Annotated in this window: 55 protein-coding genes and 1 other RNA gene (1 of these 56 only partly in view); 25 read left to right on the top strand and 31 right to left on the bottom strand. The window is 73.0% G+C overall.

The genetic code is table 11. The annotated features are described in order from the left end of the window. Positions 1-1,512 precede the first annotated feature (1,512 nt). Positions 1,513-2,505, bottom strand: coding sequence for an NAD(P)/FAD-dependent oxidoreductase (locus tag J2Z33_RS12330; protein ID WP_209841477.1), 993 nt, complete (start codon positions 2,503-2,505; stop codon positions 1,513-1,515). A 65-nt stretch (positions 2,506-2,570) separates the two neighbouring features. On the opposite strand from J2Z33_RS12330, the gene mnmC2 reads away from it, so the two are divergent. The 4 genes from mnmC2 to J2Z33_RS12310 all read left to right on the top strand — a co-directional run bounded on the left by mnmC2 (position 2,571) and on the right by J2Z33_RS12310 (position 6,801). Beyond that, entirely contained in the window at positions 2,571-3,239 is a 669-nt protein-coding gene (gene mnmC2, locus J2Z33_RS12325; RefSeq protein WP_209841475.1) for a tRNA (5-methylaminomethyl-2-thiouridine)(34)-methyltransferase MnmC2, read from the top strand. Further along, positions 3,236-4,129 carry a DMT family transporter gene (locus tag J2Z33_RS12320; protein WP_209841473.1) on the top strand — a complete coding sequence of 298 codons (894 nt, stop codon included), beginning with the start codon at positions 3,236-3,238 and terminating at the stop codon, positions 4,127-4,129. Before mnmC2 ends, J2Z33_RS12320 begins: the two co-directional genes overlap by 4 nt. Next, complete coding sequence (locus J2Z33_RS12315) at positions 4,126-5,046, top strand: NAD(P)-dependent oxidoreductase (protein ID WP_209841471.1); 921 nt, start codon at positions 4,126-4,128, stop codon at positions 5,044-5,046. The genes J2Z33_RS12320 and J2Z33_RS12315 overlap by 4 nt, the downstream gene beginning before the upstream one ends. Before the next feature lie 210 nt (positions 5,047-5,256). Next, positions 5,257-6,801 (top strand): KpsE/RkpR family capsule polysaccharide export protein, encoded by a 1,545-nt coding sequence (locus J2Z33_RS12310; protein ID WP_209841469.1) that lies wholly within the window; start codon positions 5,257-5,259, stop codon positions 6,799-6,801. Positions 6,802-7,244: 443 nt separating this feature from the next. Here the strand turns inward: J2Z33_RS12310 and efp are convergent, their stop codons facing one another. Next, positions 7,245-7,811, bottom strand: a complete 567-nt coding sequence (gene efp / locus J2Z33_RS12305) for an elongation factor P (protein WP_209841466.1) — start codon at positions 7,809-7,811, stop codon at positions 7,245-7,247. Positions 7,812-7,983: 172 nt separating this feature from the next. Here efp and epmA point away from each other — a divergent pair, with 172 nt between their 5' ends. Beyond that, entirely contained in the window at positions 7,984-9,018 is a 1,035-nt protein-coding gene (gene epmA, locus J2Z33_RS12300) for an EF-P lysine aminoacylase EpmA (RefSeq protein WP_209841464.1), read from the top strand. 141 nt (positions 9,019-9,159) lie between these two features. Here epmA and J2Z33_RS12295 read toward each other — a convergent pair whose 3' ends face one another. The 3 genes from J2Z33_RS12295 to J2Z33_RS12285 form a co-directional block, all read right to left on the bottom strand. Then, positions 9,160-9,771 (bottom strand): VPLPA-CTERM sorting domain-containing protein, encoded by a 612-nt coding sequence (locus tag J2Z33_RS12295; RefSeq protein WP_209841462.1) that lies wholly within the window; start codon positions 9,769-9,771, stop codon positions 9,160-9,162. 381 nt (positions 9,772-10,152) lie between these two features. Next, the gene (locus J2Z33_RS18825; RefSeq protein ID WP_209841460.1) at positions 10,153-10,776 is read right to left on the bottom strand and encodes a VPLPA-CTERM sorting domain-containing protein; all 624 of its coding nucleotides are present in this window, start codon (positions 10,774-10,776) and stop codon (positions 10,153-10,155) included. A 1,002-nt stretch (positions 10,777-11,778) separates the two neighbouring features. Then, positions 11,779-13,065, bottom strand: a complete 1,287-nt coding sequence (locus J2Z33_RS12285; RefSeq protein ID WP_209841457.1) for an AI-2E family transporter — start codon at positions 13,063-13,065, stop codon at positions 11,779-11,781. Between the two features lie 210 nt (positions 13,066-13,275). On the opposite strand from J2Z33_RS12285, the gene J2Z33_RS12280 reads away from it, so the two are divergent. Then, positions 13,276-14,052 carry a DUF1013 domain-containing protein gene (locus J2Z33_RS12280; protein ID WP_209841455.1) on the top strand — a complete coding sequence of 259 codons (777 nt, stop codon included), beginning with the start codon at positions 13,276-13,278 and terminating at the stop codon, positions 14,050-14,052. A gap of 18 nt (positions 14,053-14,070) precedes the next feature. On the opposite strand, the gene J2Z33_RS12275 is transcribed toward J2Z33_RS12280, so the two are convergent. The 5 genes from J2Z33_RS12275 to J2Z33_RS12255 form a co-directional block, all read right to left on the bottom strand. Further along, positions 14,071-14,478, bottom strand: a complete 408-nt coding sequence (locus J2Z33_RS12275) for a CopD family protein (protein WP_209841453.1) — start codon at positions 14,476-14,478, stop codon at positions 14,071-14,073. A 56-nt stretch (positions 14,479-14,534) separates the two neighbouring features. Then, positions 14,535-15,128: a recombination mediator RecR gene (gene recR, locus J2Z33_RS12270; protein ID WP_209841451.1), complete on the bottom strand. Its 594-nt coding sequence runs from the start codon at positions 15,126-15,128 to the stop codon at positions 14,535-14,537. After that, positions 15,128-15,478: a YbaB/EbfC family nucleoid-associated protein gene (locus J2Z33_RS12265; protein WP_209841449.1), complete on the bottom strand. Its 351-nt coding sequence runs from the start codon at positions 15,476-15,478 to the stop codon at positions 15,128-15,130. Before J2Z33_RS12265 ends, recR begins: the two co-directional genes overlap by 1 nt. Before the next feature lie 60 nt (positions 15,479-15,538). Further along, positions 15,539-17,263, bottom strand: coding sequence for a DNA polymerase III subunit gamma/tau (locus tag J2Z33_RS12260; protein ID WP_377109960.1), 1,725 nt, complete (start codon positions 17,261-17,263; stop codon positions 15,539-15,541). Between the two features lie 67 nt (positions 17,264-17,330). After that, a complete protein-coding gene (locus J2Z33_RS12255) occupies positions 17,331-18,407 on the bottom strand; it encodes a flavodoxin family protein (protein ID WP_209841447.1) in 1,077 nt (358 codons plus the stop codon). Positions 18,408-18,609: 202 nt separating this feature from the next. Between J2Z33_RS12255 and J2Z33_RS12250 the strand changes: the two genes are divergently transcribed. Further along, on the top strand, positions 18,610-19,200 hold the full coding sequence (locus J2Z33_RS12250; protein WP_209841445.1) for an NADPH-dependent FMN reductase: 591 nt from the start codon (positions 18,610-18,612) through the stop codon (positions 19,198-19,200). Positions 19,201-19,205: 5 nt separating this feature from the next. Here the strand turns inward: J2Z33_RS12250 and rsgA are convergent, their stop codons facing one another. The 3 genes from rsgA to J2Z33_RS12235 all read right to left on the bottom strand — a co-directional run bounded on the left by rsgA (position 19,206) and on the right by J2Z33_RS12235 (position 20,989). Continuing rightward, entirely contained in the window at positions 19,206-20,246 is a 1,041-nt protein-coding gene (gene rsgA / locus J2Z33_RS12245; protein WP_209841443.1) for a ribosome small subunit-dependent GTPase A, read from the bottom strand. A gap of 142 nt (positions 20,247-20,388) precedes the next feature. Continuing rightward, positions 20,389-20,486: signal recognition particle sRNA small type (gene ffs / locus J2Z33_RS12240), an RNA gene on the bottom strand. Between the two features lie 44 nt (positions 20,487-20,530). Beyond that, positions 20,531-20,989, bottom strand: coding sequence for an Lrp/AsnC family transcriptional regulator (locus tag J2Z33_RS12235; protein WP_209841441.1), 459 nt, complete (start codon positions 20,987-20,989; stop codon positions 20,531-20,533). A gap of 157 nt (positions 20,990-21,146) precedes the next feature. Between J2Z33_RS12235 and ald the strand changes: the two genes are divergently transcribed. Then, positions 21,147-22,259 carry an alanine dehydrogenase gene (ald, locus tag J2Z33_RS12230; RefSeq protein ID WP_209841439.1) on the top strand — a complete coding sequence of 371 codons (1,113 nt, stop codon included), beginning with the start codon at positions 21,147-21,149 and terminating at the stop codon, positions 22,257-22,259. A gap of 425 nt (positions 22,260-22,684) precedes the next feature. Here ald and mscL read toward each other — a convergent pair whose 3' ends face one another. Further along, a complete protein-coding gene (gene mscL / locus J2Z33_RS12225) occupies positions 22,685-23,164 on the bottom strand; it encodes a large conductance mechanosensitive channel protein MscL (RefSeq protein ID WP_209841437.1) in 480 nt (159 codons plus the stop codon). A 132-nt stretch (positions 23,165-23,296) separates the two neighbouring features. Between mscL and J2Z33_RS12220 the strand changes: the two genes are divergently transcribed. Next, a complete protein-coding gene (locus tag J2Z33_RS12220) occupies positions 23,297-23,992 on the top strand; it encodes a glutathione S-transferase family protein (protein WP_209841435.1) in 696 nt (231 codons plus the stop codon). 198 nt (positions 23,993-24,190) lie between these two features. On the opposite strand, the gene pheT is transcribed toward J2Z33_RS12220, so the two are convergent. The 4 genes from pheT to pheS all read right to left on the bottom strand — a co-directional run bounded on the left by pheT (position 24,191) and on the right by pheS (position 29,023). Further along, complete coding sequence (gene pheT, locus J2Z33_RS12215) at positions 24,191-26,578, bottom strand: phenylalanine--tRNA ligase subunit beta (RefSeq protein WP_209841433.1); 2,388 nt, start codon at positions 26,576-26,578, stop codon at positions 24,191-24,193. 249 nt (positions 26,579-26,827) lie between these two features. Beyond that, a complete protein-coding gene (locus J2Z33_RS12210) occupies positions 26,828-27,115 on the bottom strand; it encodes a DUF167 family protein (RefSeq protein WP_209841431.1) in 288 nt (95 codons plus the stop codon). Positions 27,116-27,481: 366 nt separating this feature from the next. Continuing rightward, positions 27,482-27,952, bottom strand: coding sequence for a hypothetical protein (locus J2Z33_RS12205; RefSeq protein ID WP_209841429.1), 471 nt, complete (start codon positions 27,950-27,952; stop codon positions 27,482-27,484). A gap of 3 nt (positions 27,953-27,955) precedes the next feature. Then, positions 27,956-29,023 (bottom strand): phenylalanine--tRNA ligase subunit alpha, encoded by a 1,068-nt coding sequence (gene pheS / locus J2Z33_RS12200; protein ID WP_209841427.1) that lies wholly within the window; start codon positions 29,021-29,023, stop codon positions 27,956-27,958. 283 nt (positions 29,024-29,306) lie between these two features. On the opposite strand from pheS, the gene J2Z33_RS12195 reads away from it, so the two are divergent. Beyond that, positions 29,307-29,528, top strand: a complete 222-nt coding sequence (locus tag J2Z33_RS12195) for a hypothetical protein (protein ID WP_209841425.1) — start codon at positions 29,307-29,309, stop codon at positions 29,526-29,528. 254 nt (positions 29,529-29,782) lie between these two features. On the opposite strand, the gene rplT is transcribed toward J2Z33_RS12195, so the two are convergent. From rplT to pyk, 3 genes are all read right to left on the bottom strand, one after another. Continuing rightward, complete coding sequence (gene rplT / locus J2Z33_RS12190) at positions 29,783-30,157, bottom strand: 50S ribosomal protein L20 (RefSeq protein ID WP_209841423.1); 375 nt, start codon at positions 30,155-30,157, stop codon at positions 29,783-29,785. A gap of 14 nt (positions 30,158-30,171) precedes the next feature. Further along, positions 30,172-30,372 carry a 50S ribosomal protein L35 gene (gene rpmI, locus J2Z33_RS12185; RefSeq protein ID WP_209841421.1) on the bottom strand — a complete coding sequence of 67 codons (201 nt, stop codon included), beginning with the start codon at positions 30,370-30,372 and terminating at the stop codon, positions 30,172-30,174. A gap of 108 nt (positions 30,373-30,480) precedes the next feature. Then, on the bottom strand, positions 30,481-31,929 hold the full coding sequence (gene pyk, locus J2Z33_RS12180) for a pyruvate kinase (RefSeq protein ID WP_209841420.1): 1,449 nt from the start codon (positions 31,927-31,929) through the stop codon (positions 30,481-30,483). 109 nt (positions 31,930-32,038) lie between these two features. On the opposite strand from pyk, the gene J2Z33_RS12175 reads away from it, so the two are divergent. The 3 genes from J2Z33_RS12175 to J2Z33_RS12165 all read left to right on the top strand — a co-directional run bounded on the left by J2Z33_RS12175 (position 32,039) and on the right by J2Z33_RS12165 (position 33,480). Beyond that, positions 32,039-32,857: an N-formylglutamate amidohydrolase gene (locus J2Z33_RS12175; RefSeq protein WP_209841417.1), complete on the top strand. Its 819-nt coding sequence runs from the start codon at positions 32,039-32,041 to the stop codon at positions 32,855-32,857. Beyond that, positions 32,850-33,167, top strand: coding sequence for a DUF1244 domain-containing protein (locus J2Z33_RS12170; RefSeq protein ID WP_209841414.1), 318 nt, complete (start codon positions 32,850-32,852; stop codon positions 33,165-33,167). Before J2Z33_RS12175 ends, J2Z33_RS12170 begins: the two co-directional genes overlap by 8 nt. A 121-nt stretch (positions 33,168-33,288) precedes the next feature. Continuing rightward, entirely contained in the window at positions 33,289-33,480 is a 192-nt protein-coding gene (locus J2Z33_RS12165) for a hypothetical protein (RefSeq protein WP_209841411.1), read from the top strand. Here the strand turns inward: J2Z33_RS12165 and J2Z33_RS12160 are convergent. From J2Z33_RS12160 to J2Z33_RS12150, 3 genes are all read right to left on the bottom strand, one after another. Next, the gene (locus J2Z33_RS12160; RefSeq protein WP_209841408.1) at positions 33,447-34,307 is read right to left on the bottom strand and encodes a D-amino-acid transaminase; all 861 of its coding nucleotides are present in this window, start codon (positions 34,305-34,307) and stop codon (positions 33,447-33,449) included. The genes J2Z33_RS12165 and J2Z33_RS12160 overlap by 34 nt on opposite strands. Before the next feature lie 2 nt (positions 34,308-34,309). Further along, a complete protein-coding gene (gene dgcA, locus J2Z33_RS12155; protein ID WP_209841405.1) occupies positions 34,310-35,272 on the bottom strand; it encodes an N-acetyl-D-Glu racemase DgcA in 963 nt (320 codons plus the stop codon). Between the two features lie 68 nt (positions 35,273-35,340). Continuing rightward, positions 35,341-35,709 carry a DUF983 domain-containing protein gene (locus J2Z33_RS12150; RefSeq protein WP_209841403.1) on the bottom strand — a complete coding sequence of 123 codons (369 nt, stop codon included), beginning with the start codon at positions 35,707-35,709 and terminating at the stop codon, positions 35,341-35,343. Positions 35,710-35,877: 168 nt separating this feature from the next. On the opposite strand from J2Z33_RS12150, the gene J2Z33_RS12145 reads away from it, so the two are divergent. Next, positions 35,878-36,648 (top strand): uracil-DNA glycosylase, encoded by a 771-nt coding sequence (locus J2Z33_RS12145; protein ID WP_209841400.1) that lies wholly within the window; start codon positions 35,878-35,880, stop codon positions 36,646-36,648. Between the two features lie 10 nt (positions 36,649-36,658). Next, the gene (gene moaB, locus J2Z33_RS12140; protein ID WP_209841397.1) at positions 36,659-37,198 is read left to right on the top strand and encodes a molybdenum cofactor biosynthesis protein B; all 540 of its coding nucleotides are present in this window, start codon (positions 36,659-36,661) and stop codon (positions 37,196-37,198) included. Positions 37,199-37,223: 25 nt separating this feature from the next. Here the strand turns inward: moaB and J2Z33_RS12135 are convergent, their stop codons facing one another. Beyond that, positions 37,224-38,012: a protein-disulfide reductase DsbD domain-containing protein gene (locus J2Z33_RS12135; protein ID WP_245218809.1), complete on the bottom strand. Its 789-nt coding sequence runs from the start codon at positions 38,010-38,012 to the stop codon at positions 37,224-37,226. A 123-nt stretch (positions 38,013-38,135) separates the two neighbouring features. Here J2Z33_RS12135 and J2Z33_RS12130 point away from each other — a divergent pair, with 123 nt between their 5' ends. Beyond that, a complete protein-coding gene (locus J2Z33_RS12130; RefSeq protein WP_209841391.1) occupies positions 38,136-38,705 on the top strand; it encodes a YqgE/AlgH family protein in 570 nt (189 codons plus the stop codon). A gap of 38 nt (positions 38,706-38,743) precedes the next feature. On the opposite strand, the gene J2Z33_RS12125 is transcribed toward J2Z33_RS12130, so the two are convergent. Beyond that, positions 38,744-39,307 (bottom strand): TlpA family protein disulfide reductase, encoded by a 564-nt coding sequence (locus J2Z33_RS12125; RefSeq protein ID WP_209841388.1) that lies wholly within the window; start codon positions 39,305-39,307, stop codon positions 38,744-38,746. A gap of 15 nt (positions 39,308-39,322) precedes the next feature. Here J2Z33_RS12125 and argH point away from each other — a divergent pair, with 15 nt between their 5' ends. Together argH and J2Z33_RS12115 are read left to right on the top strand one after the other, a co-directional pair. Then, positions 39,323-40,714 (top strand): argininosuccinate lyase, encoded by a 1,392-nt coding sequence (argH, locus tag J2Z33_RS12120; RefSeq protein ID WP_209841385.1) that lies wholly within the window; start codon positions 39,323-39,325, stop codon positions 40,712-40,714. Then, complete coding sequence (locus J2Z33_RS12115) at positions 40,711-40,833, top strand: argininosuccinate lyase (RefSeq protein WP_209841382.1); 123 nt, start codon at positions 40,711-40,713, stop codon at positions 40,831-40,833. Before argH ends, J2Z33_RS12115 begins: the two co-directional genes overlap by 4 nt. Positions 40,834-40,863: 30 nt before the next feature. Here J2Z33_RS12115 and J2Z33_RS12110 read toward each other — a convergent pair whose 3' ends face one another. After that, the gene (locus J2Z33_RS12110; protein WP_209841379.1) at positions 40,864-41,370 is read right to left on the bottom strand and encodes a hypothetical protein; all 507 of its coding nucleotides are present in this window, start codon (positions 41,368-41,370) and stop codon (positions 40,864-40,866) included. 168 nt (positions 41,371-41,538) lie between these two features. Here J2Z33_RS12110 and lysA point away from each other — a divergent pair, with 168 nt between their 5' ends. Together lysA and J2Z33_RS12100 are read left to right on the top strand one after the other, a co-directional pair. Beyond that, the gene (lysA, locus tag J2Z33_RS12105; RefSeq protein WP_209841376.1) at positions 41,539-42,804 is read left to right on the top strand and encodes a diaminopimelate decarboxylase; all 1,266 of its coding nucleotides are present in this window, start codon (positions 41,539-41,541) and stop codon (positions 42,802-42,804) included. Then, positions 42,795-45,455 (top strand): TIGR02302 family protein, encoded by a 2,661-nt coding sequence (locus J2Z33_RS12100; protein WP_209841373.1) that lies wholly within the window; start codon positions 42,795-42,797, stop codon positions 45,453-45,455. The genes lysA and J2Z33_RS12100 overlap by 10 nt, the downstream gene beginning before the upstream one ends. A 4-nt stretch (positions 45,456-45,459) precedes the next feature. Here J2Z33_RS12100 and J2Z33_RS12095 read toward each other — a convergent pair whose 3' ends face one another. After that, positions 45,460-46,365, bottom strand: coding sequence for a zinc-ribbon domain-containing protein (locus tag J2Z33_RS12095; protein ID WP_209841369.1), 906 nt, complete (start codon positions 46,363-46,365; stop codon positions 45,460-45,462). 123 nt (positions 46,366-46,488) lie between these two features. Between J2Z33_RS12095 and J2Z33_RS12090 the strand changes: the two genes are divergently transcribed. From J2Z33_RS12090 to J2Z33_RS12080, 3 genes are all read left to right on the top strand, one after another. After that, a complete protein-coding gene (locus J2Z33_RS12090) occupies positions 46,489-47,163 on the top strand; it encodes a cell division ATP-binding protein FtsE (RefSeq protein ID WP_209841366.1) in 675 nt (224 codons plus the stop codon). A 62-nt stretch (positions 47,164-47,225) separates the two neighbouring features. After that, entirely contained in the window at positions 47,226-48,134 is a 909-nt protein-coding gene (locus J2Z33_RS12085) for a cell division protein FtsX (RefSeq protein ID WP_209841531.1), read from the top strand. Further along, the gene (locus J2Z33_RS12080; RefSeq protein ID WP_209841363.1) at positions 48,131-48,856 is read left to right on the top strand and encodes a lysophospholipid acyltransferase family protein; all 726 of its coding nucleotides are present in this window, start codon (positions 48,131-48,133) and stop codon (positions 48,854-48,856) included. Before J2Z33_RS12085 ends, J2Z33_RS12080 begins: the two co-directional genes overlap by 4 nt. A 3-nt stretch (positions 48,857-48,859) precedes the next feature. Here J2Z33_RS12080 and J2Z33_RS12075 read toward each other — a convergent pair whose 3' ends face one another. The 3 genes from J2Z33_RS12075 to J2Z33_RS12065 form a co-directional block, all read right to left on the bottom strand. Further along, the gene (locus J2Z33_RS12075) at positions 48,860-49,819 is read right to left on the bottom strand and encodes an acetyl-CoA carboxylase carboxyltransferase subunit alpha (RefSeq protein WP_209841361.1); all 960 of its coding nucleotides are present in this window, start codon (positions 49,817-49,819) and stop codon (positions 48,860-48,862) included. 142 nt (positions 49,820-49,961) lie between these two features. Next, the gene (locus J2Z33_RS12070) at positions 49,962-51,146 is read right to left on the bottom strand and encodes a diguanylate cyclase (protein WP_209841358.1); all 1,185 of its coding nucleotides are present in this window, start codon (positions 51,144-51,146) and stop codon (positions 49,962-49,964) included. 113 nt (positions 51,147-51,259) lie between these two features. Continuing rightward, positions 51,260-52,243, bottom strand: a complete 984-nt coding sequence (locus tag J2Z33_RS12065) for an asparaginase (protein ID WP_209841355.1) — start codon at positions 52,241-52,243, stop codon at positions 51,260-51,262. Between the two features lie 181 nt (positions 52,244-52,424). Between J2Z33_RS12065 and J2Z33_RS12060 the strand changes: the two genes are divergently transcribed. Together J2Z33_RS12060 and rlmN are read left to right on the top strand one after the other, a co-directional pair. Continuing rightward, positions 52,425-52,952 carry an invasion associated locus B family protein gene (locus J2Z33_RS12060; protein ID WP_209841352.1) on the top strand — a complete coding sequence of 176 codons (528 nt, stop codon included), beginning with the start codon at positions 52,425-52,427 and terminating at the stop codon, positions 52,950-52,952. 95 nt (positions 52,953-53,047) lie between these two features. Further along, on the top strand, positions 53,048-53,613 hold the 5' end (the start) of the coding sequence (gene rlmN / locus J2Z33_RS12055; protein ID WP_209841349.1) for a dual-specificity RNA methyltransferase RlmN. Its footprint extends 619 nt past the window's final position; the window shows 566 of its 1,185 coding nt (coding positions 1-566); it begins with the start codon at positions 53,048-53,050; the stop codon falls past the right edge of the window.

Raw genomic sequence — 53,613 nt, 5'->3', positions numbered from 1 at the left:
CTCCGCGCCCCCGGCCCCGTCCGGCCCCGGCCCCGTCCAGGCCCAGCGCCGCCCGCCGGGCCAGAGCCGGCGGCTCCAATCCAACCGCTTCGGGCCGAACGCCTCGGCCCCTCATGCCGGCAGCACCCACTCCCTTGCACCAGCCCCAGGCCGCCACCCACGCCGCGAGCCGGCCGCTTCGGGCCACCGCCACGCCCCCGTGCATCAGTCACAGGCCACCACCCACGCCCCGATCCCAGCCCGTTTCCCCGGAGATGCCCCGATCCCAACCTCTTCGGACCAACGCCACCGCTCATGCCGCCAGCCTCGGGCCACCCCACCCGCCCCGAACCCAGCCAGTTTCCCCGGAGATGCCGCGAGCCAGCCCTTTCAGGCCGGACACCCTCCACGCCGCCGGCACGCCGCCCGCCGTCCTCCGCGGCGGCCCGTCGCGCCGCGATCCCCATGCCGCGCGCCCATCATCCGGCCTCCACCCTGCCCGGCCACCGCCCCCCGCTCGGCCCCTTCCAACCTCCCCCGCTCCAGCAAGACGCACCATCGAATCGAAAATTTCGCGACGCCCCCCGAAACAGGCCCACGCGTAAACCTTTCGTTAACCTTGATGAGGCACTCAGTAACGACTCACTCCCCGGGGAGGACAGGCGCCCCGGGTCGGCGAACGGTCGCGACAAGAGCCCCCAAGGGCCCACGCGGCGCGGCGCCAAGCAGGCCGGGCTCTCCGCCGTCAGGGACGCGGCGGGGGGCCCAAGGAGCCGCCGGCTCCCCTCCCTCCGATCCCCTTCCCACGTGCCTCGCCGCATCCCGACCCGCGCGACGGGCGTCGCGGCCTCGCGAGCCCGGATCAAGCGTCCGGGCGATCCCCCCGGGACGCGCCCTCCGAACCCGACCCTCGCCCGGCCGCCGCGACGGCCCGGCGCTTCACGGCACGACGTTCACGTCCCGGCGATTCACGGCCCCCGGGCCCTTGCCGCCGGAAGCCCAGGGCCCCCGGCCGCGTGGCGACGCGGCGAGGACGTTCGATCCCCGCGCGCCCCCGTTCCCCCGACCGCGCGCCCGTTCCGGCGCGGCCCGGCCGGGAAGGCCCTCCCCCGGATGCGTTCGACATCCGAGGGAGGCTCCCGTTCCATGCGGCCGCCGCCGGGCCTTCGAGCCCAGCCCCCCGCCCCCGGGGGTCGCGACCGCATCTCGCTCGATCCGGTGGGCGCCCCTGCCCGTCCGAACCGTGGAATCACCCTAGCAGGTGAAGGTAAACAGGAGGTTTACGACGACGCCCCCGCCCCGACCGTGGCGCTGCGGCCACGGATCGTGCACGGGGGCCGCCCCGCCCCGCGCGCCGGAGCCAGGGCGCACGACCGCGCCCACCTGCCGGCCAGGATCGCCCACCCCTCGCCCGCCGGGGCCAGCGAGCCCCGCGGCTTCAACTTGGCCCAAATACGCACCTCGCCCCATCGGCCCCCCGCGCCACGGCCCGGAATCAGGCCCCGAATCAGGACCGGAATTCAGATCCGCCCCTCACGCGCCCGCCCGGAACGGCGCGGGAATCGCGTCCCGCCCCTCCAGCACGAGGTCCGCCATCAGCCGCCCCACCAGCGGCGCCATCCCGAATCCCGTGCGGAACCCCCCGTTCGCCACGAACCGCCCGCCCGAGCCGCCCAGCCACAGCGCCCCGGACGGGGCGCGCGGCCGCACCGCCGCCCAGCGCTCCACCACCGGCGCGTCGCCCAGCGCCGGCACCAGCGCCCGCGCCCTCGCGATCACCGCCTCCAGCCGCTCGTCCGTCCCGGTCGGGTCCGTCCACTCCTTCTCGGCCGTCGAGCCCACCGCCACCGTCCCATCGCCATGCGGCACGACATAGACGCCCCCCGCATAGACCTGCGGACAGCCCTCCACGCCCGGCAACCGCAGCAGCGCCGCCTGCCCCTTCACCCCCGCGCCACCCAGCCCCGCGACGCCCGTGGCCTCCACCACCGCGCCCATGTCGGCGGCGTCCCGGACCACCTCGCCCCCCAGCGCCCGCAGCGCCGCCACCAGCGCCGCCAGCCCCCGCCGGGGCGCGAGCCGCGCCGCCAGCGTGTCCCGCACCACGAAGCCCGACCCCGACACAGGCCCCCACCCGTCCGGCGCGGCCTCCACCCGCCACTCCCCCGCGCCCCGCCAGAGCCCGCGCGCCGCCTCCCCCCGAGCCCGCGCGACCGCCAGCCCCCTGTCGTCGGCCACCGGCATCAGCCGCCCGGTGCGCGCGTAACCGGCGTCCTCGCCCCCGACCTCGCGCACCCGCGCCCAGAACCCCTCCTGCATCCGCAGCGATTCCAGTTGCAGCGCCTTGCCCTCGTCCCAGCCCTCCGGCGCGTGCGGCGACAGCGCGCCCACAAGGCCGCCGCTCGCCCCCGCGCCGACGCCGCCCGGATCGACCACCCGCACCCGCGCGCCCCGCTCGGCGCAACCGAACGCCACCGCCAGCCCCAGCACGCCGGCTCCCCGCACGGTCACGTCGATCCTTGCCATTCCCGCGCCCCCCGACCATGGTCCCGGCCGATCCCAACCAAGGTTCCTCTAACCACGGTTCCCCCATGCCGGACCAGACCGCCCCGCTCCTCTGGCGCGACGGCATCCCCGTCTCCTCGCGCTTCGACGACCCGTATTTCTCGCTCCAGGGGGGCCTGGCCGAGACGCGCCACGTCTTCCTTTCAGGCAACGACCTGCCCGCCCGGTTCCGCCCCGGCTTCCGCATCCTCGAACTGGGCTTCGGCACCGGCCTGAACTTCCTCGTGACGCTGCGCGCCCACCGCGACGCGGGCTCCCCCGGCCCCCTCCTCTTCACCAGCCTGGAGGCCTTCCCCATGGCCGCCGCCGACCGCGCCCGCGCGCTCGCCGCCTTCCCCGAGATCGCCGACGAAGCCGCCGATCTGACGCAGGCGATGACCGCCCCCGGCCCCTGGACCTTCGGCCCGGTGACGCTCCGGATCATCGAGGGCGACGCCCGCGACACCCTCCCCGCCTGGGACGGGCCCGCCGACGCCGCCTTCCTCGACGGCTTCGCCCCCGCCAGGAACCCCGAGATGTGGGAGCCCGGGCTCCTGACGGCCGTCGCCCATCGGCTCGCCCCCGGCGGCACGCTCGCCACCTACAGCGCCGCCGGCCACGTCCGCCGCGCCCTCGAAGCGGCCGGCCTCACCGTCGAGCGCCGCCCCGGCTTCGGCACCAAGCGCCACATGACCCGCGCAAGGCGCCCCGCATGACCGCGATCCCGACCCAGCGGAACGACGCCCGCCTCGGCATCCTGCTGATGGCCACGACCTGCGCGGTCTTCGCCTTCCAGGACGGCCTGTCGCGCCACCTCGCCGAGGAGGCGAACGTCTGGATGGTGGTGATGATCCGCTACTGGTTCTTCGCCGCCTTCGTGATCGTCGTGGGCCGGGCGCGCGCGGGCTCGGTCCGCGCCGCCGCCGCCACCTCGCGGCCCCTCCTCCAGATCTGGCGCGGCCTCCTCCTCGCGGCCGAGATCTGCGTCACCGTCTGGGGCTTCACCCGCCTCGGCATCGCCCAAAGCCACGCCATCCTCGCCGCCGGGCCGCTGATCGTCACCGCGCTGTCCGGCCCCTTCCTGGGCGAGGCCGTGGGCTGGCGGCGCTGGGCGGCGATCGGCGTGGGCTTCCTCGGCATCCTGGTGATCCTGCGGCCCGGCGTGGCCGTCTTCGACGCCGACGCGCTGGTCCCACTGGCGGGGGCCGCCATGTTCGCCGTCTACAGCCTCCAGACCCGGCTCGTGGCCCGCACCGACAGCGCCGCCACCAGCTTCTTCTGGACGGGCGTCGCCGGGGCCGGGCTGATGACCGCCGTGGGCGTCTTCCACTGGGAGCCGATGGCCCCCGGCGACTGGGCGATCATGGCCGTCCTGTGCCTGACCGGCGTCACCGGCCATGGCCTGCTCATCAAGTGCTACGAGGTGGCCGAGGCGTCCGTGGTCCAGCCCTTCGCCTACCTGCAACTGGTGTTCTCCTCGGCGGTGGGCATCCTGGCCTTCGGCGAGGTGCTGCACCCCACCACCGTCGTCGGCGGGACCATCGTGGTCGCCGCCGGCCTCTTCACCCTCTGGCGCGAGCGCGTCCGCCACCGGAAGGCCCCATGACCCGTCCCGCCGTCCTCTGCCTCCAGCCCCTCCCCCTCCCCGCCCGCCAGGCCGAGCTGTCCGCCCTTTACGACCTCCACGGCCCCGAGGCCGACCTCGCCGCCGTCGGGCCGTCCATCGCGGCGGTGGTGACCGACGGCCACGCGGGCCTGTCCGCCGCGCAGGTGGCGGCGCTGCCGAACCTCCGCCTTGTCGCCTCCGCCTCGGCGGGGCTCGAAGGCATCGAGCGCGCGGCGCTGGACGCGCGCGGCATCCCGCTCACCAACCCCGCCCCGGCGCTGGCCTCCGAGGTGGCGGACGTGGCGCTGATGCTGCTCCTCGCCGGCTGGAAGGGCCTGCCCGCGCTGGAACGCCACGTCCGCTCCGGCGCGTGGGCCGACGGCGAGGCCCCGCTGGGCCGCGCCCTCAAGGGCCGGACGCTGGGCCTCCTGGGCCTCGGCCACATCGGCTCGGCCATCGCCGCCCGCGCGCAGGCGTTCGGCCTGCGGATCGCCTACGCCACCCGCCGCCCCCGCGACGTGCCCTTTCCCCACGTCCCCGACCCGCGCGACCTCGCCGCCCGCTCGGACATCCTCGCGGTCGTGGTCCCCGGCGGCCCCGGGACCAGGGGCCTGGTCGATGCCGCCGTCCTCGACGCCCTCGGCCCCCAGGGCCTCCTCGTCAACGTCGCGCGCGGCAGCGTGGTGGACGAGCCCGCGCTGATCGCCGCCCTCCACGCCCGCCGGCTCGGCGCCGCCGCGCTCGACGTGATGTGGGACGAGCCGCGCCCCTCCGCCGCGCTCCTCGCGGCCCCCCGCCTGATCCTGACCCCCCATGTCGGCAGCGCCACCCGCGACACCCGCGACGCCATGGCGGCCAACGTGCTGGCCAACCTCGCCGCCGTCCTCGCCGGGGGACCGCCGGTCAGCCCCGCTTAAGCCCCCGCCTGAGCCCCCGCCAGGGCCCCAACCGGGCCCGCCCCTCCCGTGGCGCATCCGCGCCGCTTCGCCCCCCGCGACCCGATGGCGTCTGGTCTTTCCGCCCCGGCGGCCCTATTGTCCCCGGGCCGAGCGAGCCCGACGACCCGGCGGGACCGCCCCGCCGAGGTTCGGACGGGCGTCCCCCTCCGCAACCGCGCCCAGGTGACCATGACCCTCCAAGGCCCCGCCGACACGCCCCTCGCGCCCGCCGCCGCCGCGACGGCCACGCCCGACGCCCCCCGCCCCGAGAAGCGCCGGGAGATCAGCGACGCCGTCCTGTCGGCCGAGATGCTCGAGGCCCGCCGCGCCCGCCGCGCCGCCAAGAAGCGCGCCGAGGCCGAGGCCACCGGCCGGGCCCTCCCGGGCGAGGGGCGCGTCTCCATCCCGATCCGCGCCCGCGCGCGCCCCCGCCACTGGATCGCGGCGGCCAGCTTCGCCCTCGCCGTGGTCGCGCCCACCGCCATCTCCGGCTGGTATCTCTGGGAGCGGGCGACGCCGCGCTACGCCTCCGAGGTCGGCTTCTCCGTCCGCACCGAGGAGGCCCCCAACCCGCTCGAGCTGCTGGGCGGCCTCACCGCGCTGAGCGGGGCGGGCGCCTCGACGACCCGCGACGTGGACATCCTCTACCGCTTCATCCAATCGCGCGAGATCGTGGAGGCCATCGACGCCCGCCTCGACCTGCGGACGCTCTGGGCCAAGGGCGACCCCGACCGCGACCCGGTCTTCGCCTACCACCCCCCCGGCACCATCGAGGACCTGCACGACTACTGGAACCGCATGGTGGCGGTCTACCTCGACACCACCACGGGCCTCCTCGACGTGCAGGTGCAGGCCTTCACGCCCGAGGACGCCCAGGTCATCTCCCAGGCGATCTACGAGGAATCGCAGACCCTCATCAACCGGCTCTCGGACATCGCGGTGAACGACACCACCCGCCTCGCCCGCCAGCAGCTCGACGAGGCGGTGGAGGCCCTCAAGGTCGCCCGCGCGGCGATCACCCGCTTCCGCAGCGAGAACCAGGTCGTCGATCCGGTGGCCGACATCACCGGCCAGATGACCATCCTGAACGAGCTGCAATCCCAGCTCGCCCAGCAATACATCGAGCTCGACCTCCTGCGCGAGAACGCCCCCGACAGCGACCCCCGCGTGCAGCAGGCGGTGGCGCGGGTGGAGGTGATCCAGGCCCGCATCGACGAGGAACGGACCAAGTTCGGCATAGGCCGCGCCGCCGCCACCCCGACGGCGGCGCCCACGACTGCCCCCGCCCCGGCCGCCACCGCGACCGCCCCCCTCCCCGACACCCTGGCCGGGCTCGGGGAGGGGCTGGGCGACGGGCTCGGGGACGGGCTCGGGAACCCGGCCGCGCCCCTGCGGCCGCTGGCCCGGGACGACGCCCCGCCGCCCGCCTCCGACCCCGCTCCGGAGCCCGCCCCCGGCTCGGACTACGCCGACCTCGTGGCCGTCTACGAGGGGCTGTTCGTCGATCAGGAGTTCGCGCAGCGCAGCTACCTCGCCTCGCTGGCCAACTACGAATCCTCGCTCAACCAGGGCCGCCAGCAGACGCGCTACCTCGCCCCGCACGTCGAGCCCACCCTCGCCGAACGGTCCGACTTCCCCGAGCGCTGGTCCTCCACCCTGCTCATCGGGCTCTTCGCCTTCCTGAGCTGGATGGTCCTGACGCTCGCCGGCTACGCGCTCCGCGACCGCCGCTGACGGCGCGCGGCGCGGGCCCGCCGGCCCCTTCCCGCGCGCTCCCCGGGGCGTCACCCTTCCCCTGCGCCGGATCGGGACCGGCCGCCAGGACCGCCCGCCACGAGCCTCGCCGAGGACATTCCCCACGCGGGCCCCGCCTTCGGCAGCCCGGATGATGACGGGCGGCCCCCTGAACCACGGCCGCCCGTCGCGCGACGGCCCTGACCCTGCTCTCGGCGTGGCGCTCCCCCTGGGCGACCTCTACGCCCGCGTGGACTTTGGCCCGACCCAGAGCCCGACCCGGACTCGATGCCCCCGCCCCCCGCGCCCCGGCCCTTCTCTGGCTCCAAATATCCCGGGGGGCGTCTCCGAAGGAGACGGGGGGCAGAGCCCCCAGCCACGCCCCCGAAACGCGAACGGCGCCCCGCAAGGCGCCGCCCCATCGCTCCGGCCTTTCGCGCCGGTCAGTCCTGCGCGCGGCCCTGGTAGCTGTTGTCCTCGGTGTTGATGACGATGCGCGTCCCCACGCCGATATGCGGCGGCACCATCACGCGGATGCCGTTCCCCGTCATCGCCGGCTTGTAGGAGGACGACGCCGTCTGCCCCTTCACCACCGGCTCGGTCTCCGTGACCTCCACGGTGATCTTCTGCGGGAACTCGATCCCCACCGCCGCGCCCTCGTAGGTCTTGAGGAAGACCCGCATCCCCTCGGACAGATACACCTTGTCGTCGCCGATCAGGTCGGGGTCCACGGCGATCTGCTCGTAGCTCTCGGGCTGCATGAAGTGGAAGCCCTCGCCGTCCTCATAGAGGAAGTCGTATTCCCGCTCGTCCACGTTCACCCGCTCCACCTGCTCGACGGTGCGCCAGCGCTCGCTGACCTTCACGCCGTCCAGCAGCCGCCGCAGGTCGGCCGAGGTGGTGGGCGTCCCCTTGCCGGGGTGGAAGTTCGACACGGTCAGCACGACATGCAGCTTGCCGTCGATCTCGAGCACGTTGCCCTTGCGGAGCGAGGAGGCGATGACTTTCACGGAGGCGGTCCCTTGGACAGAAATGGAAGGCGGCCCCCCGCGCGCAGCCTAAGAACTTCCGCACGGAAATTCTTAGGCCCCTCGCCGCCGGAGCCCATGGCCCGGCCCCCTAGCGCATCCGCGCCAAATCCGCCAGAGCGGCGCGCATGACCCCGCATCAACGCCCCGCGCCATGACCGACCCCTGGTGGACCCCTGCGCGCCACGACACGCGCCGCCCGCTCCTCCACGCGCGCGCCCGCCTCATGGCCGCGACCCGCGCCTGGTTCGACGCCCGTGGCTTCCTGGAGGCCGACCCCTCCGCCCTGGCCACCTCCCCCGGCAACGAGGCCCACCTCCACGCCTTCGCCACCACCGCCATCGGCAACGACGGCACGCCCCGCACCCTCTACCTCCACACCTCCCCCGAGTTCGCCCTCAAGAAGCTCCTGGCCGCCGGCGAGCCGCGCCTCTATTCCCTCGGCCACGTCTGGCGCAACCGCGAGCGCGGCCCCCTCCACCACCCCGAGTTCACCCTGCTCGAATGGTATCGCGTGGGCGAACCCTACACCGCCCTCATGGACGACTGCGCCGCCCTCCTCCGCCTCGCCGCCGCCACCACCGGCGCAACCACGCTCCGCTTCCGCGACCACACCTGCGACCCGCATCTCCCGCCCGAGCGCCTGTCCGTCGCCGACGCCTTCCAGCGCCACGCCAACATCGACCTCCTGTCCACGATCCACGAGGACGGCCCCCCCGACACGGACGCCCTGCGCGGGCAGGCCCACGCGGCGGGCGAGCCGACCTCCCCCGACGACACCTGGTCCGACATCCTGTCCAAGATCCTGACCACCCGGATCGAGCCCCACCTCGGCCACGGCCGCCCGACGATCCTCGACCGCTACCCCGCCCCCGAGGCCGCGCTGGCCCGCCGCACCGAAGGCGACCCCCGCACCGCCGAACGCTTCGAGCTCTACGCCTGCGGGGTGGAGCTGGCGAACGGCTTCGGCGAACTCACCGACCCGCACGAGCAGCGCCGCCGCTTCGAATCCGAGATGGCGGAAAAGCTCCGCGTCCACGGCGAGACCTACCCCCTCGACGAGGACCTCCTCGCCGCCCTCGCCCTCATGCCCCCCGCCTCGGGCATCGCGCTCGGCTTCGACCGCCTCCTCCTCCTCGCCACCGGCGCCCCCCGCCTCTCCGAGGTGATCTGGGCCCCCGTCCCCTGACCCGATCCCCCTGACCCGATCCCCCGGCCCCGCGCCCCCAACGAAAAGGGCCCCGCGCGTGGCGGGGCCCAGTCGGTCCCGGCCGGGGCCGGGACATGGGATCGCGGCCCGCGAGGGCCCGCGACCCGTTTCCGTTCGCGCTCAGGCCGTGCGGCGGCGGCGCATCAGGCCCAGCCCGCCCAGCGCGGACACCAGCATCAGGCCGGCGGCCGGCACCGGCACGGCCGCGACCGGCGGCAGGGTCGGCGCGGAGTAGCCCGGCGTGATCGCGTCGAAGGTGACCGCGGTGCTGGCGTTCGAGGCGGCGGTGGTCGGGTTGTTGACGACCACGCCATAGGCGATCGCCAGCGTCTTGGTCTCGTCGGGATCGAAGACGAGGAAGTTGGTCACGTCGGTGTTGCCGCCCTGCTGCCAGGTGGTCGGGTTCGAGGCGGAGCCCTGGGCGATGCTGTAGGTCAGGTCGCCGAAGGTGATCGTCACGCCGCCGGTGAAGAACGCCGACAGCTGGCGGACGTTGAACACGAAGTCCATCGTCCGGAGCGAGGCGCCCGCGTTGTGGAAGGCATAGGTCAGCGTGCCGGGGCCTTCGCCGGTCAGGAAGGTGCCTTCCCAGTGCCAGGCGTTGTCCTGCACCATCTCGACAGTCTCGCCCGCCTGGACCGAGCTGGACGCGTTGACGGTGATCGCCTTGGCGGCCAGCGGCGCCAGGGCGAAGGCGGCGGCCAGGCCGGCCGCGCGGAGGGTCTTGATCATTACGTTTCCCCTTCTGGAAAGATCTCGTCGCCATGGCCCCGCCCCCCGGGTCCGATCCGGGGAGGCGAAGGCTGACCCGAGGGCGGATGCGGGGGGATCGGGGCGGAAATCGGGCGTCGCCGCGACGCGGCGCGAAGGGGTTCGCCGCATTTCCCGGCACTCGCGGGAAAGTTGAGCCTTTCGCCTGACTTAGCGTCATCACGCAATCGTGACGTGTGTCCGCCGCGCAACAGGGCGCGGGGTCGGGCGCGGCCCCGGTCAGGATCGGGGGCCCGGAATGCAAGAAGGCCCCGCCAGGGGCGGGGCCAGGTCCGTCCCGGCCCAGGGGCCGGGACAAGGGGACCGCCGCCTTCGCGGGCGACGGTCCCGATGCGGTCGCGCTCAGGCGGCCTTGCGGCGGCGGCGCAGCCCGGCCAGGCCGAGCAGGCCCGAGCCGAGCAGGACGGCCGAGGCCGGCACCGGCACGGCGGCGAGGGTCGAGGGCGTGCTCGCGTCGAAGCTGATGGTCGCGCCCGAGTTCGCGACCGTGCCCACGACCCGGCCCGTGCGGATGGTCAGGGTCTTGGTCTCGCCAGGGGCGAAGTAGAGGTAGGACCCGCCATCGACGGTGTTGGTGTAGGTGCCCACTTCCGTCGTGTCCCAGGCGCGGGTGGCGCTGCGGGCGACGGTCTTGGTGAAGTCGCCGAAGGTCACGATCACGCCCGAGGTCGTGCCCGCGATGTTGGCGAACGTCGCGGTGCCCTGCATCACCGTGCCGTCGAAGTCAAATGTCCGCACCTCATCCGTCGTGTTGTGGAACACGAAGGTGTAGGTCTTGGCGGTGTCCCCCCGGCCGAAGTCGGCGCTCCAGCGCCAGGAGAAGTCGTTCACGATGTCGATGTTGACGCTCAGGGTCGTCGCGTTGACCTCGACGGTGTTGCCGGGGTTGTAGGTGACGGCCGAGGCCGCCAGCGGCGTGAGCGCAAGCGCGACCGCGAGGCCGAGCGAGCGAAGCTTGGTGAACACAGGATGTTCCTTTCTGAAACGTGGACCGGTCGTGCGAACCGCCCCCTTCCCGGGAGGGACGGCCCCATTTTCGTCCCTTGGTGGCCAATAATGGCGAATTCACGTCACGATCGCGTCCTATTCGCCGCAATCGTGAGAAATCCGGGCACCCCCGCGCGCAGCGAGCCGTGCCCCGGCATAAATCAATGTAATTTAGGAACTTGTCTCACAGGGATCGCGCCCCGTGCGCGATTGGCAACAGACCGTTTCGCATCCGGGATCTAGGTCGGCCGGCCCGTCCGCCCAGGGAACGGGCACCGCGCCGCCCGCCCCGCCCGGCCGCGCCCCCGCCCGCCATGCCCGCGCCCCATTCCGAATCCCCCTCCCGCCCGCGCCCGCGCTTCCTCCGCCGCCCGCGCGCGCGCCCCGAATCACCCGCCCCCTACCACGCCCCCGGGGGGCGTTGCGCGACAGGGCCACGCAACGCCCGTTGCTGTCAGGCCCCGTTAACCCCCCTCCGGCATCCTCCCCCCCAAGCGCCCGCCACGGCCTCCCCGCCACGGGCCCCCCGCCACGCCCGCACAGGAGAGCCACCCCATGCCCCTCGACCACGCCGCCACCGCCGCCACCGCCGCCCACGACCCCGCCTCCCCCTACACCGCCTCCCCCTACACCGCCCAGGAGCTCGCCCTCCTCGACGCGCCCCTGCCCTCCCCCCACCAGCCCAACCGGCTGGCCGAGATCCTGCGCGGCCGCCCCGCCCGGGCCCCCTTCGGGAGCCGCCGCATCCTCGACCCCCGCACCGAGGACCAGGTCGCCCGCTCCTTCACCCAGCGCCGCGTCTACGAGGAGGACGGCTACCACTTCCCCCGCCACCCCGACCGCCCCCGCGTCCCCCGCCTCCTGCGCCCCCTCCACCCCGAATGGGCCAGGGAGGACGACGCCCGCGACGCGGCAAGGCAGGAGGCGGAGGCGCAGGCGGAGGTGCCCGACGCGCACGCGGCCGACGCGCCCGCGCCCGCCTCAACCGGGCCGCGTGGCCTCGTCGAGCCCGGCCCACTCGGTCTTGTTGGACAGGAGCAGGGCCCAGGGCCGCAGCACGGGGACGTGCGCGCCCAAGACCACGAGGGCGACCGTGACTGGCACCGCGAGCAGCGCGCCGGCGATGCCCCAGGTCCAGCCCCAGAAGGCCAGCGCCACCAGCACCACCAGGGGGGACAGCGCGACGTTCCCGCCCTGGACGCGGGGCGCGACGAGGTTGCCCATGACCCCCTCGATGACCGCGATGCCCAGCCCCACCCCCACGGCCGGTCCCGGCCCGAGGGTGATGAGGGCATAGGCCACCGGCAGGGTGCCGCCGACCAGCGACCCGATCGTCGGGATGAAGTTCAGCACGAAGATCAGCAGGGGCCAGACCAGCAGCAGCCCCACGCCCCAGAAGCCCAGCCAGGCCGCGTAAAGGAGCGCGGACACGAGCCCGAGCAACGCCTGCGTGAACAGATAGGCCCGCACCTTGCCGGCGATGACCTCGGCCGACTCGCTCAGGCGCCAGTCCTCGGGCCAGGGCAGCGCCGTGACGACCTTGCGCCGCCAGTCGCCGCTCTCCGCGAGGACGAGGAGCGTGAGGAACAGCACGAGCACGAGCCCGCCCAGCACCGCGACGGCGGAGTTGAGGATCGCCGCCGCCGCGCCCCCCGCCGCGCCCAGCGCCCGCTGCCCGAGCTCGCGCAGCGTCGAGAGCGTCCGGTCCGACAGCCCCGCGAGCGGATTGCCGCCCGCGCCCTGCCCCTGCGCGCCCTGCCCTTGCGTGCCCGCACCGGCGGTCGCGTCGCCCTGCCCGCTCCCCTGCGGGCCGGCGGCCTCGCCCTGCGTCCCTGCGGCGATCTCGCCCGAGGCGCCGGCCTGCGCGCCCTCGACCACGGGGCTGCCCTCGCCGCCCTGGCCCTGGATCATCTCGACCACCTGCCCGGGCCCGACGGGGATCTCCGCCACGATCTGCCGCGCGGCGAGCGCGAGCACCCCCGCGAAGGCCGCCAGCACCAGGAGCACGACGCCCATGGCCCCCACGAGGCCCAGCCAGGACAGCCCGCGCGGCATCCGCGCGGCGATGCGGTCGCGCACGGGCATGACCGCCAGCGCGATCAGCACGGCCGCCGTCAGCGGCATGAGCACCGGGGCCACTCCCTTGACGGCCCAGCCGCCCAGGATCAGCGCGATGACGCCCAGGAACACGGGCCGCAGGTCCGACCGCGCCCGCCCGGCCCCGCCTCCCGACTCGGCTTCCGCGCCCGTGCCCTGCCGCTCCGCCATGCCGCGCTCCCCACCGTCCCCGTGCCGGGGCGGAACGGGCCGTGCGCGGCGCGGGTTCCCCGTCCGGGGCCCGCCGCAGGGAATGCTTCCCTTCCGCTTGGCGCGGGCCTATATGGTGGCCGAGTTCCCCGACAGCGCGAACCGGCCTTCCCCTGGGAAGGCGCCCCCCGGCGGGGCCCCGGGGAGGATTTGACCGATGAGGTGCCAAGGATGACCGACAAACCGCTCATGGCCCGCGCCACCGCCGTCTGGCTCGTGGACAACACCACGCTGAACTTCCGCCAGATCGGCGAGTTCTGCGGGATGCACGAGCTCGAGGTGCAGGGCATCGCCGACGGCGAGGTGGCGCAGGGCGTCAAGGGCTTCGACCCGATCGCCAGCAACCAGCTCACGCTGGAGGAGATCAAGAAGGGCGAGGCCGACCCGCACCACCGCCTGAAGCTCAAGTTCAACAAGGCCTCGGTCGGCGAGGAGAAGCGGCGCGGCCCCCGCTACACGCCCCTGTCCAAGCGCCAGGACCGCCCGGCGGCGATCTACTGGCTGGTCAGGTTCCACCCCGAGCTGTCGGACGGCCAGATCTCCAAGCTGGTCGGCACCACCAAGCCCACGATCCAGGCCATCCGCGAGCGGACGCACTGGAACATCGGCAACATCGAGCCCATCGACCCCGTGGCGCTCGGCCTCTGCCGGCAGTCCGAGCTGGATGCCGCGATCCAGAAGGCCATCGCCGCCAAGGCCCACGAGGGCGGCGTCATGAGCGACGACGAGCGACGCAAGCTCGTGTCCACGCAGGTCTCGCTGTCGATGTCGCCCGAGCCGCGGATGTCCGGCCTCGGGGCCCTCGAAGGCTTCGTCCCGGCCGCCGAGGACGCACCCGGCCAGGAGGAGGACGAGGACGAGGCGCTCCCCGACATCCGGGACGCCGATTCCTTCTTCAACCTGCCCGCCGGCGACGAGGACGAAGACGATCAGGCCGATCGCCGCTGAGACGCCCGAAGTCCTTCGTCAGAAGGGCTTCCACTCCGCCAGCAGCACTGCGCCGAAGACCAGGGCCAGCACGATCCCCGGCAACGCCTTCAGGAGGCCGGGCACCGCGCCCCCGGTCTCCAGCCGCCGCAGCCGGCCCAGCGCGATCCCGTGCAGCGCCGACAGCGCCAGCACGAACACGAGCTTCGCGTGGAGCCAGCCCTCGGTGAACCAGCCACCCTGCACGGCGTTGGCGATCCCGAACAGCCAAGTCAGAACCAGCCCCGGCGTGGCCAGCCCCCGGAACGCGGCGCGCAGGCGGTCCACCACGTCGGGCTTGGGCACATGCGGCCCGTGGCGCATCAGGATCACCGGCACGGCGATCATCGGCGACATCCACAGCACCATCGCCACGAGGTGCAGGGTCACGGTCAGGTAGTAGATCATCAGGTCGCTCCTTTGCGGGGCAACCTAGCGGGCCGCCCCGTCCCCGGCGAGGGGGGTCAGAGCGCCCGACGCGCCCGCAGCGCCGCGCCGATGGTCCCTTCGTCGAGGTAGTCGAGCTCGCCCCCCATCGGGACGCCCTGCGCCAAGGTCGTGACCTGCACGCCGGACAGGCGGTCGGCGATGTAATGGGCGGTCGTCTGCCCGTCCACCGTCGCCCCCAGCGCGAGGATCACCTCGGACACGCCCTCGTCCTTGACCCGCTCCGCGAGCTTCGGGATGCGAAGCTCGTCCGGCCCGATGGAATCCAGCGCCGAAAGCGTCCCGCCCAGCACGTGATAGCGGCCCCGGAAGGCACCCGTCCGCTCCATGGCCCAAAGGTCTTCCACGTCCTCCACCACGCAGATCTGGCCGTTCCGCCGCCGCTCGTCCTCGCAGATGGCGCAAAGGTCGTGCTGGCCGATGTTGCCGCAGTTCACGCATTCCCGCGCGGTCGTGCCCACCTCGCGCATCGCGTCGGCGAGAGGCAGGAGCAGCGTGCCCCGCTTCTTCACCAGATGCAGCACCGCACGCCGCGCCGACCGGGGGCCAAGCCCTGGCAGACGCGCCATCAGCGCGATCAGGCCCTCGATGTCGGCGGGGGCGTCGGCCATCAGAAGGGCAGCTTCATGCCCGGCGGCAGGCCCAGCCCCTCGGAGATCCGGGCCATCTCCTCGCTCACCCGCTCGGCCGCCCTCCCTTGGGCGTCCTTGACAGCAGCGAGGATCAGGTCCTCCACCATCTCGCGATCCTCCTCGCGGAAGATCGACGGATCGATGGACAGCGACTTTAGGTCGCCCTTGGCCGTCGCCACGGCCCTCACGAGGCCGCCGCCCGCCTGACCTTCCACGGTGATGGTGTCGAGCGACGCCTGCATCTCGGCCACCTTGCCCTGCATCTCCTGGGCGGCCTTCATCATCTTGGCCATGTCGCCCAGGCCCCCAAGGCCCAATCCCTTCAGCATCGCGCGCCCTTTCCTATGAGTTCAAGGGAGATATTCACGCCCGGGGAACCGGGCAAGCCCTCACTCCTCGAAGGGGTCCCATTCCTCGGGAACCTCGGGCAGGGCCTCAACCTCGGCTGCCCGGGCCTTCTCCTCGCGCGACTGCACCTTCAGGGTGGCGTTCGGGAAGGCCCGGAGCGCCGCCTGAACCAGAGGATGCGCCATCGCCTCGGCCTCCAGCGCCGAGGCCCGCGTCATCTGCGCCTCGCGGATCGTGGGCTGGCCGCCGTCGCTCACCACCGACACGCCCCAGCGGGTCCCGGTCAGCGCCTGGAGCCGCTGGCCCAACCGCTGCGCGAGGTCGGGGGCGGCCGGGGGGGCGGGCTCGAACTCGATGCGCCCCGGCTGGTAGCGGGCGAGGCGGATGCCCGTCTCCACCTCCATGAGGAGGCCGATGTCGCGGCTCTCGCGGATGAGGTCCACCACGTCCTCGAACCGCGCGAAGCGGTCGAGCGGATGCGGCTGCGGCGCGGCCATCGCCATGGGCCCGCCCGCCGATCCTCCGCCCATGGCGCGGGACGCCTGCGGGACCGGCGCGCGGGGAGCCGGGCCGGAGGTCTGGGGCATCGCCGCGCCGTTGCCCCGCCCATTCTGGATCTGGCGCACCAGCTCCTCCGGCGAGGGGAGGTCGGCGACGTGGGTCAGCCGGATCACCGCCATCTCGGCGGCCATCATGGCGTTGGGGGCGGTCGCCACCTCCTCCAGCGCCTTGAGGAGCATCTGCCAGAACCGCGCCAGAACCCGCATGGGGATCGCCTGCGCCATCGCCTGCCCGCGCGTCCGCTCGTCGGGCGACAGCGTGGGGTCGTCCTCCGCCCCGGCCGAGACCTTGAGGACCGAGACCCAATGCGCCACCTCGGCGAGGTCGCGCAGCACCATCTGGGGATCGGCCCCGTCGGCGTATTGCGCGCCCAACTCCTCCAGCGCGGCCGCCGCCTCGCCCCGCAGGATCAGGTCGAAGAGGTCCAGCACCCGCCCCCGGTCGGCGAGCCCGAGCATGGCGCGGACCTGCTCGGCGGTGGCCGTCCCGCCCCCGGCGATGGCCTGGTCGAGGAGCGAGGTCGCATCGCGGGCCGAACCCTCGGCGGCGCGGGCGATCAGCGCCAAAGCCCCATCCTCGATCCCGGCGCCTTCGGCCTCGGCGATGCGGCGCAGGAGGCCCATCATCACCTCGGGCTCGATCCGGCGGAGGTCGAAGCGCTGGCAGCGCGACAGGACCGTGACCGGGACCTTGCGGATCTCGGTGGTGGCGAAGATGAACTTCACGTGCTCGGGCGGCTCCTCCAGCGTCTTCAACAGCGCGTTGAAGGCGTTGGTCGAGAGCATGTGCACTTCGTCGATGATGTAGACCTTGTAGCGCGCCTCGGCGGCCCGGTAGCGCACACTCTCGATGATCTCGCGGATGTCGCCGACGCCGGTGCGGCTGGCGGCGTCCATCTCCAGCACGTCCACGTGCCGGCCCTCGCTGATGGCGCGGCAATGGACGCAGGTGCCGCAGGGGTCGGTGGTCGGCCCGCCCTGCCCGTCGGGGCCGACGCAGTTGAGCCCCTTGGCGATGATCCGCGCCGTCGTCGTCTTGCCGGTGCCCCGGATGCCCGTCAGGATGAAGGCCTGCGCGATCCGGCCCGCCTTGAAGGCGTTGCGCAGCGTGCGGACCATCGCCTCCTGTCCGACCAGGTCGGCGAAGGTCTCGGGCCGGTATTTCCGCGCGAGCACGCGGTAGGCGGGCGCGGGATCGGGGATCAGGTCTTGCAACGCGGACGCTCCTCGGGGGACCGGGCCAACCTAAGCCCTGCCCCCCAGGGGGGCAACGTCACTTGTTCCGCGCGGGGGTCAGGGTGCCGCTCATGTCCTGGAACACGCCCGCCCGATGCGCGGCCACGGCGGCCAGCAGCGTCCGCGCGGCATTCCGCACCTCGCCCTGAATCGCCGTGTCCTTGTCGAGCGCGTCGTGACTCGTGGCGTAGGGCTCCCAGTAGCCGATGTAGCGATCGAGTTCGGCCATCTTGCCCGCCGGGCGCAGCTCCATGAAGCGCAGCCAGTCGGAGATGGAGCGGCGCACCCCCTCCGCCCCCTCCACGTCGCCATGCACGATCACCGAGAACAGCCGGTCCTTGAGGTGCCGGGGATAGGGCCAGCCCTCCAGCTCCAACCGCTTGGCCTTCGCGGCGTCCTTGCCCTGCGTCGAGGTCGGGTCGGGGTTGCCGCCGTCCGCGCAGACCAGCCGGTCGATCATCGCCTTGAGCGGCGCGCTGGACTGATACCAGTGCACCGGCGTCACGATCAGGATGCCGTGCGCCTCCACCCACATGGGATAGATCTCGTTCATCCAGTCCTGCGCCTGCCCGAGGCTGTAGTTCGGGTAGCACGAGCAGGGCCAGTGACAGAGCGCGGCGGCCGTCGAGAAGCAGGCCTTGCAGGGGTGGATGTTGCGCCCGTATTCCGAGACGGTGCGGGACAGGTCCAGCACCTCGACCTCGGCCTTGGCGCCCACCAGCACCTCGCGCGCGATCTCCACCAGCCGCCAGCTCTTCGACATCTCGCCGGGGCAGGTGTGCTCGCTTCGGGGCGAGCCGTTGATGAGCAGGATGCGCGACAGGCGCGAGGGGTCCTCGTGACGTGCCTGCGCCTTGTCGATGGCCGACTTGGCGGCGATCCAGTCCACGGACAGGTCGTAGTCTGGGTCCGCGTAGCCCGGCCCGGCCTTGCGGGTGTGCGGGCTCTTGCGGCTCGCCGCATACTCCTGCCACGCCGCCTCGGTGATCCGGTCGAGATCCGGCCCCAGCGCGTCGAACGCGGGGCCCTTGAACTGCGCCCGGAACCGCGCGGCGAAGGCCGGACGGTCGAGCTTCACGGGCGGCATCCCCTCGCGGGGCTTGGGGCTCAGCATCGGCGGGCTCCGGTCGAGGGACTCGGGGACAAGATGCGAGCGGAGCGGACGGTTCCCTGCCGCCCGCGCGGAGCGCAAGGCGGGTATGCGCGAAGCGGGACCGCCCCGGCCTGTCGGTAAGGCGGGGGAGCCCGTATCTGCGGAGGATGGACGACAGGCCGCCCGCCTTCGCGGGTTGGGCCGCGATCAGCAAGGATGCAGCATGGCCCTCAAGTTGAACATCATCATCGGCTCCACGCGGCCCGGCCGGGTCGGCCCGGTCCTTGGCCAGTGGCTCAAGGAGGCGGCCAGCGCGCATGGCAAGTTCGAGGTCGAGCTGGTGGACCTCGCCGCCTTCGGGCTGCCGCTGCTCGACGAGGCCGCGCATCCGATGATGCAGGCCTATGAGCACGAGCACACGAAGGCCTGGAGCCGGAGCGTCGGGTCGGCCGATGCCTTCCTGTTCCTGACGCCCGAATACGACTCCTTCCCGCCCGCTGCGCTGGTGAACGCGGTGCAGGTGCTCCTCAAGGAGTGGGCGCAGAAGCCCGCCGGGGTGGTCAGCTACGGCTTCGTCTCGGGGGGCTTGAGGGGCGCGCAGGTGCTCCGCCAGCTCCTCGCCAACGTGAACCTCCATGCGCTGCCGCAGGTCGTGCCGGTGCCGTTCTTCCCGAACCACGTCGAGGACGGGGCGTTCCGGCCGAACGAGCAGATGCAGGCCGGCTTGCAGGGCCTTCTGGACGAGCTGCACAAGCTGGCCGTGGCGCTGAAGCCGCTCCGCTCCGAGGCGGCGGTTCAGGACAAGGCGGCGTAGGGCCCTCATTCCTCGGCCTCCGGTCCGCGCCGCTTCCACTTGGCGCGGGCCGCGCCCTGCGAGGTCGCCTTGCCGAAGGTCCGGTCGCGGGCGTGGCGCTGGTGCAGCGCCTCGGTGTGGGCGCGGTCCTCGCGTTCGAGCTTCTGGAAGCGGCGAAGGCGGTCGGGGTCGAGGGTGCCCGCCGCGATGGCGGCCTGGATGGCGCAGCCGGGTTCGCGGTCGTGGGAGCAGTCGCGGAAGCGGCAGTTGGACGCGAGGTCCACGAGGTCGGAGAAGACCTCCCCCACCCCCTCGGCGGCGTCCACGAGGCCCAGTTCCCGGATACCGGGGGTGTCGATCAGGCAGCCGCCGGCGAGCGTCCGGCGGAGCGCGCGGGCGGTGGTGGTGTGGCGGCCCTTGGCGTCGTCGGCGCGGATGTCCTGCGTCGCCGCCTGGACGCCGGTCAGCGCGTTCTGGATCGTGGTCTTGCCGACGCCCGAGGAGCCCACCAGCGCCAGCGTCCGGCCTTCGGAGACCCAGGGGGTCAGGCGCTCCACGACCTCCTCGGGGTGCTTGGCGTTCAGCGCGAGCGCCACGACGAGGGGCGAGAGGGCGCGGGCCTGCTCCAGATACGGCTCGGGGTCGGCCTTGTCGGCCTTGGTCAGGATCACCAGCGGCGCGCAGCCGGCCTGGGCGGCGACGGAGAGGTAGCGTTCCAGCCGCGCCGGGTTGAAGTCGGCGTTGCAGGAGGTGACGACGCCCAGCGTGTCCACGTTCGACGCGATGAGCTGGCGGCGCGAGGTGTCGCCGGCGTTGCGGCGGACCAGCTCGGTCCGGGGGGCGAGGCGGCGCGTGACGGTGGTGCCGTCGTGGAGCACCCAGTCGCCGACGGCGGTGCTGCCGGTGCCCTGGGGGACCAGCAGGCGCAGGGGGCCGGTGGCGCCCAAGGCCAGGATATGGCTGCGCTCCACGCCGGTGATGCGCGCGGGGGTGCAGGCCTTGCCGGGTTCGACCTGGGAGGCGAAATGAGGGGTCCAGCCGAGGCTGGAAAGGAGGAGATCGGTCACTGGAGGATGGCCCCGGAACGAAGGAAGGGGATCGCGCGAGGAGAGGCGCGACGGCTTCGTGGCGGGCGGGAGCCTATGGGCGGCGTCCGGCCCGGAGGGCGGCGGCAATGTCCATGCGGGGCCTCCCTGGTCCAGGGGTGACGGGTGAGAGGCTGAACACGACCCAAGCGGGGCTCGTTGCGGCTGCTTCCTTCCGGACCTGACCGGGTTGGCGAGGCGCTTGCCCGCGCCAACCTCTCGGGGGTGCATATAGGCGCACGGAACCGGCCGCGCAAGCGGGGCGGTCAGACCGGGAGCGCGGTCGTCTGCCGGACGGTGCGGAGCGCGAAGCTGCTCTGAATCCCCTGCACGCCGGGGATCGTGGCGAGGGAGCGGCGGTGAATCCGCGCGAAGTCCTCGGTGTCCAGCGCCGCCACCTTGAGCAGGAAATCCGCCGAGCCGGACATGAGGTGACATTCCAGCACCTCGGGGATGCGGGCCACCGCCTTCTCGAAGGCGTCGAGCACCTCGTCCGCCTGACCGGCGAGCGTCACCTCCACGAACACGGTCGTCGTGCGGCCGAGCCTCTTGGGGTCGAGGAGCGCCACATAGCCCTTGATGTAGCCCTCCTCCTCCAGCCGCTGCACGCGCCGGTGACTGGCCGAGGGGGACAGGCCCACCCGTTCCGAGAGGTCCTGATTGGAGATGCGGCCCTGCTTTTGCAGCACCTCCAGGATGCGGCGGTCGATGGGGTCGAGGGGCATGGCGCAAGAACCTTTGGTCCGAGGGGAACCCGGCGGGAGTTTCTGCGTCGGGGCCCCGGTTGGCAAGGCGATCTTGCCACCCGCTTGCATCCGCCCCGCGCGAGGATCGCGGGAAAGCGGTCCCCCGAGAGGGCCGCGCAACACAGGAGGTTCCCCCATGCTCATCGGCTGCCCCAAGGAGATCAAGCCGCAGGAGTTCCGCGTCGGGCTCACGCCCCATGCCGCGCGCGAGGCCGTGGCGCACGGGCATGAGGTCGTGGTGGAGCGCGGGGCCGGTGTCGGCTCGGGCTTCGCGGATGCCGACTACGTGGCGGCCGGGGCGCGGGTCGTGGACGGCGCGGAGGAGGTCTTTGCCACCGCCGAGCTGATCGTGAAGGTCAAGGAGCCGCAGGCCGCCGAACGCAGGCGGCTGCGCGAGGGGCAGGTGCTGTTCACCTACCTCCACCTCGCGCCCGACCCGGAGCAGGCCCGCGACCTGATGGAGTCGGGGGCGACCTGCATCGCCTACGAGACGGTGACGGACGCGCGGGGCGGGCTGCCGCTCCTCGCGCCCATGTCGGAGGTCGCGGGGCGGCTCGCGCCGCAGGTCGGGGCCTGGACGTTGCAGAAGGCCAATGGCGGGCGCGGCGTGCTGCTGGGCGGCATCCCCGGCGTGCGGCCGGCGCGCGTGGTCATCGTCGGCGGCGGCGTCGTGGGGACGGCCGCGGCGCGCGTCGCGGTGGGCATGGGGGCGAACGTCACCGTGCTCGACCGGTCGCTGGCCCGGCTGAGCTATCTGGACGACATCTTCATGGGGCGGCTCACCACCCAGTATTCGAGCGGGGGCGCGCTGGCCGAGCTGCTGCCCACGGCCGATCTGGTCATCGGCGCGGTGCTGATCCCCGGCGCGCAAGCGCCCAAGCTGGTCCGCCGGGCGGACCTCGGCACCATGCTGCCGGGCGCGGCCATCGTGGACGTGGCCATCGACCAGGGGGGCTGCTTCGAGACCTCGCGCGCGACCACGCACGAGGACCCCATCTACGAGGTCGATGGGGTCCTGCACTACTGCGTCGCCAACATGCCGGGCGCGGTCGCACGGACCTCGACCCTCGGCCTCGGGAACGCCACGCTGCCGTTCCTGCTGGCGCTGGCCGACAAGGGGTGGAGCGGGGCATTGGCCGCCGACCCGCATCTGCGGGGCGGGCTCAACGTCCATGCGGGGCGAATCGCCCACCGGGCGGTCGCCGAGGCGCTGGGGCTGCCGCTGGCGGAGGTCGCCCTCGCGGCCTGACGCCCTGAGGCGGTCGGCCCCCATGAGGAAGTGGAGGATCGCCATCTCCTCGACCTCCTCGCGCGTGGCTTCGGCGAGGTTGGGGCCGAGCCGGGCGAGGGCCGTCGCGTGGACGGCGACGATGCGGTCGTGCAGGGCCAGCACCTCGGGGGTGGCGGGGTGGAGGCGGGCCCAGAAGGCGCGCAGCCGCCCAGCGAAGGACGGGTCGGCGAAGGACGGGTCGGAACCGGGCGCGGGGCGCGGGTGGGCGGTCGGCTGAACGTAGTCGGCGGTGGGCATGGCGGTCCTCCTTTCCTGGGCGGCGCGATTCGTGGGCGTCGCGAGAAGGATGCCAGAGCGGGGTTAACGGTCTCCGACAGCAACGAACGGTGGTGTTGCGCGATTCGTGACCATGCCGTTAACCCCTGCCGCCACGCGGGGCCCGTTCAGCCCAGGCTCGTGGGGGAGGCTGCGTCGGTGGGCGGGACGGTGCTGCGGCCCGAGGCGAGGAGGTTGCGGATGTCGGTGAGCAACTCCTCCTGCGTGGGGCCCTTGGGGGCGCCGGGCACCTCCTCGCCCTTGCGGGCGGCGGTGTCCTTGATGCGGTTGACCGCCTTGACCAGCAGGAACACCACGAAGGCGATGATGAGGAAGTTGATGATCGCCGTGACGAAGGCCCCGTAGGCGAACACCGCCGCGCCGCTGTCGCGGGCGGTCTGGAGGCCGGCGTTGGCGGGCACCTCTCCCGACATGACCCAGTAGAGGTTGGAGAAGTCCACGCCGCCGATGATGAGGCCGATGATCGGGTTGATGATGTCGGCCACGAGGCTGGAGACGATGGCCGTGAAGGCCGCGCCGATGATGATCCCCACGGCGAGGTCCATCACGTTGCCCTTGGCGATGAAGTCGCGGAACTCTCGGATCATGGGCTTTCCTCCTTGGATTGCTGACGCTGCGGAAAGTGTGCGGAAGACCTGTTCGCTTTTCCACGGTTTTCTTGGCCGGCGCGCTGCATTAGCCCGGAGGGCGCGACATTGACGCACGCAAGGAGCGCCCCCATGGCCGACCTGTCCGCCTTTCCGATCACCGCCAAGTGGCCCGTCTCGGACCCGACCAGGATCCAGTTGTTCAGCTACCCGACGCCCAACGGGCAGAAGGTGTCCTGCCTGCTGGAGGAGACGGGGCTGCCCTACGAGGCGCACCGGGTGACGCTGGCGGACGCCGACGTGCGGTCGCCCGAGTTCCTGTCGCTGAGCCCCAACAACAAGATCCCGGCGATCATCGACCCCGACGGGCCGGGCGGCGCGCCGCTGGGGCTGTTCGAGAGCGGGGCGATCCTGATCTATCTGGCCGAGAAGGCGGGGATGTTCCTGGGGGCCACGGCGGCCGACCGGGCGCGGGTGATCCAGTGGGTCATGTGGCAGATGGGGGGCCTGGGGCCGATGCTGGGGCAGATGGGCTACTTCGTGAAGTTCGCGGGCAAGGACATCGAGGACCCGCGTCCGCGCGAGCGGTTCGTGGGGGAGGCCCGGCGGTTGCTGGGCGTGCTCGACGGGGCGCTGGAGGGGCGCGAGTGGGTCGCGGGCGACTATTCGATCGCCGACATGGCGATCGGGCCGTGGCTCGGGACGCTCGACTTCTACGGGGCGAAGCCGCTGGTGGGCTGGGACGACCTGCGGAACGTGCCGGGGTATGTGGACCGGTTCTTCGAGCGGCCGGCGGCGCAGGCGGCGCGGAACATCCCGCCGCGCTGAACCTGTTGGCCGGGGCTCTTGCGGTGAGTGCGGGAGCCTCCGGCGGGGATATTTGGGGCAGGGAAAGGGGGCGGGGGTCCGGGACGGGCGTAGGGCGGGGTTCACCCCGCCATGCTCCGCCTTGAACCCGCGCGCCGTTGGCCGCCGGCGCGTGGCGGGGTGAACCCCGCCCTACGGGGCTGGACCGAGCCCCCCTCCTCAGGTCCGCAGGGTCGCGCCGGTGGCCTTGGACACCTTGTCGATGATCTTCGCGCTGGTCTGCTCGATCTCGGCGTCGGTGAGGGTCGCCGTCTTCGGCTGGAGGCGGACGGTGAGGGCGAGGGACTTCTGGCCCTCGGGGAGGGTGCCGCCCTGGAAGGCGTCGAAGACCCGGACCTCGGCGATGAGGGCCTTGTCGGCGCCTTGCGCGGCCTGGACGAGGGCCTGCGATTCCGTGCGGGCGTCCACGACGAAGGCGAAGTCGCGCTCGACCGCCTGGAGGTCGCTGGTCTCCAGGCGCGGGCGGGCGCGGGTGGTGGACCGGGGCTGCGGGATGGCGTCGGGCCAGAGGGTGAAGGCCACGGCGGGGCCCTTGACGTCGAGGGCCTTGAGGATGCGGGGGTGGATCTCGCCGAACTCGGCCACGACGGTCTTGGGGCCCAAGGTGAGGACGCCGTGGCGGCCGGGGTGCCACCAGGGGGCGCCGTCGCGGCGGAGTTGCAGCTTTTGGGGCGCGTTCAGGGTGGCGAGGAGGGCATCGAGGTCGGCCTTGGCGTCGAACGCGTCCTGCGCGCGGGCGGGGGCGTGGACGCCCTTGGACTGGGCGCGGCCGATCAGGAGGCCGGTGACCTCGGCGCGCTGCTGGCCGGGCTCGCCGCCGGTGAAGGACTCGCTGGCCTCGAAGAGGGCGAGGTCCTGGAACCCGCGCGCCTGGTTGCGGGCGGCGGCGCGGAGGAGGCCGGGGAGGAGCGAGGGGCGGAGGTCGGACAGGTCCGAGGCGATGGGGTTGCCGATGCGGCGCGCGTCGTCGCCGCCGCCGAACAGGGTGGCGGCGGGGCGGTCGATGAAGGCGTAGGTCACGCATTCGTTGTAGCCGAGCGACGCCATGGTGCGCCTAGCGCGGTTCAGGCGGGCTTGGGCGGGGGTCAGGACGGGCCGGGGGATCGCCGGGCTGGCGAGGGGGACGCCTTGCAGGCGGGTGAGGGAGGCGACGCGGGCGACCTCCTCCACGATGTCGGCGTCGCCCTGGATGTCGGGGCGCCAGGAGGGGACGTGGGCGCGGTCGGATTCCACGCGGAAGCCGAGGTCTTCGAGGATGCGGCGCTGGTCGTCGGCGGGGAGGTCGAGGCCGACGAGGGATTTCAGGCGGTCGGGGTCGAAGCGGTAGGCTCGCGCGGTGTCGGGGACGGTGCCGGCGGTGGCGCGGTGGGACGGCTCGCCCCCGGCGTGGTGCAGGATCATCGCCACGGCGCGGTCGAGGCCCTCCTCGGCGAAGGCGGGGTCCACGCCGCGCTCGAACCGGTAGCGGGCGTCGGAGGTGATCTTCTGGGCGCGGCCGGTGGCGGCGACGCGGATCGGGTCCCAGAGGGCGGATTCGACGAGGACGTTGGTCGTCGCGTCGGTGACGCCCGTGGGCTCGCCGCCCATGATGCCGGCGAGGCTTTGGGGGCCGGTGGCGTCGGCGATGACCATCTGGCCGGGGGTCAGCGTGTAGGTCTTGCCGTCGAGGGCTTGCAGCGTCTCGCCGTCGCGGGCGGGGCGGACGGTGAGGTTTCCGGCGAGGCGGTCGGCGTCGAAGACGTGCAGGGGGCGGTTCAGGTCGAAGGTGAAGAAGTTCGTCACGTCCACCAGCAGGCTGATCGGGCGCAGGCCGATGGCGCGGAGGCGGGCCTGGAGCCAGTCGGGCGAGGGGCCGTTGCGGACGCCCCGGATCAGGCGGGTGGCGAACAGGGGGCAGCCGCCGTCGAGCGACGGGTCGAGGGTGACGGGCGGCGTGTCGAAGGTGCCTTGGACGGTGATCTCGGGGAGGGGCTTGAGGGTGCCGAGGCCACGGGCGGCGAGGTCGCGGGCGATGCCCCGGAGGCCGAGCGCGTCGGGGCGGTTGGGGGTGATCTTGATCTCGATGACGGGATCGACTCGGGCGGGGTCGTGCGTGGCCAGCCAGTCGGCGAAGGACTGGCCGACCTCGCCCGAGGGGAGCTCGATGATGCCGTTGTGCTCGTCGGACAGCTCCAGCTCGCGCTCGGAGGCCATCATGCCGAAGCTTTCGACGCCCCGGATCGTGCCGACGCCGATGGTGGTGTCGATGCCGGGGACGTAGGTGCCGGGGGAGGCCAGGACGACGGTGATGCCGGCGCGGGCGTTGGGGGCGCCGCAGACGATCTGTTGGATGCCCTGGGCCGTCTCCACCCGGCAGACGCGGAGCTTGTCGGCGTTGGGGTGGGGCTGGGCGTCGAGGACCTTGGCGATGGTGAAGGGTTTGAGGGCCGAGGCCGGGTCGCGGATGGATTCGACCTCCAGGCCGAGGTCGGTCAGGGCGGAGGCCAACTCGGGGACCGTGGCCGTGGTGTCGAGGTGGTCGCGGAGCCAGGAGAGGGTGAGCTTCATCGGACGGGCCTTCGTGTCGGGTCGGGGTGGAGTAGCGCGCGAGGTGGAGGCCGTCTAGTTCGTGATACGTATTAGACCGGACCCGTGGGGGGCGGGGGCTCCTCGCGATGCTCGGAGGGGCCGCGCACCGGGGGTCGGAGACGGTGCGTGAACCTCGGCGTTCTGGGAAATCACGCATTCCATGGGGGAAAAATCCGTAGGGCGGGCTTCAGCCCGCCAGTGGCGCGACGTGGCGGGCTGAAGCCCGCCCTACAGCCTCGCGGCGAGCGTTTCGGGATCGCCCTCGACGTGGACGGTCTTAAGGCGGGCGGTGTCGCCGGAGAGCAGGGTGACGGCGGATTTCGGGACGCCGAGGTGGCGCGCGAGGAGCGCGAGGACGGCGGCGTTGGCGCGGCCGCCCTCGGGGGCGGCGCGGGTGCGGAGGCGCAGGACGGTGGTGCCGTCGGCGAGGGTCTCGGGGCCGTCGATGCGGTCGTGGGCGGCGTTCGGGGTGACGCGGAGGCGGAGGCGCAGGCCGGTGGGGGTGGGGGTGAGCATGGGGGGCCCGTAGGGTGGGTGGTTCTCCGCTGCAAGCGGAGGTTCACCCAACGTCAGGAGTGACCGGTCGGTGAAGCCGACGGCGGGCGGGCGGAACCACCCACCCTACGGATTGCTGGTGGGTCGGGCGGGCTTCAGCCCGCCAGCGGCGCGACGTGGCGGGCTGAAGCCCGCCCTACGTAGGGTGCGTGGTTCTCCGCAGAATGCGGAGGTTCACGCACCGGGGGCGGCGGATGGTGCGTGAACCCGCCCGAAGGCGGGCGGAACCACGCACCCTACGGCGTCGGGGAGGGTGTAGGGTGCGCTTCAGCGCACCATGCAGGGCGGCGGGACAGTGGTGCGCTGAAGCGCACCCTACGGTTGCTTTTATATACTAGATCGTAACTTCCTGCCATAATTTCGCAAAACCGCAACCGGATTCCATGAAACAGTATCATCCATCTCCTGTTTCATCGACCTAAGTAGCTCCACACGAATATCCCAGACCTTTGAAATCGCCGCTTTGCGAAGCTCCATATCATCCAAATTTTTCCTGACCTGCCTATCTTGCTCCAGAAGTTGACCTATAAATTTAGCAACTTTCATTTCGAAATCGTGAGAGCAAATTAGACTGATCTCGCCAAAGACAGATCGTATCTTATCCATTTCTTCACTATCAGCGAGCTGGCCTTTGCGGATCACCCGAACTACATTGTGAAGCTGGCCTTGAAGCTGACGGAATAAATCTCTCTTTTCTTTTCTCAGGATGAAAAGGTGCTCAACATGCTTCTGCCAAGGGTAGATACCTACAGCAACAATTAGAGCTGCGATAACAGCCCCATTCACCCAGTCACCCATCCTTCACACCCCACCCGCCAGCGTCGGCACCTCCAGCGCCCCGAACCCGTAGTGCCGGAGCCACCGCAGGTCGCTCTCGAAGAACGCGCGCAGATCCGGGATGCCGTATTTCAGCATCGCCAGCCGGTCGATGCCCATGCCGAAGGCGAAGCCCTGCCACTCGGTCGGGTCGATGCCGCCGGCGGTCAGGACCTTGGGGTGGACCATGCCGCTGCCGAGGATTTCGAGCCAGGAGTCGCCCTCGCCCAGCTTGAGCGTCCCGCCCTCCCAGGAGCAGCGGATGTCCACCTCGGCGGAGGGCTCGGTGAAGGGGAAGTGCGAGGCGCGGAAGCGGAGGTCCACGGTGGGCACCTCGAAGAAGGCCTTGAGGAACTCCTCCAGCGTCCATTTCAGGTTCGCCATGGTGATGGCGCGGTCGATGGCGAGGCCCTCGACCTGGTGGAACATCGGGGAATGGGTCTGGTCGTAGTCGGCGCGGAAGACGCGGCCGGGGCAGATGACGCGGAGGGGGGCGCCCTGACCCATCATGGCGCGGATCTGGACGGGGGAGGTGTGGGTGCGAAGGACATGGGGCGGGCGGTTGTCGCCCTCGCTCCGGGCCATGTAGAAGGTGTCGTGCTCCTGCCTTGCGGGATGCTCGGGCGCGATGTTGAGGGCGTCGAAGTTGTGCCAGTCGTCCTCGACCTGCGGACCCTCGGCCACGGCGTAGCCGAGGGCGGCGAAGATCTGGGTCACCTCGTCGGTGACCTGGGTGATCGGGTGGATGGTCCCGGCGCGGCGCGGGCGGGGCGGGAGCGACACGTCCAGCCATTCGGCGCGGAGCCGTTCGTCGAGCGCGGCGTCCTGGAGGGCGGCCTTCCTGGCGGCGACGGCGGCGGCGACCTCGTCGCGGAGGGCGTTGAGGGCGGGGGCGGTGGCCATGCGCTGGTCGGGGGGCATGGTGCCCAGCTCGCGCATCCGCAGCGCGATCTCGCCCTTCTTGCCGAGGGCGGCGAGGCGCACCTCCTCCAGGGCGGCTTCGTCGGAAGCGGAGGCGACGGCCCCCAGATACTTGTCGCGCAGTTCGTCCATGTCGCACCCCCTGGCCTCGCGGTCGGTTACCGCCCGCGCGGGGGCGGTGCAAGCGCCCGGGGCGCGGCGCCTGTTCGATGGGCGGTCGCCTGCGGCGCGGGCGGCGCGGGGCGCGGGTCCGGCCGGCTGGGGCGTTGACGCAACGGAATGACGGAGGCTGTGAAGCCGTCACGGAAGCGGGAGCTTGATTTGTAAAAATGGAGCCTTAAGCCCATCTTAACGACTCAAGGTTGAATCGGTGGCTGGACGGGACTCTGGGGGTCCCCATGGCCGAGGAGGACCGATGATGATGACGGGTCATCTGCTTGTCGCTGTGGCAAGCGGGATCGGCTCTGCCGCCCTTTCCCTGGCGGTGGGTCAGTCGATCTGGATGGCATTCCTGCTGTATGTCGCGGGCGGGAACCTGGGGCTCTTGTGCAGCGTGGTAGCGAGCCTGGCCTGGCCGCCGGCGCGGCGATCCGCGATGCGGGTCCTGGCCCATGTCTCGGAGCGTCCGGTGCCCTGAGAGGGGCGGGGCGGGCCGAGCAGGGGCTTGCGGGGGCGGCCGGTTGCCCGGAGCGGCAGGTCGCGGACGGCGCGCGCCGGCCCTGGGCGGATCGGTTCGTCTCGCGGCCGGGGCGGGGCGGCCCAGCGGCTCGCCGCCTGCAGGGAAGCGCCCGAATGGAGGAGCCCGCGTGGTGCGGCGTCGGCGCGGTTCCCCGGAACGCGAACGGGCGCCGGTGGTCCGGCGCCCGTGCGGGTCGTGAGGTCGCGAACGGCTCAGGCCGTGGCGGCGGGGAGCGCGGCGCGGGCCTTGTCGGCGATGGACGCGAAGGCCTCGGGCTCATGCACGGCGAGGTCGGCGAGGACCTTGCGGTCCACCTCGATCCCGGCGAGCGACAGGCCGTTGATGAAGCGCGAATAGGTCAGCGCCGGGTCGAAGGCGCGCACGGCGGCGTTGATCCGCTGGATCCACAGCGCGCGGAAGTCGCGCTTGCGGTTGCGGCGGTCGCGGGTGGCATACTGGTTGGCCTTGTCCACGGCCTGCCGGGCGACCTTGAAGGTGCGCGAGCGGTGGTCGTAGTAGCCCTTCGCCTGGTCGAGGACCTTCTTGTGGCGACGGTGGGTGACGGGGCCGGTCTTGGTGCGGGACATCTCTCAGCCTCCTCTCAGCGCGCGTAGGGCATGTACTTGCGGACGATGTTCGCGTCCTGCTCGGAGAGGATCGTGGTCCCCCGGGCTTGACGGATGAACTTGTTGCTCCGCTTGATCATGCCGTGGCGCTTGCCGGTCTGGCCGGCGACGATGAGGCCGGAAGCGGTCACCTTGAAGCGCTTCTTGGCGCTCGACTTGGTCTTCATCTTGGGCATTTTCGGGCTCCTGTGGTGAGCGTGGCGCGCAGGGAGGCAATGCCGCTTGGCCATCCGCGCGGGGTCGGAGCGCGCCCTATACGGGGGCGCGCGGCGTCGGGCAAGCCCCTATTCGGGCTCGCCCTCGAAGATCAGCCGCTCCTGGCAGGGGGCGACGCGGAGGATGTTGGTGGAGCCCGGCGTGTTGAAGGGCACGCCGGCGGTGACGACGATGCGGTCCGAGGTCTCGGCGTAGCCCTGCCCGACGGCGGCGTGGATGGCGGCCAGCACCGCCATCTTGAAGCGGTCCACCGGGTCGGAGACCACGCAGTCCACCCCCCAGGTGAGCGACAGCCGCCGGGCCGTCCCCTCGATGGAGGTGAGCGCAATGATCGGCACGCGGGGGCGTTCGCGCGCGACGAGGAGCGCGGTGGTGCCCGATTCGGAGAAGCAGGCGATGGCCTTGACGTCGGTGGCCTCGGCGATCTCGCGCGCGGCGGCCACGATGCCGTCGGCGACGGTGCGGCGGTCCACCATGCGGGACGCCTCGATGATCTGGATGTAGGTCGGGTCGGATTCGATCTCGCGGGCGACATCGTCCATGGTGCGGACGGCCTCCACGGGATACCGGCCGCTGGCCGATTCGGCCGAGAGCATGATCGCGTCCGCGCCCTCGTAGATGGCGTGGGCCACGTCCGACACCTCGGCCCGCGTCGGCACGGGCGATTCGATCATGGATTCGAGCATCTGCGTCGCCACGATCACCGGCTTGGCGGCGCGGCGGCACTTGCGGATGAGCTGCTTCTGGATGGGCGGGACGGCCTGGACGGGAAGCTCCACGCCGAGGTCGCCGCGCGCCACCATGATGCCGTCCGAGGCGGCCAGGATCTCGTCGAAGGCCTTCACGGCGGCGGGCTTCTCGATCTTGGACAGGACGGCGGCGCGGCCGCGCGCGAGGGCGCGGGCCTCCTCCACGTCGGCGGCGCGCTGCACGAAGGAGAGCGCGAGCCAGTCCACGCCCAGCTCGCAGACGAATTCGAGGTCGCGGCGGTCCTTTTCGGACAGGGCGGCGAGGGGGAGCACCACGTCGGGGACGTTGACGCCCTTGCGGTTGGAGATCGTCCCGCCCACCGTCACCGTGCAGTCGGCGAAGTCGGGGCCGCAGTCCACCACGTGCAGGCGGATCTTGCCGTCGTTGACGAGGAGCGAGGAGCCGCGTTCGAGGGCCGCGAAGATCTCGCGGTGGGGGAGCTGGACGCGGGAGGCGTCGCCGGGGGTCGGGTCGAGGTCGAGCCGGAAGGTCGCCCCCTCCTGGAGGTCGAAGGCGCCGTCGCCGCCGAACACGCCGACGCGCAGCTTGGGGCCCTGGAGGTCGGCGAGGATGCCGATGGGCTGGTTCGATTCGGCCTCGATCTCGCGGATGATGCGGTGGCGCTCGGCCACGTCCTCGTGGGTGCCGTGGCTCATGTTGAGGCGGAACACGTCGGCCCCGGCCTGGTGGAGCGCGCGGATCATCTCCTTGGAGGAGGAGGCGGGGCCCAGGGTGGCCACGATCTTGACCTTGCGGTGGCGTCTCATGCGGTTCTCCCGGCGGTGGGCGGACTGGTAGCGCTAACGGCGCGGCCGTGTTCGGGGCGCTGTATGGCGCGATTCCCTTCGCGCCACAACTGGCCTATGGGACTGGGGCATGACACCGCCCCTGCCCGCCCTCGCCCATCCCGCTTACGAAATCATGAACCCCGAGGCCCCCGGCCCCTGGGTCGTGACCTGCGACCATGCGTCCAACGCGGTGCCGGACTGGGTGGCGGGGGGCGACCTGGGGCTGCCGGCCTGGGACATGGCGCGGCACATCGCCTACGACGTGGGCGCGGCGGGGCTGACGCGCGCGCTGGCGCGGCACCTGGGGAGCCCGGCGATCCTCGCGCGGTTCTCGCGCCTAGTGATCGACCCGAACCGGGGCGAGGACGACCCGACGCTGCTGATGCGGCTGTATGACGGGTCGGTGATCCCGGCGAACCGGCGGCTGTCGCCGGGGGACGTGGCGGCGCGGCTGGACCGGCTGTATCGGCCCTATCATGCGGCGCTGGAGGCGCTGGCGCGCGGGCGGGGCCATGAGCGGGGGCGGCCGGCGATCCTGGCGATCCACAGCTTCACGCCGCAACTGAAGGGGCGGCCGCCCCGGCCCTGGCAGGTGGGGGTGCTGCATTCGCACCTCGACCAGCGGCTCGCGCGGCCGCTGCTGGAGCGGCTGGGGCGCGAGGCCGACCTGTGCGTGGGCGACAACGAGCCGTATTCCGGCCACCTGCCCGGCGACAGCATCGACCGCCACGCGCTGAAGCACGGGCGGCTGAACGCGCTGGTCGAGGTCCGCAACGACCTGATCGGGACGCCCGAGGACCAGGAGGCCTGGGCCGCGCGGCTGGCCCCGATCCTGGCGGCGGCGCTGGACGAGGCGACGGCGCGGCCCACGTCCCGGCCGGAGGCCTGGAGGACCGCCCATGGATGACCGCACCCGCACCGAGATCGAGGCCGCCGCGTTCCGCGCCTTGCGCGCGCATCTGCTGGAGGCGCGGCCCGAGGTGCAGAACATCGACCTGATGACCCTGGCGGGGTTCTGCCGCAACTGCCTGAGCCGCTGGATGGGCGAGGCGGCGGCGGAGCGGGGGGTGACGCTCTCGAAGGAGGAGGCGCGGGAGCTGTTCTACGGGATGCCCTACGCCGCCTGGGTGGCGGCCCACCAGACCGAGGCGGACGGGGCCAAGCAGGCGGCCTTCCGCGAGGCCTTCGCGGCGAACGTGGCGCCCAAGGGCGGCTGAGCGGGCCGCTGCCTGTTCTTAACTATTCGTCAACAAAGATGGAACGATCCGGGCGGAAGCGGGTTATCTCAAAGATTATGCGCCTTTTCGGCGCGTCTCTGTCGCGGACCCGGAAACGACCATGCTGCTCACATCGCTCCTCTCGGCCCTGGCCTCGCTGATCCGACCCCGCCCTGTCCGGGATAACGCCGAGGCCACGGCGCGGGTGCTGGACGAGCTGTTCGCGGTCTGGCCGCTGGACCCCGAGGAGGAGCGCGCCCTGCGGGCGCGCTACGCCTCTCAGACCGCCGCCTTGCGGCTTTCCTCCAGGTAGATCTCGCGCAGGCGGGCGGCGACGGGACCGGGGCGGCCCGCGCCGATCGGCTGTCCGTCGAGCCGCACCACCGGCATCACGAAGGTCGTGGCGGAGGTGACGAAGGCCTCGTCGGCCGTCAGCGCCTCCTCGATGGTGAAGGGGCGTTCCTCCACCTGCATCTGCGATTCGCGGGCGAAGCGGAGGACGGCGGCGCGGGTGATGCCCGAGAGGATGTGGGGGCCCAAGTCGCGGGTGATGATCGCGTTGCCCTTGACGATGTAGGCGTTGTTCGAGGTGCCTTCGGTCACGACGCCGTCCTCGACCATCCAGGCGTCGTCGGCGCCCTGGGCCTTGGCCATCATCTTGCCCATGGATGGGTAGAGGAGCTGGACGGTCTTGATGTCCCGCCGCGCCCAGCGCTGGTCGGGGATGGAGACGACGGTCATGCCGGTTTTCGCCATGGGGCTGTCGGCGAGGCCGGGCTTGGACTGGGTGAACAGGACCAGGGTCGGCGGGACGGGCGGGTTCGGATACGCGAAGTCGCGGTCGGGCGGCGCGCCGCGCGTGACCTGGAGATAGACCATGCCATCGGTGATGCCGTTGCGCGCCACCAGCTCGCGGTGGATCGCGAGGAGGTCGTCGTCGGTGGCGGGGGAGGCCATGTCGAGCTCGGCCAGCGACCGGCGCAGGCGGGCGAGGTGGCCAGGGAAGTCCACGAGCTTGCCGCCGAGGACGCTCGTCACCTCGTAGACGCCATCGGCCATCAGGAAGCCGCGGTCGAAGACGGAGACGCGGGCCTCCTCCTCGGGGACATAGGTGCCGTTGACGTGGACGATGCGGCTCATGCTCAACCCCAGAGTTCCGCCGTGGGCGGGTGGACCCCCGCCTCGGAGTAGCCGAGCGGGCGGGGGCGGTCCTGCGCCAGAAGCAGGGGTCCGTCAAGGTCGGCCAGGTCGCAGCCCTGCGCCACCAGCACCGCCGGGGCCATGGCGAGCGAGGTGCCGACCATGCAGCCGACCATGATGCGGAAGCCCATCGCGCGGGCCTTCTCGCGCAGGGCGAGCGCCTCGGTCAGGCCGCCGGTCTTGTCGAGCTTGATGTTGACCGCGTCGTAGAGGCCCCGCAGGCGCGGCAGCGAGGCGCGGTCGTGGCAGGATTCGTCGGCGCAGACGGGGACGGGGCGGGGCATGTGGGCCAGCGCCTCGTCGGCCCCGGCGGGGAGGGGCTGCTCCACCAGTTCGACGCCGAGGCGCAGGAGGTGGGGGGCGAGGGCGGCGTAGAGGTCGGGGGTCCAGCCCTCGTTGGCGTCCACGATCAGGCGGGCGCGGGGGGCGCCGCGCCGGACGGCCTCGAGCCGGGGCATGTCGGATTCGGTGCCGAGCTTGATCTTGAGGAGGGGGCGGTGGGCGTGGGCGCGGGCCTGCGCCTCCATCGTCTCGGGCGCGTCGAGGGAGAGGGTGTAGGCGGTGACGACGGGGGCGGGCTCGGGCAGGCCCCAGAGGGTCCAGGCGCGCGCGCCGGCCTGCTTGGCGGCGAGGTCCCAGAGCGCGCAGTCGGCGGCGTTGCGGGTCGCGCCGGGGGGGAGGAGGTCGGGGAGGTTTGCGAGGGTGGCGTTCGGAGGGAGGGCGGCGATGGCTTGGGCCACCCCTTCGGCGGTCTCGCCGTAGCGGGCGTAGGGGACGCACTCGCCCCAGCCCGTCACGCCGCCCCGCGTCACGCGGACGGTGACGACGCGGGCCTCGGTCCTGGAGCCCCGGCTGATGGTGAAGGCCTGGGCGAGGGGGAAGCTCTCGATCTGGGCGGCGAACATGGGCGGGCTCCGGGCGGCGTGGCCGCAGCCTTACGGGCGCGGGCGCGGGCGCGGATGGGCCAGCCGGGTCACGCCCCCTCGTCCATCTCGTTCATCGACCAGAGATAGCCGACCCAGGCCCCCTTGGTGAGGCGCAGCACGATCAGGGTCAGGGCGGTGACCGAGACGGTGAGGATCAGCGCCAGCAGGAGGGGGTCGGGGCGCAGGGCGACGAAGCTCCAGCCCAGGATGGGGATGAGGAGGAGGCCGACGATGCTGATGGTGGCGAAGGCGGGGCCGTCGGCGGCGCGGTAGCGGCCCAGCTCCTCGCCGCAGGCGGCGCAGCGCGGGCAGATCCGCAGGAAGCCGGCGAAGAGCCGCCCCCGGCCGCAGTTCGGGCAGCGCCCGAGCATCCCGCGCCACATCGCCGGGCCGCTGGGCCGCGTCTCCTCGGTCATGGCGTCCTCCGGGTTGCCGTGGCGGCGATCAACGCCCGCGCTGCGCCGCCGTTCCGGCACGCGGCTCCTTGCCCTTCTTTGACTTCAAGTATCCCGGGGGGAGCGCGGAACGCGCGGGGGGCAGCGTCCCCCTGCCCTTCCCGCCCGCGCCGCGCTAGGATGAAGGACATGGACCCCGCCCTCCTTTCCGCGCGCGCCGCGCTCGACTGGCTCGTGGAGCTTGGCGCCGACGAGGCGATCGGCGAGGCGCCGGTCGATCGCTACGGGCTGGTCGCGAGGACCCCCGCCGACACGCCGACGCCCGCGCCGCTGGCCGCGCCGCCGGTCGTCGCGCCCTCGGACCCGGTGGCCGTGGCGGAGGCGCTCGCGCAGGGGGCGCGGGACCTCTCCGCGCTCGCCGCCGCGATGGAGGGCTTCGACTGCGACCTGAAGCCCGGCGCGCGGCGCTTCGTCTTCGCGGACGGCACGCCCGGCGCGGCCCTGATGGTGGTGGGCGAGGCGCCGGGGCGGGACGAGGACATCGAGGGGCGGCCCTTCGTCGGCGTGGCGGGGCAGTTGCTCGACCGGATGCTCGCGGCCATCGGGCGGGACCGGGCGGACGCGGACCCCGCCCGCGCCGTCTATGTCGCCAATGTCCTGCCCTGGCGGCCGCCGGGGAATCGCCGCCCGGAGGGGGCGGAGATCGACCGCTGGCGGCCGTTCCTGGTCCGGCACGTCGAACTCGCCGCGCCGAAGGTGCTGCTGGTCATGGGCAACTCGCCGGCGCAGGCGCTGCTGGGGCGGTCGGGGATCACGCAGATCCGGGGCCGCTGGGCCGAGGCGGCGGGCCGCCCGGCGCTGCCGACCTTCCATCCGAGCTACCTGCTGCGGACCCCGGCCGCCAAGCGCGAGGCCTGGGCCGACCTCCTCGCGCTGAAGGCGCGGCTCGACCATCCCTGAAAGGCTTCCCATGTCGCGGATCGACGAATCGCTGCCCTTCTATCCCGTGCGGATCGCGCTGCTGACCGTGTCGGACACGCGGGTGCCGGGGACCGACCGCTCGGGCGACACGCTGGCGGGGCGGATCGCGGACGCCGGGCACGTGCTGGCGGCGCGGGACATCGTGCCGGACGAGCGGGGGCTGATCGCGGACAGGTTGCGGGCGTGGGTGGCCGATCCGGGGATCGACGTGGTGATCTCGACCGGGGGGACGGGGCTGACGGGGCGGGACGTGACGGTGGAGGCGCACCGGGACGTCTACGAGAAGGAGGTCGAGGCCTTCGGGACGATCTTCGCGCTGGTCTCCTATGAGACGATCGGGACGAGCGCGGTGCAGAGCCGGGCCACGGGGGGCGTGGCGAACGGCACCTACCTGTTCGCGCTGCCCGGAAGTCCGGGGGCCTGCCGGGACGCGTGGGACCGCATCCTGAGACTCCAGCTCGACAGCCGGCACCGGCCCTGCAACTTCGTGGAGATCATGCCGCGGCTGGGCGAGGGGCGGACGGGGTGAGGCCCGCCCTGTGAGATGGCTGTCGTCAGCCGGCCTGGCATCCCCGGATATCCACGGCCCTGCCGTCGCCCAGGACGGTAATGCGGAGGGCCGAGCGGTCGAGCGCCGGAGGGCCGCCGTCGCGGGCGACCGCCTCGGCGGTGGCGACCAGGGTGCCGCCCTCGCGCGACGCGTCGGCCTCGGAGAGCCAGAGGCCGGGGTCGGCGGATTCGATCACCACCGATTCGTCGGGGCCGAGCGGGGGGAGCGACAGGCGCACGGTCAGGCCGAGGCCGTCCCGCGCGGGCGCGGCGGCGCAGGTGGCCCGGGCACCGGCCTCCTCGGGCGTCAGGGGCTGGTCCACCAGGGCGGCGGCGATGGCGGGGTCGCGGCGGCCTCCGTCGGACAGGTCGGCGGCGAAGGTCAGGCGCACGGGCACGCAGATGTCGTTGCAGACGCCGATCTCGATCTCGCCCGCCAGCCGGGCGGGGCCGCCGTCGAGGGCGAGGTCGAGCGGGATCGTCACGCCGTCATGGTAGCCGATGGAGCGCGCGCCCTTGAAGTCGAAGACCTCGGGGACGGGCCAGCGGGCCTCGGCCGAGGCGATGCCGGTGGAGGCCGCGACATCGAGGAGCGGCGCGAGGCCCGCCGGGCCGGGCGCGCGCCAGTAGGTCTTCCAGCCGGGCGCGAGCGTCAGGCGCAGCGCCGCCATGTGGCGTCCCTCGCCCGAGCGCCAGCCGGGCAGCACCTCGAGCCGGACGAGGTCGGCGGGGAGGGGCTGGGCCTGGGCAGGCGCGGCGAGGCAGGCCAGGAGGGGCAGGATCAAGGCTCTCATGCCCCCTGTCATCCCAGAGAGCGGGCCGGCGCGGAAGTCACCTTCGCGCGACGCGGGGATGGCGGGATCCCGCCGAGCGGGGGCGACCTTGAACCGGGGGGCGTCCGGCCCCATCATCGGGACATGATCGCCGACATCTCCTTCGCCGGGCAGCTCCTCATCGCCATGCCCGCCATGGGCGACCCCCGCTTCGAGCGGAGCGTCGTCTACCTGTGCGCGCACAGCGACGACGGGGCCATGGGCCTGATCGTCAACAAGCCGGTGACGGACCTGCGCTTCGGCGACCTGCTGGAGCAGCTCGGGATTCCGCGCCCCGAGAGGGGACGGCGCGACATCCGCGTGCATTTCGGCGGCCCGGTCGAGGGCGGGCGGGGATTCGTGCTGCATTCGGCGGATTACGAGTCGGAGGGGGGCACCCTGCGGGTGGACGAGGCGGTGTCGATGACGGCGACGCTCGACATCCTGCGGGAGATCGCGGCGGGGGACGGGCCCCGGTCGTCCATGCTGGCGCTGGGCTATGCCGGCTGGGGGCCGGGGCAACTGGAGCGGGAGATCGGCCAGAACGCCTGGCTGACGGGCCCGGCGCGGAGCGAGATCCTGTTCGGCCGCGCCAACGAGCACAAGTGGGCGGCGGCGCTGAAGGGGATCGGGGTGGACCCGCAGACGCTGTCGTCGAGCGCCGGGCACGCCTGATCCGTGCTGCCGTTCGGCGGGACGGGCTGAAGCCCGCCCTACGGGGTGGCGGGCTGGCCTTCGGCGGCCAGCGCGCGGAGGATGGCCTGGGCGCTGGGGCTCGACCAGTCGGCGTCGCCGGTGAGGCGGGCGACCTCCTGCCCCTCGCGGTTCAGGATCACGGTGACGGGGAGGCCGAGGACGCCCATCGCGCGGGCGAGGCCCTGTTGCGGGTCGCGCCAGCGGGGGAGGGCGTCGGCCCCGGCCTCGGTCAGGAACTCGTCGAGCGCGACGGGGTCGTTGCGGCCCGTGGCGACCGTGACGACGCGGACGCCTTCGTCGCCCAGCTCCTTCTGGAGATTGGCGAGGGTCGGCATCTCCTCGCGGCAGGGGGCGCACCAGGTGGCCCAGAAGTTGAGCACGATCACGTCGCCGGCGAGGTCCTGGAGCGTCATCTCGGCGCCGTCGTCGCCCTGGAAGGAGGCGTCGGGGACCGACTGCGGCTCCTCGTGGATCACGAGCTTTCGCATGTCGCCCTCGCGCAGGCTGGCGAGGTCCTGCGCCCCCGCCGCGTTTGCGGCGAGGAGGGCCGCCGTGTAGAGAGCCGCGACGAGAACACGCATGAGAGACCCCTTCCTATGGCCGACAAGACCGCGAACGCGATGTGGGGCGGGCGCTTCGCCTTTGGCCCCGATGCCGTCATGGAGGCGATCAACGCGTCCATCGGCTTCGACCAGAGGCTCGCCGCGCAGGACATCGCGGGGTCGCGGGCCCACGCGGCGATGCTGGCCGCCGTGGGCATCCTGAGTGATAGGGACGCCGAGGCGATCCGGGAAGGGCTCCTCGCGGTCATGTCGGAGATCGAGGGCGGCACGTTCCGGTTCTCGACGGCGCTGGAGGACATCCACATGAACGTGGAGTCGCGGCTGGGCGAGCTGATCGGGGAGCCGGCGAAGCGGCTGCACACGGCGCGGTCGCGCAACGATCAGGTGGCGGTGGACTTCCGGCTGTGGGTCCGGGACCAATGCGACGCGGCCGAGGGGGCGCTGGTGGCGCTCCAGCGGGCTCTGCTGGGGCAGGCCGAGCGCGGGGCGGACTGGGTGATGCCGGGGTTCACGCATCTGCAATCGGCGCAGCCGGTGACCTGGGGGCATCACATGATGGCCTATGTGGAGATGCTGGGGCGCGACCGGGGGCGGTTCGCGGATGCGCGCCGTCGGATGAACGAGAGCCCGCTGGGGGCGGCGGCGCTGGCGGGGACGTCCTTCCCCATCGACAGGGAAAGGACGGCGCGGGAGCTGGGGTTCGACCGGCCGATGGCAAACAGCCTCGACGCCGTGTCGGACCGGGACTTCGCGCTGGAGTTCCTTTCGGCGGCGAGCCTCTGCGCGATGCACCTCTCGCGCTTGGCGGAGGAGCTGGTGATCTGGTCCACGGCGCAGTTCCGCTTCGTGCGGTTGTCGGATCGGTTCTCGACGGGGTCGAGCATCATGCCGCAAAAGCGCAACCCGGACGCGGCGGAGCTGGTGCGGGCCAAGACGGGGCGGGTCTTCGGGGCCTCGGTGGCGCTGCTGACGATCATGAAGGGACTGCCGCTGGCCTATTCCAAGGACATGCAGGAGGACAAGGAGCAGGTCTTCGACGCGGCGGACTCGCTGATGCTGGCGCTGGCGGCGACGACGGGGATGATGGAGGACCTGCAACCGGACCCGGAGCGGATGCGGGCGGCGGCGGGGGCGGGCTTCGCGACGGCCACGGACCTCGCCGACTGGCTGGTGCGGGCGAAAGGGATGCCGTTCCGCGAGGCGCACCACGTGACGGGGGCGCTGGTGGCGCTGGCCGAGACGAAGGGCGTCGATCTGTCCGATCTGTCGCTGGGCGAGATGCGGGAAGTTCACGACGGGATCACGGACGACGTGTTCGCGGTGCTGGGCGTGGACAACTCGGTTCGCAGCCGCACCTCCTTTGGCGGGACCGCGCCCGAGCGGGTGCGGGAGCAGGTCGCGCGGTGGCGGGAGATGCTGGGATGAGGATCGTGGCGGCCCTGATGGTCTTGGCGCTGGCGGGATGCGGGGCGGACGGGCCGCCCACGCGGCCCTCGGCCAGCGTGGGGGTGGGCGTGGGGCCCGGGCAGGCGACCCACGCCTGACGGCCGCGCCGTCGTGGCCGATGGCAGAGCCTAGGCGGCCCGGCGGCGCTTCCGCGCGGCGAGCGCGCCCCCGGCGGCCAGGACCGAGCCGAGCAGCGCCATCGAGGCGGGCAGCGGGACGGGGGCGACATCGCTTGCCGTGAAGGCGATCTCGGTCCGCCAGACCTCGCCGGTTCCGTAGCGGTCCGCGTCGCAGCCGTAGGTGTTGAAGATGCCGCAGTGGCCGCTGGCGTAGGATGCGCCGTCGATCGTGAAATCGTAGCCGTAGGAGTAGCCGGACGGCCCGTTCTCCAGTGTCAGGAGGATCGTGTTGAGGCCGTCGCGGACGAAGGACGTGATGTCCACGTAATCGTAATCGTGGCCGAAGGGCCGCGAGAACATCAGTTCCTCCGTGAGATCGTCGTTGCTGATGTAGGCCGACATCACGTCGTCCACGTCGAAGAACTTCAGCTCGTAGGTGGAGGCCGAGGCCGCGCCGGCGGCCGGGATCAGCGCCGCCCCGACGACGGCCGCGAGGAGCGCGCGTTTCGTATCCATCAGTCCTGTCCTTGTCTGGTCATGGTCCTGCCACAATGTTGACGAAATCGTGAGGCGTCCAGCTTTGCCGGTCGTCTTGGTTAACGGGCGGGAGCCCCGGGCCTCCGGTCGCGCCCGCTTCCGCCGCCGGTCCCGTCGGGCTATGAGGGCGCGCTAGAGGAGACGCCCATGGACCATTTCATCCACCGCGACGGAGAGCTTTGGGCCGAGGATGTGCCCCTGGCGGAGATCGCGGCGGCGGTGGGGACGCCGGTCTATGTGTATTCGTCCGCCACGCTGTTGCGGCACCTGAAGCTGTTCGACGATGCGCTGGCGGGGATGCCGCATCTGGTGTGCTTTGCCGTGAAGGCGCTGTCGAACGTCGCCGTCCTGCGCCTGCTCGGCGAGGAGGGGGCGGGGATGGACGTGGTGTCGGAAGGGGAATACCGCCGCGCCAAGGCGGCGGGCGTGCCGGGGGAGCGGATCGTGTTCTCGGGCGTCGGCAAGACGCGGGGCGAGATGCGGGTGGCGCTGCTGGGCGGCATCCGGCAGTTCAACCTGGAATCGGAGCCCGAGATGCGGGCGCTGTCGGAGGTGGCGGTGTCGCTGGGCGTGGTCGCGCCGGTCGCCATCCGCGTGAACCCGGACGTGGACGCGCGCACCCACGCCAAGATCGCGACGGGCAAGAGCGAGAACAAGTTCGGCATCCCCATCGCCAAGGCGCGCGAGGCCTATGCCGAGGCGGCGTCGCTGCCGGGGCTGCGGGTCGTGGGGATCGACGTGCACATCGGCTCGCAGTTGACCGACCTGGCTCCGTTCGAGGACGCCTACCGGAAGGTCGCGGAGCTGACGGTGGCGCTGCGCGCGGACGGGCACGCCATCGAGCGGCTGGACCTCGGCGGCGGCCTCGGCATCCCCTACACGCGGTCGAACGAGGTGCCGCCGCTGCCGGTGGACTACGGCGCGATGATCCGGCGGACGGTGGGGCACCTGGGCTGCGAGATCGAGATCGAGCCGGGGCGGCTGATCGCGGGGAACGCGGGTGTCCTCCTGTCCCGCGTGGTCTATGTGAAGGAAGGCGAAGGACGCGACTTCCTGATCCTGGATGCGGCGATGAACGACCTCGTGCGACCGGCGATGTACGACGCGCACCACGACATCGTGCCGGTGCGCGAGCCCGAGCCGGGCCTGGAGGCGCGCGCCTTCGACGTGGTGGGGCCGGTCTGCGAGACCGGCGACACCTTCGCCCGGGGCCGGGGATTGCCGGAGTTGCGCGAGGGGGACCTCGTGGCGTTCCGGTCGGCGGGGGCCTATGGCGCGGTGATGGCGAGCGAATACAACTCGCGCCCGCTGGTGCCCGAGGTGCTGGTGCGGAACGATCAATTCGCCGTCATACGGCCGAGGCCGAGCTATGAGGACATGATCGGGAGGGATAGCATCCCCGCATGGCTCTGACGCCCCCGCCCGGCCCGTCCACGACCTCTCCCGCGCCGGAGCTTCCGGCCCGCCTGCGGCGGCCTTTGGCGCTGACCCGGATGGGCCTGGCGGCGGAGCGGGTGGCGCGGGCGTTCTGGCCGCTCTGGACGGTGCTGGCGCTGGTCGCCGCCGCGCTGACGACGGGCTGGCAGGATCGGCTGCCGCTGGAGATCCTGTGGGGCGGGTCGGTGGTGCTGGCGCTGGGCGCGGGCGCGGCGCTGGCCTGGGGGGTCTGGCGGTTCCGCTGGCCGACGCGGGCCGAGGCGGTCGAGAGGCTCGACGCGACCCTGCCGGGGCGGCCCCTGTCGGCCTTGCGCGACGCGCAGGCGGTGGGGGCGGGCGACCCGGCGTCGCGCGCGGTGTGGGCGGCGCACCTGGAACGGATGGCGCGGCGAGCGCAGGGCGCGAAGGCGCCGGCGCCGGACCTGCGGCTCGCGGCGCGCGACCCGTATGGGCTGCGCTACGTCGCGGCGATCCTGCTGGCGGCGGGGCTGCTGTTCGGGTCGGCGTGGCGGGCGGCGGAGGTGCCGGGCTTGGGCGACGGCGTGGGCGCGGACCTCGCGCAAGGGCCGGTCTGGGAGGGGTGGATCGCGCCGCCGGCCTACACCGGCAAGCCGCAGTTGTATCTGGCCGACCTGCCGCCGGGCCCGATCGAGGTGCCCAAGGGGAGCCGCGTGACCGTTCGCCTCTATGGCGAGGTGGGGGCGCTGGCGCTGAGCGAGACGGTGTCGGGCCGGACGGACGGGATCGAGAGCGCGACGGCGGCGGAGCACGCCTTCGACGTGATCCAGCCGGGGCGGCTGCGGATCGAGGGCGGCGGCGGGGCGGAGTGGGAGGTGCGGCTTTTGCCCGACGCCGCGCCGAGCGTGGAGCTGGCCGGGCCGGTGGAGGCCGACGCCATGGGCGAGATGGCGCAGCCGTTCCGGGCCTCGGATGATTACGGCGTGACGGCGGGCACCGCGACGGTGGCGCTGGACGTGGCCGCCGTGGAGCGGGCGCATGGGCTGGCCGCCGAGCCGGATGCGCGGGAGCCGCTGGTGCTCGACCTGCCGATGCCCTTCACGGGGGACCGGGCCGCGTTCGAGGAGAAGCTGGTCGAGAACCTGTCGGAGCATCCCTTCGCCAACCTGCCGGTCACGCTGACCCTGAGCGTCACCGACGCCGCCGGGCAGCGGGCCGAGAGCGCGCCCGCGTCGATGGTGCTGCCGGGGCGGCGCTTCTTTCAGCCGGTCGCCCGCGCGGTGGTGGAGCAGCGGCGCGACCTGCTGTGGTCGAAGGGCAACGCCCGGCGGGTGACGCAGATCCTGCGGGCGGTGGCCCACCGGCCCGAGGAGCTGTTCCCCGACCGGGCGATCTACCTGCGGCTGAGCTACACGATCCGCAGGCTGGACGCGCTGGCGGACGCCGGGACCATGACCGTCGCGGAGCAGGACGAGATCGCGGAGGCTCTCTGGGATCTCGCGGTGCAGTTGGAGGACGGGACGCTGCGCGACGCGCGCGAGCGGCTGGAGCGGGCGCAGGAGCGGCTGGCCGAGGCGATGCGGAACGGGGCCTCGCAGGAGGAGATCGCCGAGCTGATGCAGGAGCTGCGCGAGGCGACGCAGGATTACCTGAACATGCTGGCGCAGAACGCCCAGCCGCAGGACCAGCCGGGCGCGGACGAGCCGCAGACCTCGCAGGGGGAGAACCAGGCGGTCACGCAGGACCAGATCCAGGCGCTGATGGACCGCATCCAGGAGCTGATGGAGCAGGGCCGGATGGCCGAGGCCCAGGAGCTGATGGAGGAGCTGAACCGGCTGATGGAGAACCTTCAGGTTACCCAGGGCCAGGGTCAGGGCGGGCCGCCGTCGCCGGGGCAGCAGTCGATGGAGAACCTTCAGGAGTCGCTGCGCGAGCAGCAGGAACTGTCGGACGAGGCCTTCCGCGACCTGCAGGAGCAGTTCGGCCAACAACAGGGGCAGCAGCAGCCCGGACAGCAGGGGCAAGGCCAGCAGGGCCAGCCCGGCCAGCCGGGACAGGGGCAGCAGGGCCAGGGTCAGCCGGGGCAAGGCCAAGGCCAGCAGCCCAACGGACAGGGCGATCAGCAAGGTCAGGGCCAGCAGCCGGGCGAAGGCGACGAGGCGGGGAGCCTCGCGGACCGGCAGCAGGCGCTGCGGGACGAGATCGCGCGGCAGCGGGGCGAGCTGCCCGGCCTGACCGGCGACGCGGCCGAGGCGGCGCGGCGGGCGCTGGACGGGGCCGGGGAGGCGATGGACCGGGCCGAGGAGGCGCTGCGCGAGGGCGACCTCGGCGGGGCCATCGACCAGCAGGCCGAGGCGATGGACAGCTTGCGCGAGGGGATGCGGAACCTCGGGCAGGCGCTGGCCGAGAACGGGCGCACGCAGCCCGAGCCGAACCAGCAGGCCGGCGAGGGCCAGGAGGGCGGCCGCCCGGTGCCGGGCCGCCGCGACCCGCTGGGCCGGCAGCTGGGCGATGGCGGCGACTTCGGCACCGACGAGGAGATGACCGGGGCCGAGGACGTGTATCGCCGGGCCGAGGAGCTGCTGGCCGAGATCCGCCGCCGCGCGGCGGAGCAGGAGCGGCCGAAGATCGAGCTGGATTACCTCAAGCGGCTGCTGGAGCGGTTCTGAGCGGTCACTCGGTGGGCGGGCGCAGGCGGGCGTCGAGCCAGTCGCGCGCCCGGTCCACGGCCTCGGCGTAGGGGCCGACGATGCCCGAGACCGCCGGGATCGCAGCGGTGACGCGCGGCGCTATGGCGTAGAGCGCGGCCAGCAGCGCGACCGCCAGGAGCCCGGCCCCGAGGCCCAGGCCGAAGCCCGCCCGGCGACGGCGGCGGCGCACGGGCGGGTAGCGGTCGGCGGTGGTTCGGCCCGGAGGGCGCAGGGTCGAGTCGATCGCGTCGGGGTCGAGTTCCCCCCCGTCGGCCTGCCGCACGGAGCGGACGGGCGACGGCTCGGCCAGAGGCGCGGGTTCGGGCTTGGGCTCCGGCGGCAGGGCGAGAGCCTCGGCCCCGGGCGGGATCGGGTCGGGTGGGACCGGATCGGGCGGCAGGGCCTCTGTCGGGGCAGGGGCGCCAGACCCGGCGGCGGGCCCGGCGGCGGGCCCGGCGGGCCCGGCGGCGGCGCGGCGGCGCAGCGCCCGCTCCAGCGGCGGAAGCTCGGCCTCGGGGAGCGGCGGCGGGCGGCTGCCGGGCTCCGGGCGGGTGCGGCCCGCCTCGCTCGCGCGGGCCTCGGCCTCGCGCGCGGCCTCGGCGCGGAGGATGCCGGCCACCTCGGGCGTGACGGTGGTGCGCGCCATGCCCATGGGCGGCAGGGGGGCGGCCTGGGCTTCGAGGAGGTCGTCGGCTTCCTCGTCGTCGTCGGCGACGCGGGGCACGGCCTCCCAGTCGCCGAAGGCCGCCTCTGCCTCTTCGGCCGGGGGCTCGGCGGCCTGGAACCAGGTGCGCCCGCAGGCCGAGCACTGCACGTCGCGGCCGGCCTGCGGGATCGCCTCGGCGGGCACGTCGTATCGCGCGCCGCAGCTCGGGCAGGTCAGGCGCATCGGCGGGCTCTCCTTGCTGTGATGACGGCAGATTAGCCGGGCCGGCGCGTCCATTGAAACCCCTCGCGTCCTGCGGCAGAAGGGCGGGCGGGGCGAGCGGGCCCCCGGACAGGGAGCGGCCCGGTGATCGAGCTGGACGGCGTGGGCTACGGCTATGGCGGGCGGACCCTGTTCTCCGACCTGTCGATGGCCCTTGCGCCGGGGTCGTTCCACTTCCTGACGGGGCCGTCGGGCGCGGGCAAGACCACGCTGCTGAAGCTGTGCTACGCGGAATTGACGGCCACCGAGGGGCGGGTGACGCTCTGGGGCCGGGACGCGGCGGCGATGGACCGCGACGCGGTGGCGCTGGCGCGGCGGCGGATCGGGGTGGTGCATCAGGACTGCCAGTTCCTCGACCATCTTCCCGTGTCCGAGAACATATTGTTGCCGCTGACGGTCGCCGGGCGGCAGGACGAGGGCGGGCAGAACCTGCGCGAGCTCTTGGCCTGGGTCGGGCTGACGGCGCAGGCGGGGCGGCTCCCGCCCGAGCTGTCGGGGGGCGAGCGGCAGCGGGCGGCGCTGGCGCGGGCGGTCATCACTTCGCCCGACGTGATCCTGGCGGACGAGCCGACGGGGAACATCGACTGGGAGATGTCGCAGCGGCTGCTCACGCTGCTGATCGAGCTGAACCGGATGGGCAAGGCGGTGCTGATCGCGACGCACGACCTGAACCTGATCCGCGCCGCCAAGGCCCATGTCGCGGCTCGGGTGCTGCGTCTGCGGGACGGGCGGCTGTTGCAGGCGGGGGCGGACCTGTGAGGCCCCTGCCCGTCCCCGTCGCGCGGGTCCTGGGGCTGCTGGCGCGGGCGCCGGCCGAGGGCGTGCGGCAGGGGCGGCGCTTCGTGGCCTTCCTGGCCGGCGACCCGCAGGCCGACCGGGCGGTGCCGCCCACGGGCTTCACGGCCTCGCTGACGCTGCTGACCTCGGGGGCGATGGCCTTCCTCGCCGTGTTCGCGCTCGCCCTGGCGCTGGCGACGGGGCGGCTGGCCGAGCGCTGGGGCGAGGAGCTGGCCGAGAGCGCCACGCTGCGGCTGCCCCCGGCCGAGGGGGACGCGGCCGCGACGCAGGTGGCGGCGGCGCTGCGGGTGCTGGATCAGACGCCCGGCGTGGGTGAGGCGCGGGCGCTGACGGCGGACGAGAACCGGGCGCTGCTGGAGCCGTGGCTCGGCCCCGACCTGCCGCTGGAGGCGCTGCCGGTGCCGCAGCTTGTCGCGGTGACGCTGGACGGCGAGGACTTCGACGCCGAGGGGCTGCGGGCGCGGCTGGCGGCCGAGGTGCCCGGCGCGGTGCTGGACGATCACACGGCCTGGCGCGCGCCGCTGGTGGTGGCGGCGGGGCGGATGCGGGCGCTGGGGTGGCTGTCGCTCCTGCTCATCGCGGGATCGACGGGGGCGATGATCACGCTGGCGGCCCAGGCGGCGCTGGCGGCCAACGCGCAGGTGATCCGGGTGCTGCGGCTGGTGGGCGCGCGGGACATCACCATCGCGCGGGCCTTCGTGCGGCGCTTCACCCTGCGCGCGGGCTGGGGGGCGGCGGCGGGGACGCTGGCGGGGATGCTGGCGATCCTGCTCCTGCCGTCGGCCGACGAGTCGTCGGGAGGGTTCCTGACGGGGCTGGGGTTCCAGGGGGCGGGCTGGCTCGCGCCGCTGGTCATCCCCGTCCTGGCGGCGGGAACCGCCTTCGCCGCCACCCGCGCCGCCGCTCTCCGCACGCTGAGGACCCAGTCATGAGACCCGAGCGCCCGATCCGGGGCCTGCTGTTCACCTTCGTCATCTATGCGGCGATGCCGTTCTACGGGCTGTTCTACCTGCCCTGGGCGCTGTGGAGCCGCGAGGGCGCGGTCGCGGCCTGCCATGGCTGGTGCGGCTTCGTGCGCCACGCCGCGCGGCTCATCGTCGGGCTGGAGACCGAGATCCGGGGCACGCCCCCGACCGGCGAGGTGATGGTCGCCGCCAAGCACCAGAGCTTCCTCGACATCATCCTGATCTACGGCGCGATCCCGCGCGGCAAGTTCATCATGAAGCGGGAGCTGATCTGGGCGCCGGTGCTGGGCCAGTTCGCCCTGCGGGTCGGCTGCATCCCGGTGGACCGGGGCCGGCGGGGCGCGGCGATCCGCCGGATGCTGGCCGAGGTGGCGGCAGGGCGGGCCGATCCGGGGCAGCTCATCATCTATCCGCAGGGGACGCGCGTCCTGCCCGGCGTCGTCGCGCCCTACAAGTCCGGCACGGCGGCGCTCTATGCCGAGCTGGGCCAGCCCTGCGTGCCGGTGGCCTGCAATGTCGGGCTGTTCTGGCCGCGCCATGGCATCCGCCTGCGCCCCGGCCGCGCGGTGGTGGAGTTCCTTCCGCCCCTTCCAGCGGACCTGCCCGCCCAGGAGTTCATGGCGCGGCTCCAGGCCGAGATCGAGCCCGCCTCGGACCGGCTGATGGCCGAGGCGGGATTCCGGGGGTAGCGGTCAGGCCGCGAGGCCCTTGGCCCCCATGCCGAGGAATTTGCGGCGACGGGAGTCGCGCAGCTCGCGCCCCGGCTTGGCCGTGAGGTCGGCGAGGGCGGCCTGCACCGCCTCGCCCACGGCCTGGATCGTGGCGTGCCGGTCGCGGTGCGCGCCGCCCAGCGGCTCGCGGATGATGCGGTCGATGACGCCCAGGCGGTCGAGGTCCTGCGCGGTCAGGCGCAGCGCCTCGGCGGCCTCGCGCATCTTCTCGGCGTCCTTCCAGAGGATCGAGGCGCAGCCCTCGGGCGAGATCACCGAGTAGATGGAGTGTTCGAGCATCAGGACGCGGTTGGCGGTGGCGAAGGCCACGGCGCCGCCCGAGCCGCCCTCGCCGATGACGACGGAGACGAGGGGGACCTCCACCTCCAGGCAGGTCTCGGTGGAACGCGCGATGGCCTCGGCCTGGCCGCGCTCCTCGGCGCCCTTGCCGGGATAGGCGCCGGGGGTGTCCACGATGGTCAGGATCGGCAGGCCGAAGCGGTTGGCGAGCTGCATCAGGCGGATGGCCTTGCGATAGCCCTCGGGGCGGGCCATGCCGAAGTTGTGCTCGATCCGGCTTTTGGTGTCGTGGCCCTTCTCGTGGCCGATCACCACGACGGGCTGCGCGCCGAGCCGGGCGAGGCCGCCCATCACTGCATGGTCGTCGGCGAAGTTGCGGTCGCCGGCAAGCGGGGTGTAGTCGGTGAGCAGGCCCTCGATGTAGTCCTTGCAGTGCGGGCGGTCGGGGTGGCGCGCGACCTGGGCCTTCTGCCAGGGCGACAGGCTGCCATAGAGCTGGACCAGCATGTCCTGCGCCTTGCGATCAAGGCCCTGGGCCTCCTTTTCCACGTCCATGCCGGGGTTGTTGCGGGCGAGCGCGCGCAGCTCCTCGGCCTTGCCCTCGATCTCGGCCAGGGGTTTCTCGAACTCGAGGTAGTTCATGGACGGCTCTCCCGATGCGCCCGCGACGATGGGCTGACGCGATATGGCGAAGGGGCGCGCGGGATGCAACCGGGGCCGTCCGCGCGGGCCGGTGCCTTGAAGGCCGCCGAGCGGCGTCCGGCCGGGTGGCGCGGGACGCCGGTCAGGCGGCGACGCCCGCCCAGCGGCGGCGCGGCGCGGCGGGTGTGGCCGGGTCGGAGGGAGCCTCGGATTGCGGCCCGGACGCGGCCTCGGCGGAGGCGGGCTCGGCCGGTGCGTCGGCGAAGTGCCAGCGGTCGCGCCCGGCCGCCTTGGCGTCGTAGAGCGCGGCGTCGGCCTGGGCCAGCAGGGCCGGGAAGGCCGAGGCCGGGCCGCCGGCGCCGCCGAGGCTGACCGTGACCGGGACCACCGTGCCGTCGGGCAGCGTGAAGGGGGCGGCGCGCACGGCCTCGCACAGGCGGCGCGCGACGATGCCCGCCCCCTCGGGGCCCTGCCCGGCCAGGAAGATCGCCAGTTCCTCCCCGCCGATGCGGGCCAGGATGTCGCCGCGCCGCAGCGCCGCCGCCAGCCGCCCGCCGATGGCGCGCAGCACCGCGTCGCCGGCCGGGTGGCCGTGGCGGTCGTTGATGCGCTTGAAGTGGTCGAGGTCGAGCAGGAGGAGCGCGCCCGCCGCGTCCGGCGGCAGGGCGGCGAGCGCCACCTCGAAGCCGCGGCGGTTCAGGAGGCCGGTGAGCGCGTCATGGTGTGCCTCGAGGCGGAGCCGGCGTTCGCGCGCGTGGGCCGCCCGCTCCCGCTCGATCAGGACGCCGGCGGCGAGGACGCCCAGCACGTGGAGCGGCAGGAGCACGGGCAGCGTCGCGCCGATGACGCGCAGGGCGGTGGGCCAGGGCAGGAGCAGCGAGCTCAGGACATGGGAGGAGGTCAGGAGGGCGAGGACCAGCACCGCCCGGGCGCTGCGCCGGCCCCGGCCGCGCGTCCCGCGGTTCCAGGCGAGCCCGATCCCCCCGGCGATCAGGATGCCGGCGGCGCCGGCCCACATGCCGGAGCCGCCGATCCCCAGGCGGAGGACGACGGCCATGGCCATCGCCACGGCGGCGCCGCGCAGGCCCAGGAAGGCCCCGGCGAGGGCGATGGGCAGGTTGCGGAGGTCCACGAAGACGCCCGGCGCGACGGGGGACGGGTCCAGCATCGACACCATGGCCGCCAGGCCGAACATCGCGCCCAGCAGCGTCCGCGCCCAGGCGCCCGGCAGGTCCTGCCGGACCACGACGCCATAGCCCACGGCCAGAAGGCACATGAAGGCTATGGAGCCCGTGCTGTCCTTGAGCGTGTCTATGACCAGATCCATCGTTCCGCCTTCGCTTGTTTCTTCCAAGCATACCGGAAGATGCTTACCAAAACGTTAAGGCCCGGTGGCGGCGGCCCGCCGATGCGAGGCGTCGGCGGACCTTTGCCGGCGGGTCACAGACGGGTGACGATCCGCCCGGTCTCGATGCCGCGCCAGTTGCGCTGGACCCCGGCCGTCAGGCGCTCGGCCACCGGGTGCGCGGCGTCCAGCACGCCCAGGCGCACCAGGAGGGCGGCGATCACCGCCTCGGAGGCGCGGGTCGCGCCGTCGGCGATCTTGAGCGCGACGCCGAGGCCCTGCTGGGGCAGGATCGCGACGAAGACCCCCTCGGCCCCGGTCTTGATGGCGGCGCGGCCCTCGCAGGCGCGCATGAGGTCGGTGCAGGCCCGACGTTCGCCCGCCACGAGTTCGGGATGGGCGATCATGGCGGCGGTCAGGCGACGCTGGGCGTCGGCGCGAACGCCGCCGCGTGATCCGGCGGTGGCGTAGGACGCCATCGCGCGCGCGACCCCCGCGAGGGTGCCGGCGAAGTTCGGGGCCGAGCAGCCGTCCACGCCCCAGCCGGGGCTGGCCTCGCCCGCCGTCTCCTCGGCGGCGGCGCGGACGGCCTGCTGCACCGGATGGTCGATCTCCACGTATTCAGGGCCGGCGCCGAGATGGCGGGCCAGCGTCAGGAAGCCCGCGTGCTTCCCCGAGCAGTTGTTGTGGATCTGGCAGGGCCGGTCGCCCGCGCGGACCAGCGACTCGGCGGTGGGACGGTCGGAGGGCATATGCGCGCCGCAGCGCAGGTCGGGCTCGGCGAGGCCCAGATGCGAGAGCCACGCGGCCACGCGGTCGGTGTGGATCGGCGCGCCCTGGTGCGAGGCGCAGGCGAGGGCCAGATGCTCGGAGGTCAGGCCAGCGGCGTCGGCGGCGCCGGATTCTACCAAGGGCAGCGCCTGGATCATCTTGGCGGAAGAGCGCGGGAAGATCACCGCCTCGGGGTCGCCCCAGGCCTGGATCACCTGCCCGGCGCCGTCGCAGACCGCGACGTGTCCCCGATGCACCGATTCCAGGAGGCCGCCGCGCCAGAGCTCGACCAGTTCCACCGCCGCCATGTGTCCCTCCGTCCGGGTTCCCGCAGGGACGTGACCGGGCGGGGTTTGCCCCGCGCGTCCCGCGATGCTATGGGGGCCAATATCGGGTTGGATGAGCCCCCGCCAGCCGCAAACGGCGCCAGCAGGCATGGCCCCGGCGGCCACGGGGAACGGCGGGCTTGGAACTGGAGGCTGACGAACGATGACCAAGACCCTGTCGCGGCTCGGGGCGATCGCCCTCGCCGCCCTTGCCGCGGGCGGCGCCTGGGCGCAGCAGAGCACGAACCGCGTGGCCGCGAGCACCGACTGGTCGGTGTTCCAGGAAAGCGACCCGGCCGAGTGCTTCTCGGTCTCGGCCCCCACGGAGCAGGAGAACACCCGCGACGGCCAGGCCGTCGAGGTGTCGCGCGGCGAGACGCTGCTCTTCGTCTTCTATCGCCCGTCCGAGGGCGTGAACGGGCAGGTGACCTTCACCGGCGGCTATCCCTTCGCGGACAACTCCACGGTGACGCTGGACGTGGGCGGCACGCAGTTCCAGCTCTTCACCGAGGGCGAATGGGCCTGGCCGGCCGGGCCCGAGGACGACGCCCGGATCGTCGCCGCCATGAAGGGCGGATCGGAGGCGGTCCTGACCGGGCAATCGGGGCGCGGGACCGTCACGCGGGACACCTTCTCGCTCCTCGGCTTCACCTCGGCGGTCGAGCAGGCCCAGAGCCGCTGCGCCTCCTGACGCGCGTCGCGGCGCCGCAAGGCCATCGGGCCGGTTTCCCTTGGAAGCCGGCCTTTTCGTTGCTATGTGAGGCCCCTCCCCCGCCCGAGGATGCCATGACGATCTCCGCCCCCATCACGCAGGACGTGCACACCATCCCGCGCAGGCTGCCGGAGGGGGGGGTGAACCTTGTCGGCCTGACGCGCGACGAGATGCGCGAGGCCCTCGTCGCCGCTGGCACCCCGGAGAAGCAGGCGAAGATGCGCGTCGGGCAGGTCTGGCAGTGGATCTACCATTGGGGCGTGCGCGACTTCGGGGCGATGACCAACCTCGCCAAGGATTACCGGGCGCTGCTGGCGCGCAGCTTCGTGGTGGAGCTGCCCGAGATCGTGTCGAAGCAGGTCTCGGCGGACGGGACGCGCAAGTATCTGGTCCGCATCGCCGGCGGGCACGAGGTCGAGACGGTCTACATCCCCGAGGAGGATCGCGGGACGCTTTGCGTGTCCTCGCAGGTCGGTTGCACGCTGACCTGTTCGTTCTGCCACACGGGGACGCAGCGGCTGGTGCGGAACCTGACCGCCGGGGAGATCGTCGGGCAGGTCATGCTGGTCCGCGACGACCTGGGCGAATGGCCGGTGCCGGGCGCGCCCAAGGACGAGACGCGGCTTCTGTCCAACATCGT

This window comes from Rubellimicrobium aerolatum (assembly GCF_017872975.1).
In the GTDB taxonomy this organism is placed as follows: domain Bacteria; phylum Pseudomonadota; class Alphaproteobacteria; order Rhodobacterales; family Rhodobacteraceae; genus Rubellimicrobium; species Rubellimicrobium aerolatum.
Note: the sequence above shows the minus strand (reverse complement) of the source record. Positions and strands in the feature narration are given on the sequence as shown.

Bases quoted from the DNA above. Each gene is read 5' to 3' on its own strand.
- rplT (WP_209841423.1), bottom strand. From the start codon at position 30,157: ATGTCCCGCACCAAGACCGGCCCCGTCACCCACCGTCGCCACAAGAAG.
- mnmC2 (WP_209841475.1), top strand. From the start codon at position 2,571: ATGCCGGACCAGACCGCCCCGCTCCTCTGGCGCGACGGCATCCCCGTC.
- J2Z33_RS12220 (WP_209841435.1), top strand. From the start codon at position 23,297: ATGGCCGACCTGTCCGCCTTTCCGATCACCGCCAAGTGGCCCGTCTCG.
- rpmI (WP_209841421.1), bottom strand. From the start codon at position 30,372: ATGCCCAAGATGAAGACCAAGTCGAGCGCCAAGAAGCGCTTCAAGGTG.
- J2Z33_RS12065 (WP_209841355.1), bottom strand. From the start codon at position 52,243: ATGGCGGCGGTGGAACTGGTCGAGCTCTGGCGCGGCGGCCTCCTGGAA.
- J2Z33_RS12115 (WP_209841382.1), top strand. From the start codon at position 40,711: ATGAGGATCGTGGCGGCCCTGATGGTCTTGGCGCTGGCGGGATGCGGG.
- J2Z33_RS12125 (WP_209841388.1), bottom strand. From the start codon at position 39,307: ATGCGTGTTCTCGTCGCGGCTCTCTACACGGCGGCCCTCCTCGCCGCA.
- J2Z33_RS12135 (WP_245218809.1), bottom strand. From the start codon at position 38,012: ATGAGAGCCTTGATCCTGCCCCTCCTGGCCTGCCTCGCCGCGCCTGCC.
- J2Z33_RS12320 (WP_209841473.1), top strand. From the start codon at position 3,236: ATGACCGCGATCCCGACCCAGCGGAACGACGCCCGCCTCGGCATCCTG.
- argH (WP_209841385.1), top strand. From the start codon at position 39,323: ATGGCCGACAAGACCGCGAACGCGATGTGGGGCGGGCGCTTCGCCTTT.
- J2Z33_RS12145 (WP_209841400.1), top strand. From the start codon at position 35,878: ATGGACCCCGCCCTCCTTTCCGCGCGCGCCGCGCTCGACTGGCTCGTG.
- J2Z33_RS12130 (WP_209841391.1), top strand. From the start codon at position 38,136: ATGATCGCCGACATCTCCTTCGCCGGGCAGCTCCTCATCGCCATGCCC.
- J2Z33_RS12235 (WP_209841441.1), bottom strand. From the start codon at position 20,989: ATGCCCCTCGACCCCATCGACCGCCGCATCCTGGAGGTGCTGCAAAAG.
- J2Z33_RS12255 (WP_209841447.1), bottom strand. From the start codon at position 18,407: ATGCTGAGCCCCAAGCCCCGCGAGGGGATGCCGCCCGTGAAGCTCGAC.
- J2Z33_RS12285 (WP_209841457.1), bottom strand. From the start codon at position 13,065: ATGGCGGAGCGGCAGGGCACGGGCGCGGAAGCCGAGTCGGGAGGCGGG.
- J2Z33_RS12075 (WP_209841361.1), bottom strand. From the start codon at position 49,819: ATGAACTACCTCGAGTTCGAGAAACCCCTGGCCGAGATCGAGGGCAAG.
- dgcA (WP_209841405.1), bottom strand. From the start codon at position 35,272: ATGTTCGCCGCCCAGATCGAGAGCTTCCCCCTCGCCCAGGCCTTCACC.
- J2Z33_RS12160 (WP_209841408.1), bottom strand. From the start codon at position 34,307: ATGAGCCGCATCGTCCACGTCAACGGCACCTATGTCCCCGAGGAGGAG.
- J2Z33_RS12110 (WP_209841379.1), bottom strand. From the start codon at position 41,370: ATGGATACGAAACGCGCGCTCCTCGCGGCCGTCGTCGGGGCGGCGCTG.
- J2Z33_RS12095 (WP_209841369.1), bottom strand. From the start codon at position 46,365: ATGCGCCTGACCTGCCCGAGCTGCGGCGCGCGATACGACGTGCCCGCC.
- epmA (WP_209841464.1), top strand. From the start codon at position 7,984: ATGACCGACCCCTGGTGGACCCCTGCGCGCCACGACACGCGCCGCCCG.
- J2Z33_RS12080 (WP_209841363.1), top strand. From the start codon at position 48,131: ATGAGACCCGAGCGCCCGATCCGGGGCCTGCTGTTCACCTTCGTCATC.
- mscL (WP_209841437.1), bottom strand. From the start codon at position 23,164: ATGATCCGAGAGTTCCGCGACTTCATCGCCAAGGGCAACGTGATGGAC.
- J2Z33_RS12170 (WP_209841414.1), top strand. From the start codon at position 32,850: ATGGATGACCGCACCCGCACCGAGATCGAGGCCGCCGCGTTCCGCGCC.
- J2Z33_RS12315 (WP_209841471.1), top strand. From the start codon at position 4,126: ATGACCCGTCCCGCCGTCCTCTGCCTCCAGCCCCTCCCCCTCCCCGCC.
- J2Z33_RS12250 (WP_209841445.1), top strand. From the start codon at position 18,610: ATGGCCCTCAAGTTGAACATCATCATCGGCTCCACGCGGCCCGGCCGG.
- J2Z33_RS12165 (WP_209841411.1), top strand. From the start codon at position 33,289: ATGCTGCTCACATCGCTCCTCTCGGCCCTGGCCTCGCTGATCCGACCC.
- J2Z33_RS12295 (WP_209841462.1), bottom strand. From the start codon at position 9,771: ATGATCAAGACCCTCCGCGCGGCCGGCCTGGCCGCCGCCTTCGCCCTG.
- moaB (WP_209841397.1), top strand. From the start codon at position 36,659: ATGTCGCGGATCGACGAATCGCTGCCCTTCTATCCCGTGCGGATCGCG.
- J2Z33_RS12150 (WP_209841403.1), bottom strand. From the start codon at position 35,709: ATGACCGAGGAGACGCGGCCCAGCGGCCCGGCGATGTGGCGCGGGATG.
- J2Z33_RS12070 (WP_209841358.1), bottom strand. From the start codon at position 51,146: ATGGATCTGGTCATAGACACGCTCAAGGACAGCACGGGCTCCATAGCC.
- J2Z33_RS12195 (WP_209841425.1), top strand. From the start codon at position 29,307: ATGATGATGACGGGTCATCTGCTTGTCGCTGTGGCAAGCGGGATCGGC.
- J2Z33_RS12175 (WP_209841417.1), top strand. From the start codon at position 32,039: ATGACACCGCCCCTGCCCGCCCTCGCCCATCCCGCTTACGAAATCATG.
- J2Z33_RS12330 (WP_209841477.1), bottom strand. From the start codon at position 2,505: ATGGCAAGGATCGACGTGACCGTGCGGGGAGCCGGCGTGCTGGGGCTG.
- pyk (WP_209841420.1), bottom strand. From the start codon at position 31,929: ATGAGACGCCACCGCAAGGTCAAGATCGTGGCCACCCTGGGCCCCGCC.
- J2Z33_RS12100 (WP_209841373.1), top strand. From the start codon at position 42,795: ATGGCTCTGACGCCCCCGCCCGGCCCGTCCACGACCTCTCCCGCGCCG.
- pheS (WP_209841427.1), bottom strand. From the start codon at position 29,023: ATGGACGAACTGCGCGACAAGTATCTGGGGGCCGTCGCCTCCGCTTCC.
- J2Z33_RS12310 (WP_209841469.1), top strand. From the start codon at position 5,257: ATGACCCTCCAAGGCCCCGCCGACACGCCCCTCGCGCCCGCCGCCGCC.
- J2Z33_RS12280 (WP_209841455.1), top strand. From the start codon at position 13,276: ATGACCGACAAACCGCTCATGGCCCGCGCCACCGCCGTCTGGCTCGTG.
- J2Z33_RS12205 (WP_209841429.1), bottom strand. From the start codon at position 27,952: ATGGGTGACTGGGTGAATGGGGCTGTTATCGCAGCTCTAATTGTTGCT.
- J2Z33_RS12060 (WP_209841352.1), top strand. From the start codon at position 52,425: ATGACCAAGACCCTGTCGCGGCTCGGGGCGATCGCCCTCGCCGCCCTT.
- lysA (WP_209841376.1), top strand. From the start codon at position 41,539: ATGGACCATTTCATCCACCGCGACGGAGAGCTTTGGGCCGAGGATGTG.
- recR (WP_209841451.1), bottom strand. From the start codon at position 15,128: ATGGCCGACGCCCCCGCCGACATCGAGGGCCTGATCGCGCTGATGGCG.
- ald (WP_209841439.1), top strand. From the start codon at position 21,147: ATGCTCATCGGCTGCCCCAAGGAGATCAAGCCGCAGGAGTTCCGCGTC.
- J2Z33_RS12265 (WP_209841449.1), bottom strand. From the start codon at position 15,478: ATGCTGAAGGGATTGGGCCTTGGGGGCCTGGGCGACATGGCCAAGATG.
- pheT (WP_209841433.1), bottom strand. From the start codon at position 26,578: ATGAAGCTCACCCTCTCCTGGCTCCGCGACCACCTCGACACCACGGCC.
- J2Z33_RS12275 (WP_209841453.1), bottom strand. From the start codon at position 14,478: ATGATCTACTACCTGACCGTGACCCTGCACCTCGTGGCGATGGTGCTG.
- J2Z33_RS12210 (WP_209841431.1), bottom strand. From the start codon at position 27,115: ATGCTCACCCCCACCCCCACCGGCCTGCGCCTCCGCCTCCGCGTCACC.